Source organism: Vibrio sp. 2017_1457_13 (assembly GCF_030851525.1).
In the GTDB taxonomy this organism is placed as follows: domain Bacteria; phylum Pseudomonadota; class Gammaproteobacteria; order Enterobacterales; family Vibrionaceae; genus Vibrio; species Vibrio metschnikovii.
Genome location: NZ_VHTA01000009.1, coordinates 1 through 57,671 on the forward strand (window position 1 = coordinate 1; position 57,671 = coordinate 57,671).

Here is a 57,671-nt window from a genome sequence, read left to right on the forward strand (position 1 = left end):
ATTTGCTTGGCGACCATAGCGTTTTGGACCCACCTGACTCCATGCCGAACTCAGAAGTGAAACGAAACAGCGTCGATGGTAGTGTGGGGTCTCCCCATGTGAGAGTAGAACATCGCCAGGCTTTAATTTCTACTTCTTCTTACGAGAAGAAGTCACTCTAGCGCTGATAATAAGCGGACTAGCAGTTTAAAAATAGATCTGCTGATATAGCTCAGGCGGTAGAGCGCATCCTTGGTAAGGATGAGGTCCCCAGTTCGATTCTGGGTATCAGCACCAGTGATTCAATAGCATTAGCTATAAAAATTCACTTGGCGACCATAGCGTTTTGGACCCACCTGATTCCATGCCGAACTCAGAAGTGAAACGAAACAGCGTCGATGGTAGTGTGGGGTCTCCCCATGTGAGAGTAGAACATCGCCAGGTACTCATTTAAAAAGCCTCTGTAGCAATACAGAGGCTTTTTGCTATTTGCTATTTAGTCGCCAGTCATACTCATAACGGATTGTTCCACGATAGGTGGTAAGTTCTGGACGATACAGCGAAAGATGAGCCATCAACTCTGCTTGAGAACCAAAATCATCGGCATACCATTGATAGATGGAAGATAGAATAAGCTGGTCTTTGGTTATCTTGGCACCTTTCTCGCTGTTGATAAATTCATGGGTAGATTTCTCAAGTAATCGATCGATATTCTGCGCCGTAAAGGCTTCACTTTGCAGGTTTGGGCAACCGAGACTAGCACAATTAACGACGTAGTGAATTCTAGGATCTTGCCATATTGGTCTTAAAATTCGATGTTCAATATCATTAAGAGTGAGTTTTTGACTGGCGATCTCTAATAATGGTAGGTTCCAAGGACCAAACCGAAACCACCCTCCAATTTTAGTGATTGACGAGACTGGATAGTGCTCAAGAATGATATTAACGGTTAAGGCGTTGTACAAGTTTATCCAGTAAGCATATTGCTGCTGCTTGTTTAATGTTCTCGGATCCAATCTTGCCAATTGGTTAATATAAGTCTGTAATTTTTCTCGGTCGGAGATTTCTACATTGGCGTAATCGAAAAGGGTGTGCATACCTTGTTGAGAAAGATAGCGATCGAGAAGTTGTTGCCATGCTTGATGAGATACCTCTTGTGTATTAGCTTCATTACTTTGATTCCAAAAATCCCATAATTCTGATTTAGGCGCAGCACTAATCGATAATGACCAGGACAAGGATAAGAGTGATAGTAAAAATTTCATAGGTTCCTTGATGAAAGTGAAATAAGTAGGATGATGTTGGAAAATAGTGTCGGTGATATTCGAAGATAGCCATGGATATTGAACAATAAAATTAGGGCTGTATGATCAGCCCTAATTTTAGTTGTCGGATTTAAGCTAGAAAATGCGGTATCTTGGCTTCATATTCGGCGATTTCAGCTTCATGTTGCAGCGTTAAACCAATATTGTCTAATCCATTGAGTAAGCAGTGTCGACGAAAATCATCGATTTCAAAGCAGTAGGTTTTGTTGTTGGCGACGACATTGAGCGTTTGCAAATCGACGTCAATCGTTGCTCCTGGTGTGTTCTGAACATAGTGAAACAGCTCCTCTACCTCATGATCGGATAAGCGGACAGGGAGCATCTGATTATTTATTGCATTACCATAAAAAATATCGGCAAAGCTTGGAGCAATGATGACTTTTATCCCGTAATCAGCGAGTGCCCAAGGGGCGTGTTCTCTTGACGAACCACAACCAAAGTTTTCACGTGCGAGTAAGATGCTCGCTCCCTGATAACGCGGTTGATTCATGACAAAATCAGGGTTAGGGGTTAATCCTGCATCATCTAAAAACCGCCAATCATGGAAGAGGTGTTGTCCAAAGCCGATACGATTGACCTTTTGCAAAAACTGCTTTGGGATAATCGCATCAGTATCAATATTGGCTGCATCAAGAGCAACAGCTAAACCAGTGTGTTGTTGAAAACCTGACATATCACTTGCTCCTTATTAGCTAAATTGACGAATGTCGACAAAGTGTCCGGCAATCGCTGCGGCGGCTGCCATCGCAGGGCTGACTAAGTGAGTTCTTCCCGCTCGCCCTTGTCTGCCTTCAAAGTTTCGATTGGATGTCGAAGCACAACGCTCTTCTGGCCCTAAGCGGTCATTATTCATTGCGAGACACATCGAACAGCCGGGTAAACGCCATTCAAACCCTGCATCGAGGAAGATTTTATCGAGACCTTCTGCTTCAGCTTGTGCTTTTACTTGCTCGGAGCCAGGGACTATCAATGCTTGTACATGAGGGGCGACTTTTTTACCTTTTGCAACGGCTGCGGCAGCACGAATGTCTTCGATTCGTGAATTAGTACACGATCCAACAAATACTTTATCGACTTTGTATTCAGATAGTGAGCGGCCTGCTTCTAAGCCCATATAAGCCAGCGCTTTTTCAGCGGATGTTTTTTCGACCGGATCACTAAAGCTCTCTGGTGATGGGATTACGTCATCAACAGCGATAACCTGTCCTGGATTGGTTCCCCAAGTGATTTGTGGTTTTATTTCTGAGGCATCTAAAGTGACGATTGCATCGTATTGTGCATTGGGATCGGTCGTCAGTGTTTTCCAATACTCGACAGCGGCATCAAAATCAGCGCCTTTCGGTGCGAATTTACGTTGTTTAATATAATTAAAGGTTGTTTCATCAGGAGCGATCAGTCCTGCCTTTGCCCCTAATTCAATCGCCATGTTACACACGGTCATGCGTCCTTCCATAGAAAGATCACGAATTGCTTCACCACAGAATTCTACGACATAACCAGTACCTCCGGCAGCGGTTGTTTTGCCGATGATTGCTAGAACAATATCTTTGGCGGTGATGCCAGGAGCCACTTTACCTCGTACTTCGATTTTCATTGTCTTAGCACGGCCTTGCTTCAAGGTTTGGGTTGCTAATACATGTTCAACTTCAGAGGTACCAATACCAAACGCGAGTGAGCCAAAAGCGCCATGTGTCGCGGTGTGTGAATCCCCACAAACAATCGTCATGCCAGGTAGCGTGATACCAAGTTCTGGGCCCATAACATGGACAATGCCTTGATATTTATGGTTTAAATCGTAGAGAGTTACCCCAAATTCAGCGCAGTTTTTTGAGAGGGTTTCCATTTGAATCCGCGCCATTTCCCCTGACGCATTAATATCTTTGGTGGTGGTAGAGACGTTGTGGTCCATGGTCGCGAAGGTTTTGCTGACTTGGCGTACTGGACGACCTTTTTCTCTTAATCCATCAAAGGCTTGTGGTGAGGTTACTTCATGGACCAAATGGCGATCGATGTACAAAATAGGCGTTTCACCGGGGGCGGCAACCACCACATGCGCATCATAAATTTTTTCATATAACGTTTTTGCTGATGACATTGCTTCTTCCTTGAGCTCTTTGAGCTGCATAGTGTGCTCGTATCGTTAACCGAGCACGACTTATTATGAGTGTAAAATATAACCAGCGATTTTATCGCCCATTTCTGAGGTAGAGAGTGCCGGTTTGTTGCCTGCAAGATCCGCTGTCAGTTCTCCGGCGGATAGTGCTTTTGATACGGCATTTTCAATATCTTGTGCTGCTTGTTCTTCACCTAAGCTATAACGTAACATTAATGCAGCAGAAAGAATTTGTGCTACGGGATTGGCAATATTTTTACCGGCAATATCCGGTGCTGATCCACCGGCTGGTTCATAAAGGCCAAAGTTACTCTCATTCAGGCTTGCAGAAGGCAGCATCCCCATTGAACCGGTGATCATTGCACACTCATCGGAGATGATGTCGCCAAAAATATTCGAGCACAACATCACATCAAACTGAGCAGGATCTTTGATAAGTTGCATAGTCGCGTTATCTATATAGAGATGAGAAAGTTCAATATCTGGGTAGTCTTGAGCTACCTGTTCAACCACCTCACGCCATAAAATAGAGCTTTGTAAAACGTTAGCTTTATCTACCGAACAGACTTTTTTACGACGTAAGCGAGCCGATTCAAAAGCAATTTTTGCGATACGTTCGATTTCATAACGATGATAAACCTCAGTATCAAAGGCTTTTTCATTCGCGCCTTCTCCTTCACGTCCTTTCGGCTGTCCAAAATAAATACCGCCAGTCAGCTCACGAACGACCACAATATCAAAGCCTCGCTCAGAAATATCGGCACGCAAAGGTGAAAAGCTCTCTAATCCAGGATGAATTTGTGCAGGGCGCAAATTACAAAATAGCTGGAAATGTTTACGTAAAGGCAGTAATGCACCACGCTCTGGTTGTTCGTTTGGTGGCAGATGCTCCCATTGGGGGCCGCCAACAGAACCAAAAAGTACCGCATCAGCTTCTTCACAGGCATCTAAGGTGCTTTGGGGTAATGGGCATCCATGATTATCAATGGCAATTCCGCCGACATCATGATATTCGCGGCTAAAGGTGAATGAGTACTTTTGTTCAATAGCATCAAGCACTTTTTCGGCTTGTTGCATTACTTCTGGTCCAATTCCATCACCGGGTAAAACAGCAATGCGGTAGTGTTTGTCTGTCATGGTCGTCCTTTATCTATTTGTCTAATTTTTATTGATCTGTGTTTGCGAATCCGTCGTTGCGGGATTTATACCGTGACGACGTTTTTCTTTTGTTTAATTTGGTCAATCTGGTTTGCACGATGAATGCTATTGATCACATGCAGTAGTGCTTGACCTGATGCTTCAACGATATCCGTAGAAACCCCTGTGCCGTGGTATTTTCTATTTTTATAGTTGGCAATAATGTCGGCTTGGCCAAGGCCATCCTCTCCTTCGCCTTTTGCGGTTAAATCGAATTTATCCAAGACGATGTCATAACCTGTGAGACGATAAATACATTGATAGAGCGCATCAACCGGACCATTACCGACGGCGGCTTCGCAATGTTCTTCATCACCACACTTAAGTTTAATTGTGGTGGTGGCCATGACACTGCCAGATTGCACACTAAGATAATTCAACTTATAGAAATCGTCTTCTTCACGTAAATTCGAAAAGTGCATTAAGGCTTCTAAGTCGTAGTCGAATACCTGACCTTTACGATCAGCCAATTTGAGGAAGTCTTCATATAACGCATCTAAATTATACTCATGTTCATGATAGCCCATCGATTCCATATGACTTTTCACGGCCGCCCGACCACTACGACTGGTCAAATTCAGCGCTTGGTTTTTCAAACCAATAGATTCAGGGGTAATGATTTCGTAGGTATTCTTATTTTTTAATACCCCATCTTGATGAATACCCGATGAGTGGCTAAATGCATTCGCTCCAACAATCGCTTTATTGCTTTGGATAGGCATATTACACAGTTGGCTGACTAATTTACTTGTCCGACTGATTTCTTCATGACGAATATTGGTTTTAACGCCTAATAGGTCGTGACGAGTTTTCAATATCATGGCGATTTCTTCTAGGGCACAGTTACCAGCACGTTCACCGATACCATTGATCGTGCCTTCTATCTGCCTTGCACCGGCTTGAACCGCTGCAATCGAGTTGGCAACCGACATGCCTAAGTCATCATGACAATGAACGGAAATTATCGCCTTGTCGATGTTGGGAACACGATTAAATAAGGTTTGAATGATGCCACCAAACTCGCTAGGTACGGTATAGCCAACCGTATCGGGAATATTAATGGTACGTGCTCCAGCATTGATCGCTGCTTCTACCATGCGACAAAGGTTATCTATGGGAGTGCGTCCAGCATCTTCACAGGAAAATTCGACGTCATCGGTATAGTTTCTGGCATGTTTGACGGCTTGTACCGCCATGTCCACCACATCATCGTAACTGCGGCGCAATTTATCTTGTACGTGAATCGTGGATGTTGAAATGAAGGTGTGAATACGAAAAGCGTCGGCGACTTTTAATGCTTCGGCGGCAGCATCGATATCTTTCGCAACGGCACGCGAAAGGGCACAGACTCGGCTATTTTTGATGTGTTTAGCAATGGTTTGGACCGATTCAAAATCACCAGGAGAGGAGACAGGAAATCCGGCTTCGATTATATCAACGCCTAAGCGCTCAAGAGCATAAGCGATTTGTAGCTTTTCTTTGACGGTTAGACTCGCTGATAACGCCTGTTCGCCATCACGTAATGTGGTATCGAAGATAATGACCTGATCACTCATGTTTGCTCCCTGATAGTGTTGTGCCTGTCGGTTTAATTTAGCTAGACTGATGTTCTTGGGGTCTTAGCACTGGATTAAGCCGATGGTTTCTGGTTGACTTCCTGAATATTGATATAAAAAAACCCGCATCTCTGTGCGGGTTCTATGTAATCAGTGTGTTATTTTTCTTCCACAAGCTACCCGCGCGATTGGTTCACGATCAGAAGTAGGCCTAGCAGAAGAGAAATACGTAATATCATTATTAACATTCCACACGATTAAGTTAACAAATTAGTACCGCACTCCACTGAACTCGTCAACCCCTAAATCTATTTTTATTGATTAACGGTGATATTAAGCGATTAGAGTGAGGTCGGTCTGTCATCTATTTTCAAACAAAGGATCACGGTGTTGTCATTTGCCTTACCTATGCTCAATAAACATTGAGTAGATTAAGCAAGGAATAGAGCATGCGCACCATTGAACCACTGATTAAGTTAGATTTAGCTTTATCGACCTATTGTTTACGACATCAAGCGACTTCATCCTTAACGAATGTAAGTAAGGCGGTCTCTCATACGGGAGATGGCCATCTTTATTTAATATTAGGCTTATTGGCTTGGGGGCTTGATAGGAATCATGGTAGTCAATTTCTCATTATTGGTATGGCGGCTTTTGCCATCGAATTACCGGTTTATTGGGTGGTGAAAAATGCGGTTCAGCGACGTAGACCACAAGACTATTCGCCTTGTTTTACCGCCTCTATTACTCCCTCTGATCGTTACAGCTTACCCTCAGGCCACACCGCCGCCGCTTTTTTAATGGCAACATTGATAGGGCAGTTTTACCCGAGCCTTTATCCTGCTGCTCTGATTTGGGCAGGATTGATCGGTAGTTCGCGTATTGTATTAGGCGTTCATTTTTTTACAGATGTCGTCGCTGGTGCGTTGTTGGGGTATGGCTCGGCTGTGATAGCGATGATTATTCTCGAGGGGGCATTATTATGAAAATACTTTATGGTGTCCAAGGAACGGGAAATGGGCATATTGCTCGTGCACGCGCGATGAGCAATGCCTTTAAGCAACGTCATATCGAAGTCGACTTCTTGTTTTCTGGTCGAGATGCCCAACACTATTTTTCGATGGAGTGTTTTGGTCATTATCAGACACGGCATGGTTTGACTTTTATTTCTCAGCGAGGAAAGGTGAGTTACTTAAAGACGCTTTGCGCGAATCGTCTTGGACGATATTACCAAGAGGTAACAAACCTTGATTTAAGTGGCTATGATTTAGTGATCAACGATTTTGAACCAGTGACGGCTTGGGCGGCGAAACAACAAGGGATTACGTCTATTAGCTTAAGTCACCAGAATGCGTTTCGTTATTCAGTACCTATTAAAGGAGCCAGTTGGTTGGACAAATCGATCATGCAGCATTTTTCTCCGGCTAATTATTATCTCGCTTTGCATTGGTACCACTTCAATCAGCCTATTTTGCCGCCGATCATTCATTCGTCAAATCAATCGATTACTAATCAGGGATTTATCTTGGTTTATTTGCCTTTTGAAGACTTGGAACAAGTGTGTGAATTATTGACCCGTTTTACTCACCAATCTTTTATCTGCTATCACCCAGCGATTGAGCAGAGCCTGCAAGTTGATAATCTGCATTTAAAGCCATTGTCTCACCAATCATTTCAGATTGATTTACACCGTTGTTCAGGTGTTATCGCTAATGGTGGGTTTGAATTACCTTCTGAAGCCTTGTCGTTAGGAAAAAAGCTCCTGTTAAAGCCATTAATCGGTCAATTTGAACAACAAAGCAATGTGGCCACTTTAGAGTTGCTTGGACTTGCAGCGAGCATGAACTCATTGGATGCTTTTGTGATCAGTGAATGGCTGAATGAACAAGACATTGAGCGCGTACATTACCCCGATGTGGCGGGGGCAATCGTTGACTGGTTGCTTAACGGAAACTGGGCTTGTCACTCGGAATTATCACAACAGCTTTGGAAGCAAGTCGATTTCCCTAATTATGCCGCGTTAAATTAATTCACTAAATTATTCTTACATCGAATGATATTTGTTGTGTGAATATTAGTTTTTGTTTACGTCTTAAAGTATTCGCGAGGTCAATGTTTTATAAAAAACACCGGAAAATAAACTTTATCTTTTTTTATAAAAAACTAACCAATTGAAATTAAAGGTGGTTTATTTGCTTATGGTAAAATTTACTGACTTTTTCTCAATCCTATTGCTATTAGTTAAATGAATCGTTGATAGTAGGTCTCACCAGAAATTATCTGGGTAATAAATACTTCTGCATTCTTTTTTTGCTTGAGATGGGTTACCACTCATTGCGGTGAAAATTGAGGTAGATGATAATAAAAAAAGAGGCGTACTTTATGCTTAACAAAAAAGATCCAATGAGCGCAATTGCTAGTTACCGTATGGAAAGCACTCTGCGTAGCGTTGATTTAAATTTACTCACTGTGTTCGATGCGGTGATGCAAGAGCAAAATATTACTCGAGCTGCCCATAATTTAGGCATGTCTCAACCTGCAGTGAGCAATGCGGTTGCGCGTTTAAAAGTGATGTTTAATGACGAACTGTTTATGCGCCAAGGACGAGGGATTCAACCCACACCACGTGCTCGTCAGTTATTTGGCCCGATTCGCCAAGCATTACAGTTAATTCGTAATGAATTACCAAGCTCGGTGTTTTCTCCTCTGACCTCGACTCGTTTATTCAAACTAGCGATTTGTAGCCCTTGTGATATTCGTTTTGCACCGCAAATTATGGCGACCATTCATGAGCAAGCGCCTCACGTTCAATTGCATCTTGATGCGGAGTTTGATCGTCAATTAGCTGAGCGCATGCGTTATCAAGAGATTGATTTTGTTATTGACTACGCTCGATTTGATGAACAAGGTTTTTCCAGTACCGAAATATTCCAAGATGAGTTAGTGGTGGTCGCTGCCAAATCTCATCCACGAATTCAAGGATCGATCACTCGTGAGTTACTGGCGAGTGAACAACACGCTAAGCTGTCAAAAGTTCATGGTCAACGCAGTTTTTCTGAGCAGGCATATCGTGAATTAGATTGCCAAGCAAACTACGAAGGAACCAGCTTGAGCAATGTACTTTATGTCGTTGGTCAATCTGAACTTGTGACGATTGCTCCACGTTGGGTCGTTGAACACGCAGCGAATAAAGAGCAGTTGCAAATTCTAGATTTTCCATTTGATCATGCAAGTATCAGCGGTTATTTAAGCTGGCACGAATCAAGTGAAAAAGACAAAGGCCATATTTGGTTACGTGACCAATTAATGATGACTTGTGGCAATGTCGTTGCCTTGTCGTAAATAATATTGGCGTGGCGTGAACTTCAGGTTAGGGAAAGCCTTAACCTGAAGTTCTTTTTGTTTTAAGAGACAATCTTTTCGTAAAAGTTTGATACCGTACCATTGTCTTTTGAACGGTTAAATGTACACTTGTTCGCTCAAAAAATAGCTTACAAGTGTAAGCCATAGGTAAGAGACATGGTCAATTTAGATTTTCATATCGTTAACTGTATTCGTGAGCAAATTTCGCGCGGTGGCAATCGTATTGCATTACAGCATAAAGTGGATAAAGCGTGGCAGGACATTACTTGGCATCAATTTGGTCAACAAATGGATCAACTGTCCTTAGCATTATTATCGTTAGGTTTGGATGTTCAAGATAAAGTCGCAATTTGTTCCCCCAACATGCCACGATGGACAATTGCCGATTTTGCTGCCTTGCAAGCAAGATTGGTGACGGTGCCGATTTACCCCACCAATACACCAGAGCAGTGTGCTTATATTTTGCACAACGCAGATGCCAAAGTATTATTTGTCGGTGAGCAAGCACAGTATGATGTGGCTCTCGCTATTTTTGAACAATGTGAGACCTTACAATTGATCATCGCCATGAGTGATGACATTGATTTACAGGGTTTTTGCCATGCTTTTACTTGGAGTGATTTTATTGCTCAAGGTTCTACTGCTCAGCAAGCTGAGCTATCGGCACGTATCGCAAAGGCTAACTATGATGATCTTTATACCCTAATTTATACATCAGGCACGACCGGACAACCTAAAGGGGTGATGCTTGATTATCGTAACATTGGTGCTCAATTAGAAGGGCATGATCAACGGTTAACTCTTTCTGATCAGGACATCTCTTTGTGTTTCTTACCACTTTCGCATGTCTTTGAGCGCGCGTGGAGTTGTTATGTTCTGTATAAAGGAGCGACCAACGTTTATTTGCAAGAGGTATCTCAAGTCCGTGAGGCATTGAGTGAGGTGCGCCCTACGGTGATGTGTGCTGTACCGCGTTTTTACGAAAAGATTTTCTCTGCTATCCATGAAAAAGTCGCGAAAGCGCCATTTCATCGCAAAGCTTTGTTTACTTGGGCGGTCAACATGGGAGCCAAAATGGCCTTATGTCGTCAAGAGAATCGTCAACCGTCATGGTTGTTAGTGCGTAGCTATCAGCTTGCGGATAAATTGGTGTTGGTTAAGTTAAGAGCTTTATTGGGCGGACGAATCCATTTTATGCCATGTGGTGGCGCAAAATTGGATGAAACGATCGGACGCTTTTTCCATGCGATTGGCATCAATGTCAAATTGGGTTATGGCATGACGGAAACCACTGCCACCGTCTCTTGTTGGAACGATCACCAGTTTAATCCTGATTCTATTGGTATCAGTATGCCGAATGTGCAGCTTAAAATTGGTGAAAATAATGAAATTTTGGTTCGCGGGCCGATGGTGATGCGTGGTTATTACAAAATGCCGCAAGAAACCGCGAATAGTTTTGATGAACAAGGCTTTTTAAAAACTGGTGATGCTGGACATATTGATGAATACGGTAACGTTTTTATTACCGATCGCATTAAAGAGTTAATGAAAACCTCGAATGGTAAATACATTGCACCTCAGCTTGTTGAAGGCACGATAGGCAAAGATCATTTTATTGAACAAATTGCCGTAATCGCTGATACGCGTAAGTTTGTTTCTGCATTGATTGTTCCGTGTTTTGATACACTGGAGAGCTACGCGAAAGAATTAAATATTAAGTATCACGATCGTCTTGAACTGATCAAACATAGCCAAGTGTTGGAAATGTTCGAAAAACGAGTTCATGATTTACAACAAGGCTTGGCTAAATTTGAGCAGGTAAAACAGTTTAAACTGCTGCCTAAAGCCTTTTCTATGGATGAAGGTGAATTAACCCCAACCCAGAAACTACGTCGTAAAGTGATTAATGATCGCTATCAACACGAAATTGAAGACATGTATCGTGATAAATCAAAAGAGTAAATTCTCGAACGCTTGTCACGCGATATGATTATCCGTTAAGCCAGAATGTTCTCCGCCCCGATCGCTCGATGACAGGGGCGGAAGTAATGATAGCTTATAGCCACTGTATTTTGATTGACTACGTTTTCTAGTGCCTCAAACCATCTTGCGTGGCGTTCGCGTGTGAGTCTGGATGTATTGCTGCATCAAGAAGAGACCGATGGACTAACGTAACAAAATATTACTCTGTTTTTTATCCCCTTTCTGCCTCTCTACTCTGTGTATGATGATAAATTCAACATTGAGCGCCTTTTATACATTTATTTACCTTATCTTATTGTTTGCTGGCGTTTTATGCCATTAGACCTAATGAAAATAAACCGTTACAGTTGTTGCGTTACCTTAGCACTTGTTATGACCGGTGCGGGACATAGCGGAAAGCGGAAGGCTTCCACATCAGGCTACAAATAAGCCCTAGACTATGTAAAACCAGCTTTATGCACTGACCCGGTGTAGAAGATTGGTCAAGGAGAAGAAAATGGTAGAATTACCCAATAGAGCGATGTTATCTGGCGCTGAAATGGTCGTGCAATCGCTGATAGAAGAAGGGGTGGAGCAGATTTTTGGCTATCCCGGTGGTTCCGTATTAGATATTTACGATGCATTACATCTCAAAGCTGATCAAATTAAGCATGTATTGGTTCGGCACGAACAAGCCGCCACGCACATGGCGGATGGTTATGCTCGAGCCACAGGAAAGACGGGAGTGGTATTGGTCTGCTCTGGACCTGGTGCGACCAATACCATCACCGGTATTGCCACCGCGTATATGGATTCCATTCCAATGATTGTTATCTCTGGTAACGTTGCCACCAATTTAATTGGTAATGATGCTTTTCAGGAGTGTGACATTGTTGGTGTGTCAAGGCCGATTGTAAAACACAGTTTTTTAGTTAAAAAAGCGCAAGATATCCCAGAAACGATCAAAAAAGCGTTTTACATCGCTGCCACTGGACGTCCTGGTCCTGTGGTGATTGATATTCCCAAAGATGTAATGAACCCTTTGGTTAAATTACCCTATCAATACCCAGATTCTATCCATCTACGCTCCTATAACCCAACGACTGCTGGTCATAAAGGGCAGATTAAAAAAGCCTTGAAAGCGCTGCTCGCTGCTAAAAAACCGGTACTGTATATCGGTGGTGGGGCGATCATTTCACAAGCCGATAAACCTATCAGAGCCTTAGCCGAACAGCTCAATCTTCCTGTGGTCAGTACATTGATGGGATTGGGCGCTTTTCCTGGTACCCATAAAAATAGTTTAGGCATGTTGGGTATGCATGGTTTGTATGAAGCCAATATGGCGATGCATCATGCGGATTTAATTTTTGGGGTCGGAGTTCGGTTTGATGATCGTACGACGAATAATTTGGAAAAATATTGTCCTAATGCCAAGATCATGCATATCGATATTGATCCATCTTCTATCTCAAAAAATGTCAAAGTTGATTTACCGATCGTCGGCTCAGCTGAACAAGTTTTAACGACCATGCTCAAATTATTGCACGAGCAAGAAGAAGCTAATGATCATCAAGCATTAGCCTTGTGGTGGCAAGAGATAGAGCAGTGGCGAGAGCGTCAATGTTTACGCTATGAAACTTCTGCCGAACGTATCAAACCTCAGCAAGTGATCGAAAGCTTATTTCGGCTTACCGAAGGCAATGCTTATGTAGCCTCTGATGTTGGTCAGCATCAAATGTTTGCTGCGCTTTACTATCCATTTGATAAGCCGCGTCGCTGGATTAACTCTGGTGGTCTTGGCACGATGGGGTTTGGTTTACCCGCGGCGCTTGGTGTTAAGTTTGCGCTTCCAGAGGAAGAAGTGGTGGTGGTGACGGGTGATGGCAGTATTCAAATGAATATCCAAGAGCTTTCTACCGCATTGCAGTATGGTATTCCGGTCAAGATCATCAACCTCAATAACCGTTTTTTAGGCATGGTCAAACAGTGGCAAGATATTATTTATCAAGGCCGCTACTCTAACTCTTACATGAGTTCAGTCCCTGATTTTGCCGCGATAGCGGAAGCGTATGGCCATGTTGGGATGCGCATTTCATCCCCTGATGAACTGGAATCAGGACTGGCTAAAGCGCTCGCGATGAAAGATCGTTTAGTGTTTGTTGATATTAACGTTGATGAGACCGAGCATGTTTACCCAATGCAAATTAAGGGTGAAGGCATGGATAAAATGTGGTTAAGCAGAACGGAGAGAACCTAAAATGAGATATATCATTTCCTTACTGTTGGAAAACCAGCCTGGTGCGCTTTCTCGTGTGGTTGGCTTGTTCTCTCAGCGTGGTTATAACATTGAAACGTTAAACGTCTCGCCCACGGATGATGCGACATTGTCGCGTTTGAACATCACCACGAAATCGGATCAGATGCAGTTAGAGCAGATTCAAAAGCAACTGCATAAATTGATCGATGTTTTGAAAGTGCAAGAAGTCTCGGAGTTTGAGCATATCGAGCGTGAATTGATGTTGGTTAAAGTCAAAGCCAGCGGTTTTGCTCGGGCTGAAGTTAAGCGCACGGCTGATATCTTTCGTGGTCAGATTGTTGATGTGACTGCTGCGCAATATACGGTTCAATTAACCGGAACCAGCGATAAATTGGACGCCTTTATCGCGGCGATCACCGAAGTCACGGAAGTGATTGAAGTGGCGCGAAGCGGTGTGGTTGGCATGACTCGTGGCGAGCGAGCGCTGCGCGGTTAAGGCAAGCTAAAAACGAAAAAAACCAGCCTCGGCTGGTTTTTTTCGTTGTATGGTTCGATTAATGAAGAATACGCGCACGAATGGTGCCATCAATAGCCTTAAGCTTGATTAAGGCTTCTTCGGAGCGTGCCGTTTCGACATCGATAACCACATAGCCAATATTGGCGCTAGTTTGTAAATATTGCGCGGCAATATTGATCCCATCTTGGGCAAAAATGGTGTTGATTTGGGTTAGGATACCGGGGCGATTCTCATGGATATGCAATAAACGAGAACAATCACGATGCTGAGGTAGTGATACTTCAGGGAAGTTAACACTCGATAGGGTTGAGCCGTTATCTGAGTATTTGGTGAGCTTACCAGCGACTTCGATACCAATGTTTTCTTGCGCTTCTTGAGTTGAACCGCCAACGTGTGGGGTAAGAAGGACATTATCAAATGCAGTGAGTGGTGACTCAAAGCGTTCTTTGTTTGACGCCGGCTCCGTTGGGAAAACATCAATCGCGGCTCCGGCAATATGGCCAGATTCAAGAGCGCCACACAGTGCCGGAATATCAACCACGGTACCCCGAGCAGCGTTGATAAATATAGCGCCTGGTTTCATGCGGGCGAACTCTTCTACGCCCATCATATTTTTGGTTTCCGGCGTTTCTGGGACATGCAAAGAGATAACATCACACTTATTGAGTAGCTCACTCATGGTATGTACTTGAGTGGCATTGCCCAAAGAGAGTTTATTCTCAATGTCATAGAAATAGACATGCATACCGAGGTTTTCAGCAATAATTCCGAGCTGAGTACCAATATGACCATAACCAATAATCCCTAAGCGTTTACCGCGCGCTTCATAGGAATTGTCGGCACTTTTTTTCCAGATGCCACGATGAGCCAAAGCATTTTTCTCTGGAATACCGCGCAACAACAAGAGGATTTCGCCTAAAACCAATTCGGCCACACTGCGTGTGTTAGAAAAGGGAGCATTAAATACCGGAATACCACGTTGGGCTGCGGCCTTTAAATTAACTTGGTTGGTACCAATACAAAAACAACCGATAGCAACCAGCTTATTAGCGGCGTTAATCACCGACTCGGTGAGATTGGTTCGCGAGCGAATACCGATAAAATGGACGTCTTTGACGGCTTCCAGTAGCTCGGCTTCTTCGAGCGAACCTTTGTGATATTCAATATTGCTGTAACCAGCAGCTTGTAAAACTTCGACGGTTGAAGGGTGTAATCCTTCCAGCAGTAAGATTTTAATTTTATCTTTTTCTAGTGAAACTTTGGCCATGATACTCGTCCTTAAATATGGGAAATGGGCTTATTGAGTGAACCACAAGTATCCCCATTCCGTTTGAAGTCACCGCTTCACGTCGTTGATGATTGCGTGATAAATCGGTCATAGAGCTATTTTTCAAATGGTTTGGGTATCAAACGTCAATTATTGGACTTGTTTTATTCAACGCAAACGTTTTCCTTGTGTGTCTTTGCTCCAATAAACTAACAAATATTTTCCGGTTTGGGTAAGAAAATTACGGAATAAGCGAGAATATTCTTTAATGAAAAGCAATAAAAACGGCACTCAAGGTGCCGTTTGTAATCAAATAACCAAAAAGGTGGTGATTTTCTCAATCTTATTCTTCGATTTTGGCACCTTGCTCAGTTCCCGTGATCACCACATCGGCACCACGATGAGCAAATAAACCATTGGTCACGACACCGGTAATCGAGTTAATTTTATCTTCCAGCGCTTTGGCTTGAGTAATGTGCAGATCGTGCACATCCAAAATAATATTACCGTTATCAGTAATCACCCCTTCACGATAGACAGGTTTTCCGCCCAATTTGCTTAATTCACGGCTAACGTAGCTACGTGCCATTGGGATAACTTCAACTGGCAGTGGAAATTTCCCTAGCACGGGAACGGCTTTGCTGCCATCGACGATACAGATAAATTGTTTAGCAATCGCTGCAACAATTTTTTCTCGCGTTAAGGCCGCACCACCGCCCTTAATCATTTCGCGTTGAGCGTTGATTTCATCAGCCCCATCCACGTAAACATCTAATGCTTCAATGTCATTACAGTCATAAACTTTGATACCAAGTGCTTGGAGTTTTTCTGTTGAAGCCAATGAGCTCGAGACTGCGCCTTGAATATCATCCTTAATAGAGCCTAAGGCATCGATGAAGTGATTAACAGTTGAGCCTGTACCGACACCAACAATACTGCCTTTTTTGACATAGTTAAGTGCAGCCCAGCCGGCGGCTTTTTTCATTTCATCTTGAGTCATGCCTATCTCCTGATTGTGAGTCATTGAATGTTGATTGGTATTGAACAAGTAACCCTGCCAATACATTAACCATAAAGGGGGAATAAGGGCGAGATTATATACTCAAATGGTGTTCAGCTGTACTGAGAGAAGGCAACTATCGAGTCGTTTATGTCTACGCTGATCACGCTTTCCACTGCCAAAGTCGGGTGGGAGTGACGATTTTAGGTAATGGGACATCCCAACTTTCGTGAGGTAATTGCTCTAGATATTGGCAGTCATGCGCAAGACCAATCGGTGTGGCTCCTTGCCCAGTTACAAACCAATTAGCGAGAGTGCGATCATAATATCCTCCGCCCATCCCTAAGCGTTGACCATGAGCATCAAAGGCCACTAACGGGGTGCAAATCAGATCCAGCTGTTTCAGTGGTTGAATCAGCTGTTGATTGAGTCGCGGCTCAAGAATCGCAAAACGATTACGCACCATGGGCGTGGTCGGTTGATAACGTAAAAAAAGAAGGTGACCGGGAGAAAATGGGTGCAATACCGGTAGATAAACATATTTACCTTGGGCCCATAACCGTTCAATCAGAGGTTGAGTATTTAATTCGCCATCAGTAGCCAGATATAGGGCAATATGTTGGCTTGTTTGCGCTTCAGGAAGCTCGATAAAGCGTTGGATTAAGGCTTGACTGGCTTGTTGCTGCTCGGCCTGAGACAGTTGATTGCGTCGTTGACGAATCAATCCACGCAGCTGTTGACGGGTGTGTAACATTAGGAACCCCAGAGTGCCGTTGAGGACTGTGGCCCTTGAACCAGCTGGTTCAAGGCGGATTAGCAATGGCTACCGTAGGCTTCTCGGTACAAGCCGAGCCTGCTCAATAGTGACCAAGTACCAACCCTTATGTGTTGCTTATCGGCTCAGGGACGTACATCCTCTGACAAACACTCCAGGGTAAAACTTGTGCAGATAAAAATAACACTATCCGTGTGGTACTTTATTGAGTACTGCTTGTAGCGATGCAGTCAGCTCTTCCACTCGCTCACTGATTTGTTGCTGTTGTTCATTCTGCTTTTGCCGTTCCGTTTGTAGCTCATAGCAGATATTGAGAGCGGCAATGGTAAGTAGCTTAACCTCATTAGTTACCTTAGTACGTTCAGCCATATCTTTCAATCGTTGATCGAGATCTTGTGCGGCACGTATTAACGATGCTTCTTGTCCAGAGGGACAATTGACACGCGTTGTTTTGCCTAAAATTTCAACGTCAACCGCTTGATTACTCATGATAAGTGAACTCTATTCGCGTAACTAATGATGATTCTATCTGAGCAACCATCGAGGGGCAAACTATAGGTAAAGTGGTCACAAGATTCAAGCTTTTCACGTGGATAAATAGTAATTGGTAAAGCAAACACCGACTTATTAACCAATTTGCGTTAAAGCGAAGCACAAACCCTACACTGAGGATTTTCCCGATGACCTTGAAGTGATAGGATGGCAATTATTTACCATGATGAAGTGACCATGAGCGATACAACGTTTCCCAGTTATAACCAACTAGCCAGCGAACTCCAAGCGGCATCGTTAGCGATAAATCCAGCTGAACTGCATGGTTTGATCGCAGGGATGTTAGCCGGAGGCTTAACTTTGAACGATCAAAGCTGGCAGCCGCTGCTTTTTGATTATACCAATGATGGCATGGGCTGGCCGACGAGCGCATTAGAAAAAGCGAAACAGTTACTGTTAGCGACTCAAGCCGAGCTCGCCAGTGACGATTTTAAGTTAACCTTATTGGTACCGATCACCGATGATACGAATGCCTTATTTCAGTTTGCGGATGGCGTCGCTGATTGGGTTAATCACTTCATTTCTGGACTGGGTTTAATGGCCGTTACGATGTCCGGTTTGTCCTCGCATGCCAAAGAAGCACTGCAAGATTTAGAAGAGATCGCAAAATTAGGTATTGATGAAGAAGATGATCTCGATCAGCAAGCACAGTTACTTGAGCATGTGATTGAACATATCAAAGCGTGTGTGTTTATGTTGTACATCGAGTTCAAAGGAACCGTGAATCCTGATACCAAACCTATTGTGCATTAAGTGAGGAAGCTGTGAGAGAGGTGCAATCTTTTGATGTGATTATTGCTGGTGGTGCAATGGCGGGGTCGACATTGGCGTTAGCGCTGAACGCGTTAAGTCAGCAACCTCTATCGATCGCCATCATCGAACCGTTTCAAACGGACCATCATGCACATCCTGGGTTTGATTCTCGCTCGATTGCATTGGCTCATGGTACGGTAGAATTATTAAAAAGCTGGGGGGTGTGGGATAGCCTATATCCTTTTGCAACACCCATCTCCCAGATCCACGTTTCTGACCGCTCTCATGCTGGGATGGTTAACTTCGATTCCGCGCAGCTTGGTTTAGACGCTTTAGGGTATGTGGTCGAACTGTCTAAAGTCGGTCAACAGTACGCTGAGAAAATTAACGCCTGCGATAATATAACTTACTATTGTCCGCTTAGCGTTGAGCATGTTGAGCGGACGTCAGAACAGGTTAGCGTGACCTTATCTGATCAGCAGATAATTACAGGGAAGTTATTAGTTGCCGCCGATGGTGCGCTGTCGACATCCAGTTCCCAAATAGGATTCGTTCGCCAAGAGCATGATTTTGAACAGGTGGCCTTAATTGCCAATGTACTTTCTGATCAGGCACATCAGGGACGAGCCTTTGAACGTTTTACTTCATCTGGGCCTTTAGCGCTATTACCCATGAGTGACAATCGTTTATCGTTAGTCTGGTGCTTATCTGCCGAGCAAGCTGAACGGATGCAGCATGTCTCAGACAGTGAGTTTCTTACCCAATTACAAGCGACGTTTGGTTGGCGTTTGGGGCGATTTTTACAGGTTGGACAGCGTTCTACTTACCCATTACTCCTACGTTATCATCCCCAGACTATCGCGCATCGATTTGTCACCATTGGTAATGCGGCGCAAACGCTGCATCCGATTGCCGGGCAAGGTTTTAATTTGGGGATCCGAGATATTGCCACACTGGCGCAAGTGCTTAGCGAAGAAGATACCCGGTTGATGGGGGACTATCGCCAATTAGCGACGTTTCGTCAGCGCCGTGAAACGGATCGTCAAGCAACGATTCAATTAACGTCGACATTAGTTCATCTATTTTCTAATGATTGGCTGACATTACGAGTGGGACGTAACCTGGGATTAATGGCGATGGAAATGCTTCCCTTGCTAAAAACCCCCTTGCTCAATCGCACTTTAGGATAAAGGTAATGAATATGATGCAAAGTGTGGATATTGCCATCGTCGGTGGCGGTATGGTTGGGTTAACACTTGCGGCAGCGCTAAAAGATTCCGATTTGAGAATCGCGATCATTGAAAGTAAAGCCCCCGACACTCAGCTTGATGCTTTGCCAGATGTTCGAGTGTCTGCTTTGAGCCGCGCGAGTGAAACGGTATTGAAAAACCTTGGCGTGTGGTCGGGGATCCTCGCTCGTCGAGCGACACCATACTTGGGTATGGAAGTGTGGGAGCAAGATAGCTTCGCTCAGATAGCGTTTTCTGCGCAGCAGATTACCCAGCCCAACCTTGGGCATATTGTTGAAAATAGAGTCATTCAGTTGGCACTGCTGGATGAAGTAAAAAAACAAGCCAATGTCAGTTTATATATGCCAGCCAATTGCCAACAATTGGCTATTGGTGAGAATGAAGCGTGGCTAACTCTCAGTGATGGCCAAGCGTTGACCGCGAAACTGGTCGTGGGGGCGGATGGTGCTCACTCTTGGGTGCGTCGCCAAGTCGATATCCCCTTAACGTATTGGGATTACGGGCATCATGCTTTGGTTGCTAACGTGCGCACTGAACTGGCGCATCAGGCGATGGCTCGACAAATTTTCACTCCCCAAGGGCCGTTAGCCTTTTTGCCGATGAGTGAAGAGCACATGAGTTCGATTGTGTGGTCAACTGAATCGAGTCGTGCGCAGCGATTGATGGCGCTAGATGATCTGGAATTTAATAAAGCACTGACGGTTGAGTTTGACGCTCGTCTTGGGCGATGTGAAGTCGTCGGAATACGACATGTGATTCCTTTGACGGCGCGTTATGCTCGTGATTTTGCTAGACCGCGTATCGCGTTAGTGGGTGATGCGGCGCATACGATTCATCCTCTTGCTGGGCAGGGCGCTAATTTGGGGCTACTTGATGCGGCAAGTTTAGCTGAGCATATACTGATCACTTGGCAGCAAGGATTTGATATTGGCCATCATCGCCATTTACGACCTTACGAACGTTGGCGTAAAGCAGAAGCCGCCAAAATGCTTGCTAGTATGCAAGGTTTTAAAGAATTATTTTCCGGGAGTCATCCGGCTAAGAAATGGCTGCGTGGTATGGGCATGCATTTGGCGGGTCAGCTTCCCGGGGGGAAACAGATGATGATGATGCATGCGCTTGGTTTAAAAGGTGAACTACCTAAAATTGCCCAGTGCTTTAATGCGGATCATCACCGTGATCACAACCCATGTCGCTAGCGGAGCGGTTCGCTGAACCAGAGTTTCGCGTGTCGATGACGCATAAAAAAAGGGTTGGCCTTAAAGCCAACCCTTTTTTTATGAATGAGGTAATGAGGGAATTAAGCGTAAGCACAACGTAAGCGACGGATTTCTTGGTTGACCTCATTGACGGTCTGGAAATGTCGTTGTTCAGCACGTTCAGGTAAAATCAGTTTTCCATGGTCAAACTCAAATCGACCGACACCGTAGATATAGATTCTTCCTTTAAAAAGACGACTTACGTGCTTAGCAATCATACTGGGTGTATAGCGCTTAAACAGTCTCATATTTCGATCCTTTCTTTGTTTCCATATTAGTAAGTATAAGTTAAATCACAGAAAAATAGTGTGATGAAGGCAGCTATACTTACTGCATTGACTGACGAGTTTAATAATTTGCCGTACTACCTATCCCGTTTCGGTTGATGATCATTTGGCGATAGGATAGACCATGGTTTAGGTATCGACAGCAGTAATGATTTTTTTGTGGCACCTATTGAGCCAAATGAATATGACAGTAATAAGAATAGCGGAAGAAAATAAAAACGAGTGATAGGTGAGTGATTTTTTTGTAAAAAACGCCCGCAAGGTTGCGGGCTAAATAATCACAGATGCATTACACACAAAGCGAGTTACAGGCAAACCCTGCTAATCACTTTTTACTGACGATGCTACTGAACACTTAATCGGTACTTTGATATCAAGTGAACGGACTGACCTTCATCAGTAAAATTAGGGTAACTGAAAATTACACCATTAACTATTTATGATTGAAAAGTGATTTAATATTCACGTGGATACACTGAATAATTTAGGTGTGATCACACTATTTTGACCATGAATAGCGCTAATCGCGAACAATATCTGCAAATTGAGGTTGGCATAATTTCACTAAGTCATTCAGTGCTAACGCTATCCCAGCATACGCTGAGCCACTGCTGATGGTTACCAGCGTGTGTTGCATTAATGAATAATCAAAAATAATCGGCAGCGATAGGCTCAAGCATAATGGAGTGACGGTCCCTATCGTATAGCCTGTTAACGCTTCAACTTGAGATCGGTCGACACAAGTCATTCTTCGCCAATCCAATATTTTGCGAACTAGCTTAGGATCGACAGAGCGATCACCTGGTACACAAGCTAAAGCTAAGCGGTTACTCATGTCGCGCAATAAAAGACATTTGACCATTTGACTAGGATGGATGCCGCGCTGACGTGCGGTATCTTCGATGCTGATTGCGGCTGACTGATGGTGCAGTAGCTGATGATCGATTCCTTGTTGCTCTAGATAGCGGATGATTGGGGTTGAAAGTGGTTTAAGCATTATCCAGTGAATAAGGTAAAGGTTGCAGTGTCCAACGTGTCTCTGGCTGAGACTTGATGCGTAACAGAGTATCAGCTTCTAGGTTATTAGGCAGAACGATAAGCCCGATGGCACGCTGATCAGTAAAGGTGTAATGAGCCATGAGCACTCCAGCGCTACGCCAGTTATCACCAACTGCTCGCTCTAATTCTATGCTTTGATTGGCGTTTAATGGCTGATGGATATCACCGGCGACCAGACATAAAGCCCGTTTGTTGATCCCACGATATTTGGCTCGTGCTACGGTTTCTTGCCCGGTATAGCAACCTTTATTAAAACTGATGCCACCTAAAGCCTGTAAGTTTAACGCTTGCGGGATATGTTCATTTTGCTGGTCTTGAGTGACGATCGGCAGTGCTTCTTGAATCTCAAAACGAGTCCAGATCTCTGAGTTGACCCGTTGGGCCGGCATGCTTTCCAGTAAGGCTTCTACAGAATCCGGCTTAACTAACAGTAACCAACGTTGAGCACTGATTTTTACCGCTGTGCCTTGCTCTAAAACGCGTACGTCATCGCGACAATCATTGAATTGGTTGAGCCACAGCTCAGCTTGTTTCCCGATCAGGCCTAAAGCGACATCTTGGCTTTGGTCGATGGTCACTTTAGAAAAAATCGCGTACTTTTTGAGTTCTCGTAATTCGACGTCAACCGCTGAAGCGGGTTGGAACATGGCGTAGCCATCTCGATGATGAAATAAACGAAAAGCGCTCCATACTTTGCCTTTCGCGTCGCAGTGGGCGCCGTAAACCATTTGTTGTGCAGGTAATGCAACCACATTACAGGTGAGCTGTCCTTGTAAGTAAGGTTTACTGTCGATGCCTGAAACGTAGATTGCGGCCCATTGTTCGAGATGGGTCACCATCAATTCAGGCAATCGATCGTTGGCGGTCACTAAAAGAGGGGTAAATGTATTTTTCCAGCTCATATCCTTCACCTAACTGAAATGATTTTCACTATGTTAATCTGGATCAAGTTTTTTGTCAGCTTGAATAGGGACTGTGACTAAGCTACTAGTTGTATTGAGGGTTGCTTGTTACACTTGCTGAAAATCTACCTAAGGTGAGGAAAGTCGATGTACACTACGCAAGAGAAAGCACGAGTGAAATGGGCATGCCGTCGTGGCATGTTAGAGCTTGATGTGGTTGTCATGCCCTTTTTCGAGGAATGTTTTGAAGCCTTGAGTGAATCAGAACAGCAAGATTTTGTCTCTTTACTTGAGTGCGATGATCCGGATCTTTTTACTTGGATCATGGGGCATGGTCGCTCAGAAAATCTCGGTCACGCTGCCATGGTAGACAAGATTGTCGCTTATAATCTCAGCAAAGTCCGTTAAGCTTGCTTTAACTCCTTCCCTGTTTGCCCATATTACCGCGTGGTGTCTGTTGATACTGCTGATATGGGCATTATTAATTTCACCCATCCCTCTCGTGGCCGCAGTGGTTATTCTGTGTTATTGGTTAAAGACGCCTTTATTAGATTGGCTGCCAGTCACCTTGTCAGAAGAGATCGAGATTGATTTTTCCGGACGGCTGCGATGGGCAGACCAAGAGTTTTCCTACCAAGGTGTATCGTTATTATATCGAGGATTATTCATTCGTTTTTATGGTCGACAGCGATCAGTACTCTTATGGCGAGATAGCTGTTCTGAAACGGATTATCGTCAGTTGCTGGGGCGCTTAAAACGGGAGCACTCAGGCTCCCGTTGATGCTATCATCTTGGTGAGAGAATGGTTGGGCCACTCTTTTCTAGTGGTTGCGGATAGTCTAACGTGTAGTGTAACCCTCGGCTCTCTTTGCGTTGCATCGCACAGCGGACCATAAGCTCTGCGACCTGCAATAAGTTACGCAGCTCAAGGAGGTTATTGGATACTCGGAAATGACTGTAGTATTCATGGGTTTCTTGCTGCAATAACTGAATGCGTCGTAAAGCTCGTGCTAAGCGTTTATCGGTACGAACAATGCCCATGTAATCCCACATAAATAGACGGAGTTCATGCCAATTGTGTTGAATGACGACTTCTTCATCCGAGCAAGTCACTTTACTTTCATCCCAATGAGGCAGTGACGGCGGCATCTGGGCTTGAGGATGCTGACGTAAAATATCCTGCGCCGCAGACCAAGCATAAACCACACACTCTAACAAAGAGTTAGACGCCATGCGGTTGGCACCATGCAAACCGGTATAACTGACTTCACCAATCGCATACAACTGTTTAAGATCGGTTTGGCCCTGTTGATTGATAACCACACCACCACAGGTGTAATGAGCCGCTGGGACAATCGGGATCGGTTCTTTGGTCATATCAATGCCCAAATCCATCAGTCGACTATGTATGGTTGGAAAATGCTTCTCTATAAACTCAGCAGGCTTATGGCTGATGTCAAGATACATACAATCAGCGCCTAAGCGTTTCATCTCATAGTCGATGGCTCGAGCGACGATATCCCGTGGGGCTAGTTCGGCCCGCGGATCAAAATCGGTCATAAAGCGGCTGCCATCGGGGCGACGTAAATAAGCGCCTTCACCGCGCAGTGCTTCGGTAAGCAGGAAATTACGAGCCTCTGGATGATACAAACACGTCGGATGAAATTGGTTAAATTCCAGATTGGCGACTCGGCAACCTGCGCGCCATGCCATTGCGATACCATCTCCCGAAGAGACGTCTGGATTTGAGGTGTATTGATATACCTTTGATGCTCCGCCGGTCGCGAGCACAACAAATTTAGCTCGAATCGTCTCAACGTGTTCATCGTTACGATTCCAGACATAAGCCCCGACCACTTTATCCGCATCGCCACCAATTTTATCTTCGGTGATCAAATCGAGCGCATTGTAGCGCTCAAACAGGCGAATATTAGGATGATGGAGAATATTATCTTGCAGCGAGGTTTGCATCGCCATGCCGGTGGCGTCAGCGGCGTGCAAAATACGTCGATGGCTATGACCACCTTCACGGGTTAAATGGTAACGTGGCTGCCCCGCGGGATCGTTCTCTTCTCTATCAAAAGGAACGCCGCCATCGATAAGCCACTGAACACACGCTTTGGCATGCTCGGCGATAAATTGTACCGTCTCTTGGTCGCAGATCCCTGCGCCAGCGATCAGCGTGTCTTGCACATGAGATTCGATACTATCGGATTCGTCAAACACCGCCGCAATACCGCCTTGTGCGTAATAGGTCGCCCCTTCACTACGAGGTCCTTTGCTCAATACAATTACATGACAGTGCTCGGCTACTTGCAGCGCTAAAGATAAGCCTGCCGCGCCACTACCTACTATCAATACGTCGCATTGATGTTCTCGAGAGTCGTTCATAAGATGGTTTACTTCCTGAATTTTAAGTGGAACACGCCCACTTGAAATTAAACTAAAGCTGACAAGGTATTTACTTGTTGTAAACGTGACTAACCTTTAAGATCTTTATACCTTGCTGCCTATACCTCAAGTAATCTAACTTAGGTATCCGTTGTTCATTACAGCATAATGCGCAGCGTAAAGGAAAATTTTACCTGGCATTGAACTTTCTGTGTGTAATTGAGTCACAATAGTGCTCATGTAAGCAGTGGTGTCAAGCAAGCATTCTGCATAATTAGAGCCCATATCTGAGAAGGTAGGGGGATAACAATAGGAGTAACCGCTCGAATGAACGAGCAGCTGACCGATCAAGTGTTGATTGAGCGAGTTCAGAACGGAGATAAGCAGGCATTTAATCTTTTGGTGTTGAGATACCAAAATAAGGTGTGCAATCTTATTTCGCGGTATGTGAGCAACGCTGGAGACGTGCCCGATGTCGCACAAGAAGCGTTTATTAAAGCGTATCGTGCGATTCCGACGTTTCGCGGTGAGAGTGCGTTTTATACTTGGTTATATCGCATTGCTGTCAATACTGCGAAAAATCATATCGTCGCTCAAAGCCGCCGGCCACCCGCGAATGATATTGATGCTGAAGACGCTGAATTTTACGAAACTAATAATGCATTAAAAGAAATATCGAACCCTGAAAACATTACGCTGTCCAAAGAGTTGAAGCAGGCGGTGTTTAATGCGATAGAGGCGTTGCCTGAAGATTTAAAAACTGCGATGACGTTGCGAGAGCTGGAAGGTTTAAGCTACGAAGAGATCGCCGAAGTCATGGATTGCCCCGTTGGTACGGTGCGTTCTCGTATCTTCCGTGCTCGTGAAGCGGTTGAAAAGCGGATTAAACCGCTTTTGTAACCGATAATGAGCAATAAACATGGTGAAAATAATGGCTGACAAAGAAAAGCTTTCAGCGCTTATGGATGGCGAAGTGGTCGATAAATCGTTGTTACAAACGATCGCTCACGATGATGAAAGTCTCGATACGTGGAAAAACTACCACTTGATCGGTGATGTCATGCGTGGCGATGCCCCCGTGAGTTCAGAATGGAATATTGCTGGAAGAGTCGCTTTCGCTCTAGAAAATGAACCAGCTCATACTCGGTTAAGCGCCGTCACAACAAGTGAATCTGCTGAGCCTCGACTTGAGGAGCAGCCTTCAGCGCAAAAAGCTCGTCGTCAGTTGCCTGCTTGGCTTAGTCAGCTTGGACAAGTGGCGATTGCGGCCAGTGTGTCGTTAGCGGTGATTATTGGTGTTCAGCAATACGGTGGCAGCGATACTGTTGGCGCGCAAGATGATCAAATTCCGGTTTTACAGACAATCCCATTTTCAGGCAGCGCTGAGCCAGTGAGTTTGACGCGTGATTCCGTCAATCGACACTCCAGTAATGAAGCCAGCATGCAAGAGCAGCGTCGGCGAATTAATGCGTTACTGCAAGATTACGAACTACAGCTAAGATTAAACAGTGATAATCTAGCCCCTCACACTCACCTAACTGAACCGGTAGTGGAATGAAAAAAATCCTGATCAGTGTGCTGGCACTGTTCAGTTTGCATGTAACTCAGGCCTTTGCAGAGGAATTATCTGCGGAGGCTTTGTTACATCAGATGAACGACGCAAGTCAGCATCTTAATTATGAACTCTCTTATATTCTGCTGAAGAAAAACAGCATTGAGCCTTTGCTGTATCGTCACGCACGGCAAGATGACCAACAGTTTGCACATTTAATTTATCTGAGCGGTCCTGTACGAGAAGTGATTCGCCGTGGTAACGAAGTCAGCTACATCGAACCCGGTGTTGAGCCTTTTACGATTGAATCTGGCACTATGGTCGCGCCAACCATTCCGATGCTCAACAGTGATGTCGCTAAGCTTGGTCAATACTACGATTTTGTTAAGATGGGACGCGCTCGTGAAGCAGGGGCGGCCTGCCAAGTATTACGGATTGTTCCTAAAGATGGTTTGCGCTATTCCTATGTATTGTGGATAGATGAGCACAGTTCGCTGCCTTTACGTGCCGATTTAGTCGATCGTGATGGAGAAGTGCTTGAGCAGTACCGCACTATTTCTTATTCAATTAATGATCAATTAGCTACGCTGATGTCTGGACTGAATAAGGTTCAACTGCCTGAAGTGTTGTCATTGCCTAAAGGTAATATTCAGCAAACTTTTTGGACCGTGGGTTGGAAGCCTGATGGGTTTCAACCTCTTGAGCTAAATCGCTATCGGATGGCGATGACAGAGCGTTTAGTCGAGAGCCAGATGTTTTCCGACGGTCTGTTTAATTTTTCTGTGTATGTCTCTGTTCGTGATGACCATTCGCTCAAAGGCCAGTTGGTTCGGCAAGGTCGACGTACCTTACACAGTGTGATTAATGGCGATAACGAAATTTCCGTGGTCGGTGATATTCCTCCAGCAACTGCGCAGCGTATTGCTCAATCGATCACGTTTAGTCGTACTGAGGTCTCACCATGATGACCGCGCTAGCCACCGTGACTGAGGTAAAGCCCCAACCCAGTGGTTATCTCGTTGCGTTGAGTTGTGATCAGCAAACCAGCTGTAACCAATGTGCTTCGGTTAAAAGCTGTGGAACAGGTATTGTCTCAAAAGCGATAGGCAATAAAGCCTTATTTTGGCGCTTAGTGACCGATAAACCAGTCACCATCGGACAAATCGTCGAGATTGGTTTACCCGAAAAAAGCCTGCTGCAGTCGGCAGCCTTGGTCTACTTAGTCCCACTATTGATGATGATTGTGGGAGCGGTATTGGGAGAACTGTGGTTTGCGTCATTGTTAGGGGCATCGGAAGGCATCGTGATTGCTTGTGCGCTACTGTTTATGGGCTTAGGCGTTGTGATTGCAAAATATTTTTCTACTCAGTTAGAAAATGACTCATCACAGCAGGTGATCTTGCTGCGTGTCCTTGGTGAGCCGATCGCCTAAATTATGGTGCGAAGCCTAGCGAAATTGGGTAGAATCGGCCAACTTAAATGAAATGCCACTTCGGTGGCGTTTCTTATTCCCTAATCAGCAAAGAGTTTAGTCATCCCAAGCCTATGAAGCACATTCGTAACTTTTCGATCATCGCCCATATTGACCATGGTAAATCGACGTTATCTGACCGATTAATCCAAGTTTGTGGCGGATTAACCTCGCGTGAAATGTCAGAGCAAGTTCTTGATTCCATGGATCTTGAGCGTGAACGTGGTATCACCATCAAAGCGCAGAGTGTGACACTCGATTATCTCGCTAAAGATGGCCAAACCTATCAGCTTAACTTTATTGATACTCCGGGACACGTTGACTTCTCTTATGAAGTATCGCGCTCCCTTGCCGCTTGTGAAGGTGCCCTGTTGGTGGTGGATGCTGGTCAAGGGGTTGAAGCTCAAACCTTGGCTAACTGTTACACGGCCATTGAAATGGATCTCGAAGTGGTGCCGATCCTTAATAAAATCGATCTACCAGCGGCTGAGCCTGAGCGGGTTGCGGAAGAGATCGAAGACATTGTCGGGATTGATGCGATCGATGCCGTTCGTTGTTCCGCTAAAACCGGTTTAGGTGTCGATGATGTATTAGAGAAAATTGTTTCTCAAATACCGTCACCAGAAGGGGACCCTGAGGCACCCTTACAGGCGTTGATCATTGACTCTTGGTTTGATAACTACCTTGGTGTGGTTTCTTTAGTGCGTATCAAAAATGGCAGCTTGAAGAAAAACGACAAGATCAAAGTCATGAGCACTGGCCAAATCTGGGGCGTGGATCGAATTGGTATCTTTACTCCAAAACAGGTGGATACCAACGGATTGGGTTGTGGTGAAGTAGGCTGGGTCGTCTGTGGCATTAAAGATATTTTAGGTGCTCCTGTTGGTGATACATTAACGCTCGCCAAGAATGGCAGTGAAAAGCCATTACCGGGTTTTAAGAAAGTAAAACCACAAGTCTACGCAGGACTTTTCCCTGTTTCATCGGATGATTATGAAAACTTCCGTGATGCTTTGGGTAAATTGAGCCTCAATGATGCGTCACTGTTTTATGAACCAGAAACGTCTGCGGCGCTAGGGTTTGGTTTCCGTTGTGGCTTCTTAGGAATGCTGCACATGGAGATCATCCAAGAGCGTTTAGAACGTGAGTACGATCTGGACTTGATCACGACGGCACCAACCGTTGTCTATGAAGTGCTTAAAACTGATAAAGAGACACTCTACGTTGATAGTCCGGCGAAATTACCAGCGATCAATGACATAGAAGAAATTCGTGAACCGATTGCGCGTTGTAATATCTTAGTGCCATCGGATTACCTAGGTAGTGTGATCACCTTATGTATTGAAAAACGCGGTACTCAGGTGGATATGATTTATCATGGTAATCAAGTGGCGTTGACCTACGATATTCCTATGGCAGAAGTGGTTTTAGACTTCTTTGACCGTTTGAAATCGACATCACGTGGTTATGCATCACTGGATTATGGTTTCCAACGTTTTGAAGAATCGAGCATGGTTCGAGTCGATGTACTCCTTAACGGAGAGAAAGTCGATGCGTTGGCAATTATCACCCATAAAGATCTTGCTCAAAATCGTGGTCGTCAGTTGGTCGAGAAAATGAAAGAGTTCATTCCTCGTCAGATGTTTGATATCGCAATTCAAGCGGCGATTGGCAACCATATTATTGCCCGTTCAACGGTTAAGCAGTTACGTAAAAACGTATTAGCGAAATGTTACGGTGGTGATATTAGCCGTAAGAAAAAACTGTTGAAGAAGCAGAAAGAAGGTAAGAAACGCATGAAGCAGATTGGTAACGTAGAGTTACCACAAGAAGCGTTCTTGGCTATCTTGCACGTAGGTAAAGATTAATCTTTTACTCGTGCGTTCAGCATTTGCTCTCAAGTGAAAGGGTCTTGGCCCTTTCACTTTCGTATTTTTAGATAAGGGAAGTCAATGGCGAATACATTTTCACTCATTTTGGTGATCGTTACTCTCGTGACCGGGATCATCTGGGCGTTGGAAAAGTGGCTGTGGTCAAAAAAACGTCTACAAAAACAAGCTCAAGTGCAGAACGAAACCAATGGGATTGATGCGGCAGTGGTTAGCAAAATCGCGCCACAACCTTGGTGGGTAGAAAATGCGGTCTCGATTTTTCCAGTGATCGCTTTTGTCTTAGTATTACGCTCGTTTATTTTTGAACCATTTCAAATCCCATCCGGCTCGATGATGCCAACGTTATTGGTTGGGGATTTTATTCTGGTTGAAAAATACGCCTATGGTCTTAAAGATCCTGTATGGCGCACACAATTAGTGGAAACTGGCAAGCCTGAGCGCGGCGATGTGGTGGTATTTAAATACCCACCTAACCCAAGTATTGACTATATTAAGCGTGTGGTTGGCATGCCGGGCGATATTGTTCGCTACAGCCCTACGAAAGAGATTTGCATTCAGACTCAACAAGATTCCCGTTGCCAAACGGTGAAATTATCTAATGTGCTTGAAAGCGAATTTGTACAGAATAATATTCCATTAATGCAGATGGATGAACAGCTGGGCCAGCAGGCACACAGTATTTTAGTTAACCCGTTACGGATGGATAATATTCGAGATTATCAACCTCGCGCGGGTGTTAATGAGTGGATTGTTCCACAAGGGCACTATTTTGTGATGGGTGATAACCGTGACAATAGTGCTGACAGCCGTTTTTGGGGCTTTGTACCAGAAGAAAACTTAGTGGGTAAAGCCGTTGCTATTTGGATCAGTTTTGAATTTGAACGATCTGCAGATAGCATCTTGCCAGCTTGGATCCCAACCGGAGTGCGATTTAATCGTATAGGTGGCATTAATTAGGTCAGCATTTCGCTGACCCGTAACACATCGAGAGAGCATGAATTCTCCAATTAGTAGATTAGAACCCAAACTCGGTTATCAATTTAATGATCCCGAGTTTATGGAATTGGCGCTTACCCATCGTAGCGCCAATGGTAAACACAATGAACGTCTTGAGTTTCTGGGCGATTCAATTTTAAGTTTTGTCATTGCTGACGAATTATATCGTCGCTTTCCTAAGATCAATGAAGGTGATATGAGCCGCATGCGTGCCACACTCGTACGCGGAAATACCCTTGCGGAGTTAGGCCGAGAATTTGGCTTGGGAGATTACTTAAAATTAGGTCCAGGTGAACTGAAAAGCGGCGGTTTTCGTCGTGATTCAATTTTAGCTGATGCCGTAGAAGCGATTATCGGTGCGATTTATCTGGATAGTGATATCGAGATGGTGCGCGGGATTATCTTAAATTGGTATCAGCCGAGATTAGATGCCATCAAACCCGGCGTATCGCAAAAAGATCCTAAAACGCGTTTACAAGAGTTTTTACAAGGTAAACGTAGCCCGCTCCCTATCTATATTGTGACTAATATTAAAGGGGAAGCACACAACCAAGAGTTTACGGTATCGTGTGATGTTGCTGGCATTGCCACACCCGTTATAGGTAAAGGCACTAGCCGACGTAAAGCCGAACAAGCAGCGGCTGAAACCGCTCTGGAGCAATTAAACCATGGCTGATAAAGAATTCGATATTGATGCGTACTTTTCATCAGATCAACAACCGAGCTCATCACCGGATAACCAACACTGTGGTTTTATCGCTATTGTTGGTCGCCCTAACGTTGGTAAATCGACGCTGTTAAATAATATTCTTGGGCAAAAAATTTCCATTACCTCACGTAAACCACAGACCACTCGCCATCGTATTATGGGTGTAGACACCAAGGGCGATTATCAAGCGGTTTATGTTGATACTCCCGGGCTGCATATTGAAGAAAAGCGGGCGATCAACCGTTTAATGAATCGTGCCGCCAGTAGCTCACTCAGTGATGTCAATTTAGTACTGTTTGTGGTGGATGGGACGCACTGGACTGCCGATGATGAGATGGTGCTCAATAAACTGCGTCAAGCCAATTTTCCGGTCGTGCTGTGCATCAATAAGGTCGATAACGTCAAAGATCGTAACGATGTGATGCGACACATGCAGGATCTTTCCAGCTTGATGAACTTTGTCGATATTGTGCCTATTTCGGCTAAGTTGGGGAAAAATATTGATGTGCTCCATCAGCATGTTCGTCATCATTTACCGAAAGCAACGCACCATTTCCCTGAAGAGTATGTGACCGATCGTTCACAGCGTTTTATGGCTTCGGAAATTATCCGCGAGAAATTAATGCGTTTTACGGGGGAGGAATTACCTTACTCGGTTACCGTAGAGATTGAGCGTTTTGATTACAACCCAGAAACCGATGGTTTCCATATTAATGCCCTGATTTTGGTCGAACGGATTGGCCAGAAAAAAATGGTCATTGGTAAAAAGGGTGAGAAAATCAAAACCATTGGTCGTGAAGCCCGCCTCGATATGGAAGAGTTGTTTGGACGTAAAGTCTATTTAGAAACGTGGGTCAAAGTGAAATCTGGTTGGGCTGATGATGAGCGAGCTTTACGTTCATTAGGCTATATTGACGATTTATAAATCGTTTCTGGTGGGTTAAACGGCGCACCAGAAGATGATCCACAATGAGCTTAACAAATAAGACAGAGTCGCTTTATGCGGCTCTTTGCATCGTACATTTGGCCTTCTACGCTGTACTTTGATTGGAGTGGTTGGTGTCGTTATGATTGATGGTTTTCAGCGTTGCTTTGTCCTTAATCGCCGTCCTTATAGCGAATCAAGCTTAATTTTAGATGTATTTAGTGAAGAGTATGGTCGATTAACGTTGATGGCGAAGGGGGCTCGTGGCAAGCGCTCTCAGCTTAAAGGCGCTTTACAGCCGTTTACTCCACTATTGCTGAAATGGTCTGGCAACAGCACTATGAAGACATTACGTCAGGCTGAGTCGATAAGCTTAGGTCTTCCTTTAAGTGGCATCAGTCTCTACTCGGCGATGTACGTCAATGAATTGGTTGGCCGGGTCTTAGCGAATGACGTTCCCAGTCCCGCACTATTTCATGATTATTTGTTTGCGCTGACTGAGTTAGCGCAAAGTGATAATCCTGAGCCAGCCTTGCGTCGTTTCGAACTGGCATTATTGTCCTCTCTTGGCTATGGCGTTGATTTTTTACATTGTGCGGGCACCGGTGAGCCAATCACTCCGACGATGACCTATCGTTATCGTGAACAAAAAGGCTTTATTGCATCGGTAAGACGCGATAATTTAACCTTTTATGGCGATGAGCTGATTGCGATCAGTGAGCGACGCTTTACCACCAAAAATCAATTGCAAGCCGCAAAGCGCTTTACACGTATCGCCTTAAAGCCGTATCTTGGCGGCAAACCTTTAAAAAGTCGGGAGTTATTCCGACCCACAACGCTATCTAGAGCACGGAGTATAGAAACATGAGCTCAATTCTTTTAGGTGTCAATATTGACCACGTTGCCACGTTACGTAACGCGCGTGGTACCCGTTACCCTGATCCTGTGCATGCGGCAGAGATCGCTGAGCGAGCGGGAGCGGATGGCATTACCATTCACCTGCGAGAAGATCGTCGCCATATTCAAGACCGTGATGTGCGTATTTTGCGCGAAACCTTGCAAACGCGGATGAACCTTGAGATGGCGGTGACCGATGAGATGCTCGAAATCGCTTTAAACACTCAGCCTGAATTTGTTTGCTTGGTACCAGAAAAGCGTGAAGAGCTGACCACTGAAGGCGGTCTGGACGTACTAGGACAGTTAGAGAAAGTGAAAGCCGCGACCGAAAAATTGACCGCTGCAGGAATTAAAGTCTCTCTATTTATCGATGCCGATCGTGAGCAAATTGACGCCGCGAAAGCATGCGGTGCGCCTTTTATTGAATTGCACACTGGGCATTATGCAGAAGCCTCTAATGAGACAGAACAGCAAAATGAATTGAAAAAAATCGCGGCAGCAGCAGCCTACGCCAGCGATCTTGGTATTACGGTCAATGCCGGACATGGTTTGACGTACCACAACGTAGCGGCAATTGCTGCTATCCCTGAAATTTATGAGCTGAACATTGGTCATGCGATTGTAGGCCGAGCGGTGTTTGATGGTTTGAGTAAAGCGGTTGCAGATATGAAAGCCATCATGGATAACGTACGTCGTTAATCGTCGATGATTGTAGGCTTAGGCACAGACATTACTGAGATTGAACGCATTGAGAAGGTGCTTACCCGCAGTGGTAGTGCCTTTGCGGCGCGGATCCTCACCCCTGAAGAGCAGGTTAAATGTGCGGCTTTAAAACAGCCCGCGCGCTTTTTAGCCAAACGTTTTGCCGCCAAAGAAGCGGCGGCCAAAGCCTTAGGTACTGGGATCGCCAATGGTGTCACGTTCCATGATTTTCAAATTACCAATGATGCCCAAGGTAAACCTCATCTAATTCTGCATGGGCGAGCGAAGCAACTCGCCGAAGCCATGCAAGTCACATCCATTCATCTATCGCTTTCCGATGAGCGACATTATGCTGTCGCTACGGTGATTTTTGAGTCATTGGTGCCTTCGAATTAACCGCCTATCTCCACTACGCGTACTAGTGAAGGTATTGTGGCGCTTCGCTGAGTAGCTTCTCCATTTCATCTTGCAGTTCAAATAATTCTGGTTCGATATCACTGAGTTGGCTCCCTGAGCGCAACATGTGTTCCAAGGTTGCACAGATGGCTTTTAGTGATGGCGTACCGCTGTAAGAGCAGCTACCGTGTAGTTTATGGATATGATGCAGTAAATCGTCTAACGCATATTGATCATCTTGCTGTGCTTGATTCACCACTTGAATAACATCAGGAAGATAATTGACCAACAGTTGTAGCATCTCTTTAGCTAAGTCTTCTTTGCCTGCGGCTTGCTTTAAGGCCAGTGGCCAATCAATCACCATTGAAGAGGATAGATTGGCGGTAGAGTGGGGCGAGAGGATCGGCTCTGCTTGATGGTGGCTCAAGGGAAGTTTCTCTACACCATGAGTTAAGTGGGTTGGACTCCAGTGCACCAGTACTTGTTGTAAAATATGCTCTTCAATCGGTTTGGTTAGGTAATCGTCCATGCCCGCTTTTAGCAGCCGATCTCGCTCTCCGGCCATGGCGTGTGCGGTTACCGCAATAATCGGTGTGGTGGCATTGAGCGGTAACTGTTTAATTGCTTTACAAGCGCTAACCCCATCCATATGTGGCATCTGAATATCCATTAAAATGATATCAAAGGCGCGCAGCGTCGCTTGCTCCACTGCGCTTATTCCATCGCTGCAAGTGACCACCTGTGCAACCCTTTCCTGCAGTAGGGCGCTGATCAGTTTTAAGTTGGCTGGGTTGTCATCAACCGCCATCACGGTCAAGGGCAGTTTATCTATTTCACGCGGTTGCTCGATAGGCGTCGCTCGTGTCGGCTGATGAGCTAATAAGGTTTGCAATAGTTTGCGGCGTGACAACGGTTTAGTGACGCATTGTACCGGATAATGCTTCATCAGTTGGTCTGCCAATGCCAGCTCGGTACTTGGTGTACCAATAATGACATGTGGTGCAGATTGCAGTGCTTGTTGAATCCATTGCTCCACGATGGTGCTGTCGGTTTCTTTCGTTGGCGATAAATTCAGTAAAATATAATCGTAGTGTTCCGATTCTTCAGGCATCGATGAGCGATAGGTAACGCTTAACCCGGCTTGCACTAACTGCTGCTGAACAATAGAAGCGGCCTGCATATTAGGTTCAACAAGTAATAACTGTTTATCTAATAGCGCCTGCGGATCGACCCAATCACTGATTGGCATGGTTGTCGCAGGTAAACGCAGCGTAAACCAGAATGTCGAACCTTGATGCAGCCGGCTGGTTAAACTGATTTCGCCGCCCATTTGCCCGACTAACTTTTGCGTGATGACTAAGCCCAAACCTGTGCCACCGTAACGACGCGAAATGCTCGCATCCGCTTGACTAAAGGCTTGGAAGAGCTGGGCCTGCTGACGTTCTGAAATGCCGATTCCGGTGTCGCGGACCATAAACTGCAACTCAACCATATCATCCCGTTGTGAGCGCATTTCGACGCTGATATCAATGTTGCCACGTTCGGTAAACTTAATCGAGTTGCCGACTAAATTGGTTAAGACTTGTTGAATGCGCAGTGGATCGCCGACGAGGCCTAACGGGATCTTTGGATCAACTTTGAGCGTGATTTCTAAGCCTTTTTCATGGGCGCTGGTGGCCTGGAGATTAACCACTTCTTCTAAGGTTTCTTGAAATTCAAAAGGAATATTTTCCAGAGCGAGCTTACCCGCTTCGAGTTTTGAGAAATCAAGGATGTCATTAATGATGGTTAATAAGTTATTGGCTGATTTCTCAATGGTTTGTAGGTAGTCGGTTTGGCTGTTGGTTAACTGGGTTTTCAGCATTTGACGTGTAAAGCCGATCACCCCATTGAGCGGAGTACGCAGTTCGTGTGACATATTGGCTAAAAACTCAGATTTAATTCGAGCGGCTTCTTGAGCGCGTTTTTTGGCAATATCCAGTTCAACGTTTTGGATCTCCAATTGCTCAAGGGTTTCACGCAGATCTGAGGTGGCTTGATCAATACTGTGTTGCATTTCTACATGGTATTCGGATAGCGAGACCGCCATGGCATTGATGCCTTTACGTAGCGAGTCCAACTCACCATGCATTTTCCCTTCAATTCGAACATCTAAATGGCCGCGCCGAATGCGGTCAACCATGTTTTTCATATGGGTAATGGGACGGGTCACGTCGTGCATGAGGCGAACGGCGAAAACGCTAGAGAGCACTAAGCCCATAATTAATACTAAGCAGGCGGAGAAAATCTCTTGATATTGTTGTAAACGCAACGAGGAGAGATCTAATTCAATGGCAATATAACCCAGTACCGGTACCGATCGCGCGCTGTTGGTATTATCTTCGAGTAGGCGACTTTCTGCCAAAATCGGTGTACGGAGAATCAGGGTGTTATCATGTTGCTGAGCGCTGCCGAGGACGGGGATCGGTTGCTCTTTAGGGTACATCAAGCTTTCAAAGTTGGGATGAAAGTTGGAGGTAACAAATAACTCATGACGAGCATCAAACACTGCAATACTGCGTACTAATTTGGAATGTTTACGATGAGCATAACTAATGATCCGTCGTACCGATTCTCTACTTTGGTTTTTTAACGCTTCTTCGCTGGCAATCGCCAGTGGTTCAATGATACTTGCCCCAGAATTGAGAACCTGAATTTCCAAATCGTGGTAACGATTGAATGAGAATAAAGCGCTAAGCAGTAACCCAATAATTAAGGTTGGTGCTAAAGTCAGGGTAATAACACGCGCACGTAAGCCATATTTGGTCATTATTGTCTAAACATCGTGGTGTGGATATGGGAAAATAACCCGCATTACAGTGGCGAAGCTATTCAATAAGTCGCTATCGTGGTTGAGTCAGACGGCGGTTGTCTACCTACAACGCTAAGCCACTATAGCTTAATGCAAGAGTAATGGCTTCGACAATCTTCCCCACACAGAATAGTGATGCTGGGGCAAAAACCTTTTTATAAATCACACTTAGGCACAGAGCATGGCACGTTTTTTCCAAGCGAAGAAGAACACCTCGATTCAATCTAAACATCAGTCAGTCATGGTGACTAAGCTGGATCATCTTGGCGCGGGGATTGCGTATCAGCAAGACAAACCGATTTTTATTGATGGAGCTTTGCCTGGTGAAGAAGTTGTGATTCAAATCACTGAAAGTAAAAGTAAATTTTCGCGGGCAAAGCTTATCAAGGTGCTTGCCCCTAGTCCCGAACGCGTCGTGCCATTTTGCCAATATTATCAGCAGTGTGGCGGATGCGATTTACAGCACCTCTCTCGTGAAGCGCAAATTACTCATAAACAGCAAACTCTTAGCCATTTAATGAGTAAGTTCGCTAAGCAAGCGGTACCATTGTCAGCGTCGATCATTGATGAAGATAAAGCCTACCGTCGCCGAGCGCGACTCAGTTTATGGTGGGATAAAAAAACACGGCAATTGCAGGTTGGGTTTCGGCGTAAACAGAGTAAAAGTATTGTCAATGTGACGGATTGCCCAGTCCTTGAACCTCATCTTAATCAATGCTTAGCTGAGTTAAAACCTTTACTGAGTGGGTTTAAGCAGCCAGAACAACTGGGGCATGTTGAGTTGATCAAAGCCGATAATACCAGTGTGCTTTTATTGCGCCATTTAGCGCCGTTACCGAGTGCCGATAAGCAACGTTTGTCTGAATTCGCTCAGCGTCATCAATTGGCATTGTATTTGTTGACCGATGATCACCCGTTGGAGCATGTGCAAGGTGAAACGCCTTACTATCAAGAGACGGGAGTGACGATGCATTTTTTGCCCACTCACTTCATTCAGGTTAATCAATCCATCAACCAGCGCATGGTTGACCAAGCTATCGAATGGTTAGAGATTCAAGCCAATGACCGAGTGCTTGATCTCTTTTGTGGCTTAGGCAATTTTAGTTTACCGCTGGCACGCATTGCTCACTATGTGGTTGGGGTTGAAGGCGTCGATGAGATGGTTTCAGTGGCCAGTGAGAATGCTCATTTGAACCAGATCAATAATAGCGCCTTTTACCAAGCCAATTTGGAACAAGATATGACCAAGGCAACGTGGGCGGCTGAAAAGTTTGATAAAATACTGCTTGATCCGGCGCGAGCGGGCGCAGCAGGGATTGTTGAACAGTTGGGACAATTATCGGCTCAACGTATTGTTTATGTCTCGTGTAACCCCGCAACTTTAGCGCGTGATAGCCAAAGCTTACTCAATCAAGGTTATCATTTGGCGAAATTGGCTATGCTTGATATGTTTCCTCATACTAGTCATTTAGAATCGATGGCTCTGTTTGTAAAAAATCGGTAAGCGGCTGAACTTTCGGGAGCGAAAGTCAGTCGATACCCTAAAATCTAAAAATTAGGATTATCCCTATGGTTGCGGTTCGTAGCGCACATTTAAACCCAGACGAACAGTTTGAACTAGAAAAATGGATTGCTAGTTTGCAGCAAGATAGCAAAACGACGGCGAGACTGATGGAAGTCTATCGTCAGTGTGATCATTGGCTTGAGGGGCACTCTCAAGGTCCAATGTTGCTATGGCGTGGACGGGAAATGATCGAAATATTGATCACTTTGTCGATGGATAAACCCACCTTAGTGGCAGCGCTACTGTTTCCGATTGCCACCAGCGGTTTGTTGGATCAAGAAGAACTCGAAGAGCATTACGGCAAAGAGATCATCAAGTTGATTCATGGTGTTGAAGAGATGGCAGCGATTGGGCAACTCAATATCACCATGCAAGGCAGTGAAGCGTCGGCACAAGTTGATAATGTTCGCCGTATGTTGTTGGCGATGGTTGATGATTTTCGTTGTGTAGTCATTAAGTTAGCAGAACGAATTTGCAATTTACGTGAAGTAAAAGACCAGCCTGATGAAGTGCGTCGCGCCGCAGCTAAAGAGTGCGCCAATATCTATGCGCCACTAGCGAACCGTTTGGGGATTGGTCAGTTAAAATGGGAAATTGAAGATTACGCGTTTCGTTATCAACAACCAGATACTTATAAACAAATCGCTAAACAGCTCTCTGAGCGGCGTATTGTCCGTGAACAATACATCCGTGATTTCGTCAATGATCTTCGCCAAGAGATGCAAGCATTGAATATCAATGCTGAGGTGAGTGGTCGTCCTAAGCATATCTACAGCATTTGGCGCAAAATGCAGAAGAAAAACCTCGCGTTTGATGAGCTGTTTGATGTGCGCGCGGTGCGGATCATCGCTGATAAATTGCAAGACTGTTACGCCGCTTTAGGCATTGTGCATACTAAATATAAACACTTGCCGGGCGAATTTGACGACTATGTGGCCAATCCGAAACCTAATGGTTATCAGTCGATTCATACGGTGATTTTAGGCCCCGAAGGCAAAACCATTGAGATTCAGATCCGAACTAAGCAGATGCATGAAGAGTCTGAGCTTGGCGTTGCCGCGCACTGGAAATATAAAGAAGGCGCATCGACGGCTCGTAGTGGTTATGATGAAAAAATCACCTGGCTACGTAAGCTGCTTGATTGGCAAGAAGAGATGTCCGACTCAGGGGAAATGCTTGATGAACTGCGCAGTCAAGTCTTTGACGATCGGGTCTATGCCTTTACGCCGCGTGGTGACGTCGTCGATTTACCGATGGGCGCAACACCGCTCGATTTTGCTTACCATATTCACTCAGAAGTAGGTCATCGCTGCATTGGCGCTAAAGTGGCAGGGCGAATTGTGCCGTTTACCCATAAATTACACATGGGAGATCAGGTAGAAATTATTACCGCTAAAGAGCCTAATCCTTCTCGTGATTGGTTAAATCCATCACTGGGCTTTGTGCATTCTGGTCGGGCTCGAGCCAAAATCAACGCTTGGTTTCGTAAACAGAGCCGAGAGAAAAACCTCGAAGCGGGACGTGAAATTCTCGAAAACGAATTGGCAAAAATTGGCGCTAAGTTAAAAGATGCCGAAGCGTACGCGTTAAAGCGCTTTAATGTTAATAGCGCCGATGAGCTTTACGTTGGTGTTGGCAGTGGTGATCTGCGCATCAATCAAATTATTAATCATATCAATGCATTAGTGAATAAGCCCACCGCTGAAGAAGAAGATAAGATCGCCTTAGAAAAATTAGCCGGTGAAGTAAAAACGACCACCACTCAAACCACTCACAAGGATGCCGTCGTGGTGCAAGGGGTGGATAATTTAATGACCCATCTTGCTCGTTGCTGTCAGCCGATTCCTGGTGATGATATTCGCGGTTATATCACTCAAGGACGTGGTATTTCGGTACATCGTAGCGATTGCGAGCAGCTTGAAGAACTCAGTCACCATGCGCCTGAACGCATCATTGAAACGGTTTGGGGGCGAGGTTTTGTGGGAACTTATCGCTTGACGTTACGGATTGAAGCGATGGAACGCAGCGGGTTATTAAAAGACATCACCACATTACTGGCTAACGAGAAAGTGAAAGTGATCAGCATGAAAAACCGCAGTGATTATAAACGTCAATTAACGATCATGGACTTTGAGTTAGAGGTCAATAGTGTTGAAGTTCTACAGCGGATCATGAAGCGCACGGAGCAAATCAAAGACGTTATGCTCGTCAAACGATTGGGCTGAACCACGACCTACGCCGATCAGTGTGAGTGGCGATGGCGATGGCGCCATGTCGCTGATTAGCCCTTAATCAATAACGAGGTGCGATGATGCTCATTGGCCTCGTTATTACGTATCAGTAAAGAGAAAGTATGTCTCATCCTATTGTACAACTTGAACAGATTATGGCGCAGTTACGTGATAAAGAGCATGGCTGCCCATGGGATAAACAGCAAACCTTTGAAACGATTATTCCGCATACCATCGAAGAAACCTATGAAGTCGTCGATGCGATAGTCCAGCAAGATTGGCCTAACTTACAAGAAGAGCTCGGCGATTTATTGTTCCAAGTGATTTTTTATAGCCAGTTGGCTAAAGAGCAAGGATTATTCGAGTTTTCTGATGTGGTAGACACCGTCAATGAAAAGCTCACTCGCCGTCATCCGCACGTCTTTTCTGACGCAAAGTTTGCCGATGAGCAGCAACTGGCTGCCCATTGGCAGGCCGAAAAACATAAAGAAAAGCAGCAAGCAGGCAAAACAGAACAAAGTATTCTAGACTCAATACCACAAGCTTTACCGGCCTTGTCGCGGGCTAATAAAATCCAAAAGAAATGCGCTCAATTTGGTTTTGATTGGTCAAGTGTCGGCCCTGTGGCGGAGAAGGTGCAGGAAGAGTTGGATGAGGTGATGGCGGAAGTGCTGCAAGTGCCCGTCGATGAGCAAAAGGTAGAAGAAGAGCTTGGGGATTTACTGTTTGCGACGGTTAATCTGGTTCGTCATTTAGGTAAGGATCCTGAACTGGCCTTAAATAAAGCCAATCATAAGTTTGTACGCCGTTTTCAAGCCGTAGAGCAATTAGCATCATTAGCTGAGCAGCCACTAACCAGTTTGACATTAAACGAGTTAGATGCGTTATGGGAACAAGTAAAACGACAAGAGAAAAAGGTTCGTTGACTCTATGTATCGCATGGATCTTCTCACTGCGTCATTTTGAGCGAGTTAATCAACCGTGGTGAGCAAAGAAAAAGCACCGACTTCAATCTGTTTGATTTGAAGCAAAAAATAAAAAACTGAGTGTGATAGATTTCACGTTGTGGCGATAAATGGGTTCTGGTATAGTTTTATCCCGTCCAGAAGAAATCCATTTCCCTCATTCAACCAATTTCAGGTTAAACATGACAACAAATTATATTTTTGTTACTGGCGGGGTTGTATCCTCTCTAGGTAAAGGTATTGCAGCAGCATCGCTTGCGGCGATTTTAGAAGCTCGTGGTCTTAAAGTGACCATGATGAAGCTTGACCCTTACATCAACGTTGATCCGGGCACAATGAGCCCAACCCAACATGGTGAAGTGTTTGTCACGGAAGATGGCGCTGAAACTGACCTTGACCTTGGTCACTACGAACGTTTTATTCGTACCAAAATGACTAAGCGCAATAACTTTACTGCTGGTCGTGTTTATGCTGATGTATTGCGTAAAGAGCGTCGTGGTGATTACCTAGGTGCAACGATTCAGGTTATTCCTCATATTACCAATGCGATCAAAGATCGTGTTCTTGCTGGCTCTGAAGGCCATGAAATCGCGATTGTTGAAGTTGGTGGTACCGTCGGTGATATCGAGTCTTTACCTTTCATGGAAGCTATCCGTCAGTTAGCGATCGAAGTCGGTCGTGAGCGGGCGATGTTTATGCATCTGACGTTAGTGCCTTATCTTGCTGCCGCTGGTGAAGTAAAAACCAAACCAACCCAACATTCGGTTAAAGAGCTACTCTCGATTGGTATTCAACCTGATATTCTGGTTTGTCGTAGTGATCGAGTGATCCCTGCGAATGAGCGTAAGAAAATTGCTCTATTCTGTAATGTGCCTGAAAAAGCCGTTATCTCAATGAAGGATGTTGATTCGATCTACAAAATCCCTCAGCTTATCAAGTCACAAGGTTTAGATGACTTGGTATGTGCACGTTTTGGTATTACCGCTCCAGAAGCCGATCTTACCGAGTGGGAACGAGTCATTTATGAAGATGCTAACCCAACGGGTGAAGTGACGATTGGCATGGTCGGCAAATACATCGAGTTACCGGATGCGTATAAATCGGTTAACGAAGCACTGAAACACGCGGGCCTTAAAAACCGTTTAAGCGTGCATATCAAATACATCGATTCGCAAGATGTTGAAACCAAAGGTGTTGAAATCTTAGAAGGTGTTGACGCTATTTTGGTTCCAGGTGGCTTTGGTGATCGTGGTATTGAAGGTAAAATCCTTGCTGCTCAATATGCACGTGAAAATAATGTCCCTTATTTAGGTATCTGTCTAGGGATGCAAGTGGCGTTGATTGAATACGCACGTAATGTTGCGGGTATGGAAGGCGCGCATTCAACAGAATTTAACAAAGAAACCCCATTCCCTGTGGTAGGCTTAATTACCGAGTGGGTTGATGGTGAAGGTAACGTAGAAGAGCGTACCGAAAGTTCCGATTTGGGCGGCACCATGCGTTTAGGTTCGCAACTTTGCCACTTGACGAAAGGCACCAAAGCTTATGAGCTTTATGGTAGCGCGACGATTCATGAGCGTCATCGCCATCGTTACGAAGTGAATAACCATCTTCGTCCAAAAATTGAAAAAGCAGGCTTGAAAGTGTCTGGATTGTCAGCAGACAAGAAACTGGTGGAAGTGATTGAAAACCCAGCTCATCCATGGTTTGTTGCGGCTCAATTCCACCCAGAATTCACATCGACGCCTCGTGATGGTCATCCATTATTTGCAGGTTTTGTGAAAGCAGCCGGTCAGTTCCAACGCGGTGAATTAAAGTAAAAGGATATGGGTAGCGGCTTAAGTTGTGCGGCTATCCTTTTAGTTTTGACATTTAAATTCAATGAGAGGAAACATTAATGTCTAAGATCGTTAAAGTTCTAGGTCGTGAAATCATCGACTCACGTGGTAACCCAACAGTAGAAGCTGAAGTACACCTAGAAGGCGGTTTCGTTGGTATGGCAGCTGCTCCATCTGGTGCATCTACTGGTTCTCGCGAAGCGCTTGAGCTACGTGACGGCGACAAGTCTCGTTTCCTAGGTAAAGGTGTTCTTAAAGCGATTGCTGCGGTTAATGGCCCAATTGCTGATGCTCTTGTCGGTAAAGACGCAAAAGATCAAGCGACGATTGACCAAGTGATGATCGACCTTGATGGCACGGAAAACAAATCTAAGTTTGGTGCGAACGCGATTCTTGCGGTATCACTAGCGAACGCGAAAGCAGCCGCTGCCGCTAAAGGTATGCCTTTGTATGAGCACATCGCTGAGTTAAACGGCACTCCTGGTCAATTCTCTATGCCTCTACCAATGATGAACATCATCAACGGTGGTGAGCACGCCGATAACAACGTAGATATCCAAGAGTTCATGATCCAACCTGTTGGCGCAAAAACGCTAAAAGAAGCAGTACGTATGGGCGCAGAAGTGTTCCATAACCTAGCTAAAGTTCTTAAATCTAAAGGCTACAACACTGCTGTTGGTGACGAAGGTGGTTTCGCTCCTAACCTAAAATCTAACGCTGAAGCGCTAGAAGTTATCGCAGAAGCGGTTGCAGCGGCTGGCTACGTGTTAGGTAAAGACATCACTCTAGCGATGGACTGTGCAGCATCTGAGTTCTTCGACAAAGAAGCCGGCATCTACAATATGAAAGGTGAAGGTAAAACCTTCACTTCAGAAGAGTTCAACCACTACCTTGCTGAGCTAGCTAACAAGTTCCCAATCGTATCTATCGAAGACGGTCTTGATGAGTCAGATTGGGATGGCTTCAAGCACCAAACTGAACTACTTGGTGACAAGCTGCAATTAGTGGGTGATGATCTGTTCGTAACCAACACTAAGATCCTGAAAGAAGGTATTGAGAAAGGTATTGTTAACTCAATCCTGATCAAGTTTAACCAAATCGGTTCACTAACTGAAACATTGGCTGCTATCAAGATGGCGAAAGATGCTGGTTACACTGCTGTTATCTCTCACCGTTCAGGCGAAACTGAAGATGCAACGATTGCTGATCTAGCGGTAGGTACTGCTGCAGGTCAAATCAAAACGGGTTCTATGAGCCGTTCTGATCGCGTTGCTAAGTACAACCAATTGATCCGTATTGAAGAAGCGCTAGCTGGTCGTGCTCCTTTCAACGGTCTAAAAGAAGTGAAAGGCCAAGCGTAATCCTTTTGGATACGGCTTAGCATTATTGCTTAGAGAACGCCCTGCATAGCAGGGCGTTTTTTATATTGAAGATAAGTACAAGGCCGGTGCAGTAGGGCTTATGCCGCTGCGCTAATCGCTTGTATTCGTCGTTTATTAAGCTCTTCTTTAATAGCTTTTCCCTGAAAACCATCAGCGATCACCTGCTGTACCTCGACACTTAGAGCCGCTTGATAAGCATTAAGAAAGAGATCGCGTTGCGGATAAGCGTTTGCTTCGCAGCCTAATCGACCAGCGTGATCCGCCTGACAACAGAGCAAAACGTCATGCAAACGCTCGGGTTTACGCCAGACATCGAGTTTGTCGAGTATCTTAAGCTTGGTGCTTGCTTTAAGCTCTGCCGCTCGATGAATGTTTGAATGTTGCTCACAGACTAATAATGCTAGATCTTTGCACTCATTAGGAATGCGGACACGTTCGCATAACGCGTTAATAATCTTAACTCCGGTATGGCAGTGCATTTTGTGGCTTGGCCATTCATTCTGCGGTGTTACGCCTTTACCTACATCATGTACTTGCGCAGCAAAACGCACCGCAATGGATGGAGAGAGCTTTGCCGCTTGTGCGGCGACCATTAACGTGTGTACTCCGGTATCTATTTCAGGGTGCCACTGCTTGGGCTGTGGGACACCGAATAAGCGGTCAATTTCAGGTAATATGATCGCCAGCGCCCCACATTCGCGCAGTGTAGAGAGAAAGACTTCTGGATTCGCGGTCGAAAGCGATTTATGCCACTCTTGCCAGATGCGCTCCGCGGTTAAATGATGTAACTCTCCAGATTGAGCGATCTGTGTCATTAGTTGCATCGTCTCGCTAGCAATGGTAAACCCAAGATGTGCTAACTTTGCCGCAAATCGTGCGACGCGAAGGACGCGAAGCGGATCTTCGATAAAGGCATCAGAAACGTGGCGTAATAGACGGTTGTGCAAATCACGCTGACCCCCATAGGGATCAATCAGCTTGCCGGTGTTGTCTTGTGCTATGGCGTTGATGGTCAGATCGCGCCGAGCGAGGTCTTCTTCAAGACTGACATCTGGGGCGTAATAACAAGCAAATCCGGTATAGCCTGATCCTGTTTTACGCTCGGTACGAGCCAGAGCATATTCTTGTTTTGTCTTAGGGTGTAAGAAGACAGGGAAATCTTTACCGACCGCTTGATAGCCGGCTTGACGCATTTGCTCTGGACTACTGCCGACGACGACCCAATCTTGATCATGTACTGGCAAAGAGAGTAATTGATCGCGCACCGCGCCACCGACGAGATAAACTTGCACAGAGGCTCCTTATTGAGAAAACAAGTGCGAAGACAAAAACGGCCACCTTAGGTGACCGTTGTTCGTGTCATTATGCCCATCCGGCCGGATTACGTTTACGGCGAGGGATAATGTGTGGCAGCACTAGACCAAACAGCAAGCCGCCACCAGCAACGCCACCGCCATAGATAAAGTATTTCAAGAGTAAATCCTCTTTTTGGGTATCTAGGCGAGCACGCAGTTCACGGATTTCAGTTTGCGAAGCAATCAGTTGCTGACTGATATCGCTATAACTTTGCTCTAGATCGGCGATTTGTTTGTTACGGATTTCTAATGAATCGACCAGTCCGGCTTTTTCACTATCGGCATTTTGGCGAGCATTAGCCAGCTGGTTTTTTACTTCTTTAAGTTCTTTTTCAAGTTGCGGCAGACGAACCGCCATACTGACTTCACGAGTTACAAAGCGGCTTTCTATCCAACCATTGCGTCCTCGTTCATCAACAATTTGACTATAACCTGTCTCTTTATTGGTGTTGAGCAGTTTGACTTTCTCTCCCGCATCAATCGATCCAATAATACGAAACTGATTACTTGGGCCAGAATGCATATAAGTAAACAGTTTATCTGCGACATAACGGTCTTGAGCGAGCGCTGGTGCTGCTAATAAAGAAAATAGCACCATGCAGATGAGTTTTTTCACGGTAGATCCCTTAATTATGGTCAATATTGCGCGTGAGAGCTTTGAATCATCTCATTCTGTTGATGGGCGCGCAATAGGGTTATGTACGACTTTATTATCAGTCTTAAGGTTTGTTTTACAAATAGTAAAAACTTTCTGCGCGCGGCGCAACAAAGAAGGGAGGCTGAGCCTCCCTTTCTGTGCGTTTGAGTCAATAATGACAATCCGTTTACATTGGATTGACGAATCGATTAAGTAAACGCCGCTTGAATCGCATAGAAGAAGATCACGGCCAGTAAAGCACCGGCGGGTAAAGTCACAATCCATGACGCGACAATATTACGCACCACACCTAAATTGAGCGCCGCGATGCCACGAGCAAAGCCTACCCCTAACACCGCACCCACTAAGGTCTGAGTGGTTGAAATCGGTAAGCCAGTGCCTGAAGCGAGTACCACCGTCGAAGCGGTAGCTAACTGAGCGGCAAAACCACGACTCGGTGTTAATTCAGTGATCCCTGTTCCGACGGTAGCCATCACTTTATGACCCAGTGTCGCAAGGCCGATCACAATCCCGATACCACCGAGTGGTAATATCCACCAGGCAATCGCACTTTTAGACGCGACATTACCTAGGCTTTCAACCGTAGAAACCACCGCGGCTAGGGGACCAATCGCATTCGCGACATCGTTTGAACCATGAGCAAACGCCATCGCACAGGCGGTAATGACCATTAAAACAGAGAAAATACGCTCAACATTAGAAAAACCATGGTTCTCTTCGGTATCGGCAAATTTCTTATAAATGTACAGATAGCCAATAACCATGACGATGCCTGAAACCAGAATCGAACAGATCCAAGCTTCACTACTGGTTAAGTGCAGCCCAACATGTTTTAAGCCTTTTTTAATGGTCACTAAGGCGATCACCATGGTGGTAATAAACATGTAAACGGGGACGAAACGCTTGGCATTAATCAGCGGCGTTTCTGTATCAAAGATCAGTTTTTGTGCACTGACAAAAATAGCGTAAGCCAATAAGCCGGAAATAAATGGCGTGATAACCCAACTGCCAACGATCCCTTGTACTGAGCTCCAATCAACAGCTTCTGTACCGACAGAAATTGTTGCAAAACCAATAATCGCACCAATAATCGAATGGGTAGTTGAGACTGGCCAGCCCATATAAGAGGCAACAAGCAGCCAAGTACCTGCGGCGAGCAGGGATGACATCATGCCATAGACCAGCAGGTCTGGTTGATCGGCAAACAGGGTGGTGTCAATAACGCCTTGGCGAATCGTATCGGTGACTTCGCCTCCGGCTAAATAAGCGCCAGCAAATTCAAAAATCATCGCAATGATGATCGCTTGCTTGACGGTGAGCGCTTTTGAGCCAACAGATGTGCCCATCGCATTGGCGACGTCATTTGCACCAATACCAATGGCCATTAATAAACCGAAGATCGCTGCAACAATAATCAGGACAATGCCGTAGTTCGCAAGGATATCCATCGTAATACCTAGTTGTTGATAACAAGCGGAGACTCATCGTGGTGCTTTTTAGGCACGAAAAAAACCATTAGCGCAAGAATATAGTTAGCGCTTGAATGGTGGGAAACACGATTATGGCTCTTAGTTATTTGGTTAACTTAAATGATTTAAGAACGGGAAAGCATCAGTTCAAGTCGAGCACCGACTCGCTGAGCTTGATCAGCGATACCGCCGACCCATTCAAAGATTTTGTACAAGAATATGACGTCAATCGGATTCATGGTTGACTCGATAGCCATTAACTGTTGGCGTAAGCGAATCTGCATGTTGTCCGTATCATCTTCTATGACATCCAGTTGATTAATCATTTCCGCCACGAGCGTGACTTCACGACCTTTAAATCCGGTTTCCAATAACTCGTCAAGTTCATTGATCACCTTCTGTGCTTGTGTCGCCGCGTCAAGACAGCGTTGAACATAAGCGAGGAAATTATCTTGGAGAGGTTTAGGGATAATAAGCTGACGACCGTAAACACGGCCAGAAATGTCTTTAGCAAGATTTGCCAGCTTATCTTGTTGAGTGAGAAGCTCAAGCATGTCAGTACGATCAACCGGCAGAAACAGACCGCGAGGGAGTTTCAGACGAATTTCGCGTTTTAACACGTCGGCTTCTTTCTCTAAATGAGAAATTTGTGCACGTATTTCTGCCGCTTTTTCCCAATCACCTTGAGCACAAACTTCAAAGAAGTTGATCAGGTGTGAGCAGCATTCATTGACACACACAACGTGTCGTTGCAAAGGCTTAATGGGGGACTTTGCAAATAACCCCATAATGGTATTTACTGGCATGGTCATTCAACCTAATTACTATAACCGAGAAAGAACAGACACCACGATAGCCTGGTGAAATGTTGAGCGTTGGCTATAAAGGCGCGCATGGTAACCTAATAATAGAATCATTAAAACTGTTTTAGATCATCAATAGGACGATATTTCTCACTTGCCCCGCTGTCTATTAGGCAATATCCTGTCGCTATCTGCTGTGAAAGGTATAACTATGGAAACCGAGATAGAACTGAAGTTTTTTGTTTCTCCTGATTTTTCAGACGTTTTGCGTAATAAAATTTCCGAAACCAAAGTGCTTCAGCACCATTGTCGGCAACTGGGTAACACCTATTTTGATTCTGCTGACCATTGGTTACGTCAACACGATATTGGGCTACGTATTCGTCGTTTTGATGAGGTGTACGTGCAAACCGTCAAAACTGCAGGACGAGTCGTTGCAGGCCTGCATCAAAGGCCGGAATACAATGCAGAGCACACGGGCAATCATCCCGATTTAACCCTACATCCTGAAGATATTTGGCCTCAAGGGCGCGATGCTGAAACCCTGCAATCGCAATTGGTCGCTTTATTTTCGACCAATTTTACCCGTGAACAGTGGCTAGTCGCCATGAATGATGGTAGTCAAATTGAAGTGGCGTTTGATCAAGGCGTTGTCGAGGCTGGGGATCAGCAAGCGCCGATTTGTGAGGTTGAGTTAGAGCTTAAATCGGGGCAGATAGATGCTCTGTTTTTGCTTGCTCGTCACCTCTCTGAACAAGGTGGTATGCGGTTGGGGAACCAAAGTAAAGCGGCAAAAGGTTATCGTTTAGCGATGGGGTACGAAGGTGATGAGGTGCAAGGGCTCACGCTGGTGAATACCCAGAGCAATGATAACGTTGAGTCTTGCTTTATTCGCTCACTCGAGCACGCTCTTGCTCATTGGCATCGCCATGAACAAATTTACACCGAACAAGACTCGATAGCCGCTTTGCATGAGATTCGTCATGCAATCAGTTTTATTCGCCAATTACTCAGCGTATACGGTGGTATTGTTCCACGCCGAGCCAGTGCGATTTTACGTCAAGAACTTAAATGGTTAGATGGTGAATTGGCGTGGTTAAAACAGTATGACTATCTAGAAGACTTACTCAAAGATAAGGGCTATGCGTTACGTAAGCTGGATGCCCGTAAGTTTTTAGTCAACGAGCTTAAGCAGCGCCAAGAAGCCTTACCTCAACGTGAAGCGTCATTAAAATTATTACACAGTGCCCGTTATACTGCATTATTGCTGGATCTCAGCCGTTGGATTTTAACCCGCGGATGGCAGCCGTTTTTGGATGATAAAGCTCGTGAGCGAATGGCTCGACTGGTGGGGCCTTTTTCTGTCAAACAGCTTGACCGAGCATGGGCGGAGTTGGTTGAGGTTTTTCCGCCAGAAGAGGCACTCTCAGCTGATGATTATATTGAACAGCAATATCGTTTGATACGTGCGCTTTATACTGGGGTCAGTTTCGCGCGTTTATATGATGCCGAGCAGCGTTTAGCGTTTCGGATGCCATGGATTGATTTATTACATGGTATCGATGACTTATTAACCTTAAAAACGTTAGAGCAACTGCTGGATATGTTGCAAGATGAACAAGATCAAGAGCAGTTAACCCGTTGGCTTAATCGTCAAGAAAACTCGATTTTGCACGCCATGGAGCAAACGCGTCGCATTGGCATAGAAGCAACGCCTTATTGGCGTGAATAGTGCCTATCCCCTTCGTACTTGCAGTTGCAGCGGTGTTGGCTACGTTCGTTCACCCCAATCACATCGTTTGCCTATGCTCATGGGGATTCACTCACTTGCCGCCTACCTGCAACTTCAAGTCGTTTGGGTATACGCTCATCAAGCACATTCCTGAACTTTCGTTTCGGGAATGTGCTTGATGAGCATACCTTTCCATTACTCCCTTCTTTATTGAAAAACTAGAGTTAACTCACAAATAGCGCAACCGCTGGTGTATTCCATTGTAGCCATTTGATGTGTCGCCGATAAAAACGGTGATGGTTGGAGATATACTGCATTAGAGAGGGTGTAATGCATAATCCATCGGCTTAGACAAATCACACCATCAATCTGCAAATTCGCGAGGTAATACACATCGAGAGCCGCTGGTTTTTGATAGTATTAATTTCATACGAAGCTCGAAATAATTCATACGTGGTAGGTGGGCATCACACCATGATGGGCGAGCATTAAAAACAGAGTGGAGAATCAGTCATGGCGAGGATGGCATTTAAACCGTGGGAACGGGTGATCACAGACATACGTTTGATCCCTAAAATGGTCATGCTAATGTTTTTTAGTACGATTTTAGTGATCGGCAAGCAACTGTGGGATGCGAGCTTGTTCTATGACTCTTTACTTGCTGCGACTCAAAGCACGGAAATTGCCAAATTGCACTATGACACTTATATCGTGCAGGTCATTTGGCAAACTGGGTTTATGATCGTCACTTTTGTTTCATTACTGATGTTTGCCGCGCGAGTGATGTTACGTCAAACCCAATTTCTTAGTCAGTCAATCAAACAGATGGCTGAACGCGATTTATCTGAACCTATTTTTATGGACTGTAAAGATGAGTATGGTGATGTCGCTCGTGAGTTAGAGAAAACTCGCCGCCAACTGCAAGATTTAATTAAAGTGCAGATCACTACATCACAAGAATTAACCACCTTGACGGAAGTCATGACGATCAGTATGTCAGAGACGAAAGACTCCGCGCAGGAAGAGTTCCATGAAATTGACCAAATTGCTACGGCGATGAATCAAATGTCGTCAACGGTACAAACGGTCGCCGATCATGCACAAAGTGCGTCTTCATTGACCGAGACTGCTTCTCATAGTGCGGCTACTGGGCAGCAGTTTGTTCAAAAAACCATTCGTAAAATTGATCAGTTATCAAAAGATATTGCCGCTTCAGCTTCGGCCGTAAACCAAGTTGAAGAGCGAGTCGTTGCGATTGGCAGTGTGGTTGGTACCATTCAAAGTATTTCTGAACAAACCAATTTATTGGCGTTAAATGCCGCGATTGAAGCCGCTCGTGCTGGCGAGGCGGGGCGTGGTTTTGCTGTGGTTGCCGATGAAGTTCGTAACTTAGCTCAGCGTACTCAGACGGCAACGGTTGAAATACAAGATATGATTAGCCATCTACAAAGCAGCGCTAACTCGGCGGTGGATTTAATGGAAAAAAGTGTCGTTGAAGCGGCTGATGGCGTTGAATTAATCACCAATGCCGGCACAGAGTTGGACGGTATTGTCCAACAAGTCAAACTCATCAATGAGATGAACTTACAGATTGCGACAGCAGCGGGGCAACAAAGCAGTGTTGCGGTGGAGATCAATCAAAATATCACCAATGTGAGAGAGTTAGTCGAAGCATCGGTCACGGTAGTCAGTGAGTTGCTGGAAACTTCGGAACTGATGCAAAATAATGCCGAAGAATTGGATCGAAAAATCACCGTCTTCAAGGTGTGATCGGTTCAGATTAATTGATATCAACGACGCTCACTGTTTAGTGGGCGTTTTTATTTATCTCAGACTGCGATAGAGTGAGTCGATGATGAGAGACAAGGATGATTTATGCAGCTCCCCGAACACTTAATGACTCATGCCGATAACGCCTACCAACAGTTGCTTGCTGAGCAGCCGAAGCTGAGTCAGTGGCCGTTTGAATTACAGCAATCACTTCGTTATGTGACTACGTTGAGCCGTTTTGTCACCCAGACCTTCTCTCGTGATGAGTGGCTGGTCGATGAATTTCCTAATTGGTTACAAAGTGAATCGAGAGCAGAGACTTATCGCGAGCGATTACAGGCTTTATTAACGTCGTGCCCTGATGAACAAACCGGACAACGGATTTTACGTCAGTTTCGTTATCGAGAGATGGTCTATATTGCTTGGCGTGATTTTTTAGCCACTTGGCCTGTCGAGCAGAGCCTTGAGCATCTTTCTGAACTGGCGGAAGCGCTGATTGTCGAGACGTATCAATGGCAATATTCACTGTGCTGTCAAGAGTGGGGAACGCCATGCAATGCGCAAGGTGAGGCTCAACCGATGCTGATTATCGGCATGGGTAAATTAGGTGGTGGGGAGCTCAATTTCTCTTCGGATATCGATCTGATTTTTACTTATCCTGAAAACGGTCAAACTCAAGGCGTCAGGCGCAGTATTGATAACGGACAGTTCTTTACCCGTTTAGGCCAGCGGATCATAAAAATGCTTGATCAACCGACACTCGATGGTTTTTGTTATCGGGTTGATATGCGTTTGCGTCCGTTTGGCGAAAGTGGTCCTTTAGTGATGAGCTACGCCGCATTAGAGGATTACTACCAAGAACAAGGACGTGATTGGGAACGCTATGCGATGGTCAAAGCGCGGGTGATGGGCCGTGAAATGCATCATCAGTATCAAGAACTACGGCAAATGCTGCGGCCTTTTGTGTTTCGTCGTTATATCGATTTTAGTGCGATTCAATCGTTGCGGCGAATGAAATCGATGATCCGTAGTGAGGTACGTCGTCGTGGATTGAGTAATAACATTAAACTGGGTGCTGGTGGTATTCGGGAGATTGAATTTATTGCCCAAGTTTTCCAGCTCATTCGTGGCGGACGAGAGCCCAGTTTGCGCCAGCGAGGATTGTTAGAAACACTACAGGCGATTGCCGAACTTGAACTATTAACCGCCGAACAAGTCGCGCAGTTAGTGGCCGCTTATCGTTTTTTGCGCCGATTAGAAAATCTATTACAGGCCATGGAAGACAAACAGACGCAAACGCTGCCAGAGAAAGAAGACGATCAATGGCGTCTGGCCATTGCGATGGGCTATGAATGTTGGGATGCGTTACTTAGCCAGTTACAACATCATATGACGCAGGTTCATCAAGTGTTCATCACTTTGATTGGTGAGGATGATGATGAAGAAAGCACCACGGCTGATCATTTTCATGAACTGTGGGACATGGCAGATAAGCTGGATGTGATTGTACCTATTTTTAGGCAGGAGTTGGCGATTGAAGAACCTTCGAATTTGGCGCATTGCTGCTTAACGTTTAAGCAGGATTTAGCTAAAAAAACCATTGGTCCACGTGGCCGAGAGGTATTAAATCGCTTAATGCCTAAGGTTTATCAGGCTATATTCTCTCATCCCGATGCGCAATTTGGTTTAGCGCGAGTGCTGCATTTACTGAATAGTATTGCCACGCGCACCACCTATTTAGAGCTGTTGGATGAATATCCAGCAGCACTGCATCAACTGGTTCGTTTGTGCACAGCCAGCCCGATGATTTCTGAGCAACTGGCTCGTTACCCGATTTTATTGGATGAGTTGATTGATCCGCAGCATCTTTATCATCCGATCGATCTTGGTAGTTATAAAACCGAGCTGCGTGATTTTCTTGCTCGTATTCCAGAAGAGGACATGGAGCAGCAAATGGAAGCGCTGCGTCAATTTAAGCAGATCGGGATATTGAAAATCGCTGCTGCTGATATCGCGGGTGTGTTGCCAGTGATGAAAGTCAGTGATCATTTAACGTATTTAGCTGAAGCCATTGTCGATGCCGTCGTTAATCAAGCTTGGTTGCAAGTCAGTGCCAAACATGGTGTGCCGGATCATTTAACCCAACAAGCTGGTAAAGGCTTTGCTGTGGCAGGGTATGGCAAAGTGGGGGGATGGGAGCTGGGTTATAACTCCGATTTAGATATTGTCTTTATTCATGATTGTCCGGCTTCTTCCATGACTCAAGGGATCAAACCGATTGATGGGCGACAATTTTATCTGCGTCTTGCTCAGCGGATCATTCACCTTTTTTCGACCCGTACCGCTTCCGGTATTTTGTACGAAGTCGATACCCGTCTACGTCCTTCCGGCGCTTCGGGGTTATTGGTCAGCTCGATAGACGCTTTTGCCGATTATCAGCATCAAGAGGCTTGGACGTGGGAGCATCAAGCCTTGGTCCGAGCAAGAATGATTTACGGTGAAGCGGATTTACAAGCCAAATTTAATCATGTCAGACATTCTGTACTCTGTTTGCCGCGAGATCCAAACACTTTGCAACAACAAGTGGTCGAGATGCGTGACAAAATGCGTCAACACTTTGCCAGCAAAAAAGCCGGACGTTTCATGTTAAAGCACGATCAAGGTGGGATCACCGATATTGAGTTTCTCGCGCAATATTTTGTCTTACGTTATAGTCATCAGCATCCAAAGTTGACGCGTTGGTCGGATAATGTGCGTATTTTTGAATCGTTGATGAACGAAGCGGTACTGGATCCCGCATCGGCTGAGGCATTAACTCGCGCGTATACCGAGATGCGAGATCAAATCCATCATCGTAACTTATTGAATCTTGATGCGGATGTGGATGAAGCACAATGGGTAGCTCAGCGAGAATGGGTGATTGAAACTTGGCATCACTGGTTAGGCTGAACGCTGCCTACTGAACCCGATAAAGATTGGTCGTACTGACACCGCTTAGCGGTAACTCAAAGTAGTTTGCCGATAGAGGGCTATGTTACACTGCGCCATAGATTAATAGTGGAGAAGATCGATAATGAAACCAATCCTACCTGACTACAGCAAAGCGGGTGTGCTTATCATTGGTGACGTCATGCTTGATCGTTATTGGTATGGTCCAACGGGACGTATTTCCCCTGAAGCGCCAGTGCCAGTGGTAAAAGTTGAGCATAACGAAGAGCGTCCTGGTGGCGCTGCTAACGTGGCGATGAACATTGCCTCTTTAGGTGGTTTGGCGCATATCATAGGTTTAACTGGCATTGACGAGCCAGCACAAGTGCTGCAAGAAAAATTAACCTCGCTGAATGTGCAGTGTGACTTCGTTGGTTTAGCTGATTACCCCACCATCACCAAATTACGAGTGTTAAGTCGTGGACAGCAATTGATCCGTCTCGATTTTGAAGACAAATTTGAGAATATTGATGCTCAGCTGATCCTGTCGCGCATGGAACGTTCTCTGGTGAGCGTGAACGCGGTGATTTTATCTGACTATGCGAAAGGCGCTTTGGAGCACGTTCAGCAGTTGATTCAAAAAGCCCGCATGGCCAATGTCCCAGTGTTTATTGATCCTAAAGGGGCTGATTTTGAACGCTATCGTGGTGCAACCTTATTGACACCGAATATGGGTGAGTTTGAGCAGGTAGTAGGAAAAGTTAAGTCGGATCAAGAGTTGGTTGAAAAAGGCTTGGGGCTCATTGAACAGTTTGATCTAC

Annotated in this window: 49 protein-coding genes, 1 tRNA gene, 2 rRNA genes and 1 other RNA gene (1 of these 53 running past the window's edge); 34 read left to right on the forward strand and 19 right to left on the reverse strand. The window is 45.1% G+C overall.

Going from position 1 to position 57,671, the window contains the following annotated elements; translation table 11 throughout:
* Nucleotides 1–5 precede the first annotated feature (5 nt).
* The 3 genes from rrf (FKN88_RS13345) (at nt 6) to rrf (FKN88_RS13355) (ending at nt 423) form a co-directional block, all read left to right on the forward strand.
* Nucleotides 6–121: ribosomal RNA gene (rrf, locus tag FKN88_RS13345) — 5S ribosomal RNA — on the forward strand.
* Between the two features lie 79 nt (nt 122–200).
* A tRNA-Thr gene (locus FKN88_RS13350) sits at nt 201–276 on the forward strand.
* A 31-nt stretch (nt 277–307) separates the two neighbouring features.
* Nucleotides 308–423, forward strand: a 5S ribosomal RNA gene (rrf, locus tag FKN88_RS13355).
* A 41-nt stretch (nt 424–464) separates the two neighbouring features.
* On the opposite strand, the gene FKN88_RS13360 is transcribed toward rrf (FKN88_RS13355), so the two are convergent.
* The 5 genes from FKN88_RS13360 to leuA all read right to left on the reverse strand — a co-directional run bounded on the left by FKN88_RS13360 (nt 465) and on the right by leuA (nt 6,170).
* Nucleotides 465–1,244, reverse strand: a complete 780-nt coding sequence (locus FKN88_RS13360; protein ID WP_154170093.1) for a DUF547 domain-containing protein — start codon at nt 1,242–1,244, stop codon at nt 465–467.
* A gap of 130 nt (nt 1,245–1,374) precedes the next feature.
* Entirely contained in the window at nt 1,375–1,977 is a 603-nt protein-coding gene (gene leuD / locus FKN88_RS13365; protein ID WP_154170095.1) for a 3-isopropylmalate dehydratase small subunit, read from the reverse strand.
* 15 nt (nt 1,978–1,992) lie between these two features.
* Nucleotides 1,993–3,399 carry a 3-isopropylmalate dehydratase large subunit gene (gene leuC, locus FKN88_RS13370; protein WP_154170097.1) on the reverse strand — a complete coding sequence of 469 codons (1,407 nt, stop codon included), beginning with the start codon at nt 3,397–3,399 and terminating at the stop codon, nt 1,993–1,995.
* A gap of 63 nt (nt 3,400–3,462) precedes the next feature.
* Nucleotides 3,463–4,554: a 3-isopropylmalate dehydrogenase gene (gene leuB, locus FKN88_RS13375; protein ID WP_154170099.1), complete on the reverse strand. Its 1,092-nt coding sequence runs from the start codon at nt 4,552–4,554 to the stop codon at nt 3,463–3,465.
* A gap of 65 nt (nt 4,555–4,619) precedes the next feature.
* Complete coding sequence (gene leuA / locus FKN88_RS13380; RefSeq protein ID WP_004394354.1) at nt 4,620–6,170, reverse strand: 2-isopropylmalate synthase; 1,551 nt, start codon at nt 6,168–6,170, stop codon at nt 4,620–4,622.
* 449 nt (nt 6,171–6,619) lie between these two features.
* Between leuA and FKN88_RS13385 the strand changes: the two genes are divergently transcribed.
* From FKN88_RS13385 to ilvN, 6 genes are all read left to right on the forward strand, one after another.
* Nucleotides 6,620–7,156 carry a phosphatase PAP2 family protein gene (locus tag FKN88_RS13385; protein ID WP_158138906.1) on the forward strand — a complete coding sequence of 179 codons (537 nt, stop codon included), beginning with the start codon at nt 6,620–6,622 and terminating at the stop codon, nt 7,154–7,156.
* Nucleotides 7,153–8,199 (forward strand): MJ1255/VC2487 family glycosyltransferase, encoded by a 1,047-nt coding sequence (locus tag FKN88_RS13390; protein ID WP_154170103.1) that lies wholly within the window; start codon nt 7,153–7,155, stop codon nt 8,197–8,199. Before FKN88_RS13385 ends, FKN88_RS13390 begins: the two co-directional genes overlap by 4 nt.
* Nucleotides 8,200–8,552: 353 nt before the next feature.
* Nucleotides 8,553–9,512, forward strand: a complete 960-nt coding sequence (gene leuO / locus FKN88_RS13395; RefSeq protein WP_004394352.1) for a transcriptional regulator LeuO — start codon at nt 8,553–8,555, stop codon at nt 9,510–9,512.
* Between the two features lie 177 nt (nt 9,513–9,689).
* Nucleotides 9,690–11,495, forward strand: a complete 1,806-nt coding sequence (locus FKN88_RS13400) for a long-chain fatty acid--CoA ligase (RefSeq protein ID WP_004394351.1) — start codon at nt 9,690–9,692, stop codon at nt 11,493–11,495.
* 517 nt (nt 11,496–12,012) lie between these two features.
* On the forward strand, nt 12,013–13,752 hold the full coding sequence (locus FKN88_RS13405) for an acetolactate synthase 3 large subunit (protein WP_154170105.1): 1,740 nt from the start codon (nt 12,013–12,015) through the stop codon (nt 13,750–13,752).
* 1 nt (nt 13,753) lies between these two features.
* Complete coding sequence (gene ilvN / locus FKN88_RS13410) at nt 13,754–14,248, forward strand: acetolactate synthase small subunit (RefSeq protein ID WP_004394349.1); 495 nt, start codon at nt 13,754–13,756, stop codon at nt 14,246–14,248.
* A 58-nt stretch (nt 14,249–14,306) separates the two neighbouring features.
* Here ilvN and serA read toward each other — a convergent pair whose 3' ends face one another.
* The 5 genes from serA to zapA all read right to left on the reverse strand — a co-directional run bounded on the left by serA (nt 14,307) and on the right by zapA (nt 17,800).
* Nucleotides 14,307–15,536, reverse strand: coding sequence for a phosphoglycerate dehydrogenase (serA, locus tag FKN88_RS13415; RefSeq protein ID WP_004394348.1), 1,230 nt, complete (start codon nt 15,534–15,536; stop codon nt 14,307–14,309).
* A 343-nt stretch (nt 15,537–15,879) separates the two neighbouring features.
* Nucleotides 15,880–16,536: a ribose-5-phosphate isomerase RpiA gene (gene rpiA / locus FKN88_RS13420; protein WP_004394347.1), complete on the reverse strand. Its 657-nt coding sequence runs from the start codon at nt 16,534–16,536 to the stop codon at nt 15,880–15,882.
* A 163-nt stretch (nt 16,537–16,699) separates the two neighbouring features.
* Nucleotides 16,700–17,290, reverse strand: coding sequence for a 5-formyltetrahydrofolate cyclo-ligase (locus FKN88_RS13425; RefSeq protein WP_154170107.1), 591 nt, complete (start codon nt 17,288–17,290; stop codon nt 16,700–16,702).
* Between the two features lies 1 nt (nt 17,291).
* Nucleotides 17,292–17,475: non-coding RNA, 6S RNA (gene ssrS / locus FKN88_RS13430), on the reverse strand.
* Between the two features lie 22 nt (nt 17,476–17,497).
* Complete coding sequence (gene zapA / locus FKN88_RS13435) at nt 17,498–17,800, reverse strand: cell division protein ZapA (RefSeq protein ID WP_040903846.1); 303 nt, start codon at nt 17,798–17,800, stop codon at nt 17,498–17,500.
* Nucleotides 17,801–18,040: 240 nt separating this feature from the next.
* Between zapA and FKN88_RS13440 the strand changes: the two genes are divergently transcribed.
* The 3 genes from FKN88_RS13440 to FKN88_RS13450 are packed head-to-tail and all read left to right on the forward strand — an operon-like array spanning nt 18,041 to nt 21,065.
* Complete coding sequence (locus tag FKN88_RS13440; RefSeq protein WP_154170733.1) at nt 18,041–18,616, forward strand: YecA family protein; 576 nt, start codon at nt 18,041–18,043, stop codon at nt 18,614–18,616.
* 11 nt (nt 18,617–18,627) lie between these two features.
* Nucleotides 18,628–19,806, forward strand: a complete 1,179-nt coding sequence (gene ubiH, locus FKN88_RS13445; protein ID WP_154170109.1) for a 2-octaprenyl-6-methoxyphenyl hydroxylase — start codon at nt 18,628–18,630, stop codon at nt 19,804–19,806.
* Between the two features lie 11 nt (nt 19,807–19,817).
* On the forward strand, nt 19,818–21,065 hold the full coding sequence (locus FKN88_RS13450; RefSeq protein WP_154170734.1) for an FAD-dependent 2-octaprenylphenol hydroxylase: 1,248 nt from the start codon (nt 19,818–19,820) through the stop codon (nt 21,063–21,065).
* Between the two features lie 101 nt (nt 21,066–21,166).
* On the opposite strand, the gene FKN88_RS13455 is transcribed toward FKN88_RS13450, so the two are convergent.
* From FKN88_RS13455 to ygfZ, 3 genes are all read right to left on the reverse strand, one after another.
* Complete coding sequence (locus FKN88_RS13455) at nt 21,167–21,373, reverse strand: DUF1107 domain-containing protein (RefSeq protein WP_040903845.1); 207 nt, start codon at nt 21,371–21,373, stop codon at nt 21,167–21,169.
* A gap of 559 nt (nt 21,374–21,932) precedes the next feature.
* Complete coding sequence (locus FKN88_RS13460; RefSeq protein ID WP_154170111.1) at nt 21,933–22,409, reverse strand: aminoacyl-tRNA deacylase; 477 nt, start codon at nt 22,407–22,409, stop codon at nt 21,933–21,935.
* The gene (gene ygfZ / locus FKN88_RS13465) at nt 22,402–23,373 is read right to left on the reverse strand and encodes a tRNA-modifying protein YgfZ (protein WP_154170113.1); all 972 of its coding nucleotides are present in this window, start codon (nt 23,371–23,373) and stop codon (nt 22,402–22,404) included. The genes FKN88_RS13460 and ygfZ overlap by 8 nt, the downstream gene beginning before the upstream one ends.
* A 147-nt stretch (nt 23,374–23,520) precedes the next feature.
* On the opposite strand from ygfZ, the gene FKN88_RS13470 reads away from it, so the two are divergent.
* Nucleotides 23,521–23,781: a succinate dehydrogenase assembly factor 2 gene (locus FKN88_RS13470; protein WP_004394337.1), complete on the forward strand. Its 261-nt coding sequence runs from the start codon at nt 23,521–23,523 to the stop codon at nt 23,779–23,781.
* Nucleotides 23,750–24,154 carry a protein YgfX gene (locus FKN88_RS13475; RefSeq protein ID WP_154170115.1) on the forward strand — a complete coding sequence of 135 codons (405 nt, stop codon included), beginning with the start codon at nt 23,750–23,752 and terminating at the stop codon, nt 24,152–24,154. The genes FKN88_RS13470 and FKN88_RS13475 overlap by 32 nt, the downstream gene beginning before the upstream one ends.
* Nucleotides 24,155–24,159: 5 nt before the next feature.
* On the opposite strand, the gene nadB is transcribed toward FKN88_RS13475, so the two are convergent.
* Nucleotides 24,160–25,764 (reverse strand): L-aspartate oxidase, encoded by a 1,605-nt coding sequence (gene nadB / locus FKN88_RS13480; RefSeq protein ID WP_004394336.1) that lies wholly within the window; start codon nt 25,762–25,764, stop codon nt 24,160–24,162.
* Nucleotides 25,765–26,091: 327 nt separating this feature from the next.
* Between nadB and rpoE the strand changes: the two genes are divergently transcribed.
* The 11 genes from rpoE to acpS all read left to right on the forward strand — a co-directional run bounded on the left by rpoE (nt 26,092) and on the right by acpS (nt 35,304).
* Entirely contained in the window at nt 26,092–26,664 is a 573-nt protein-coding gene (rpoE, locus tag FKN88_RS13485; RefSeq protein WP_040903842.1) for an RNA polymerase sigma factor RpoE, read from the forward strand.
* 31 nt (nt 26,665–26,695) lie between these two features.
* Nucleotides 26,696–27,322 (forward strand): sigma-E factor negative regulatory protein, encoded by a 627-nt coding sequence (locus FKN88_RS13490; RefSeq protein WP_306687544.1) that lies wholly within the window; start codon nt 26,696–26,698, stop codon nt 27,320–27,322.
* Nucleotides 27,319–28,281, forward strand: a complete 963-nt coding sequence (gene rseB, locus FKN88_RS13495) for a sigma-E factor regulatory protein RseB (protein ID WP_154170117.1) — start codon at nt 27,319–27,321, stop codon at nt 28,279–28,281. Before FKN88_RS13490 ends, rseB begins: the two co-directional genes overlap by 4 nt.
* The gene (locus FKN88_RS13500; RefSeq protein WP_154170119.1) at nt 28,278–28,748 is read left to right on the forward strand and encodes a SoxR reducing system RseC family protein; all 471 of its coding nucleotides are present in this window, start codon (nt 28,278–28,280) and stop codon (nt 28,746–28,748) included. Before rseB ends, FKN88_RS13500 begins: the two co-directional genes overlap by 4 nt.
* 113 nt (nt 28,749–28,861) lie before the next feature.
* Nucleotides 28,862–30,655, forward strand: coding sequence for a translation elongation factor 4 (gene lepA / locus FKN88_RS13505; protein WP_154170735.1), 1,794 nt, complete (start codon nt 28,862–28,864; stop codon nt 30,653–30,655).
* Nucleotides 30,656–30,739: 84 nt separating this feature from the next.
* Nucleotides 30,740–31,636, forward strand: a complete 897-nt coding sequence (lepB, locus tag FKN88_RS13510; protein WP_004394329.1) for a signal peptidase I — start codon at nt 30,740–30,742, stop codon at nt 31,634–31,636.
* Between the two features lie 37 nt (nt 31,637–31,673).
* Nucleotides 31,674–32,351 carry a ribonuclease III gene (gene rnc, locus FKN88_RS13515; RefSeq protein WP_154170121.1) on the forward strand — a complete coding sequence of 226 codons (678 nt, stop codon included), beginning with the start codon at nt 31,674–31,676 and terminating at the stop codon, nt 32,349–32,351.
* Entirely contained in the window at nt 32,344–33,309 is a 966-nt protein-coding gene (era, locus tag FKN88_RS13520; RefSeq protein WP_004394322.1) for a GTPase Era, read from the forward strand. Before rnc ends, era begins: the two co-directional genes overlap by 8 nt.
* A gap of 142 nt (nt 33,310–33,451) precedes the next feature.
* A complete protein-coding gene (gene recO / locus FKN88_RS13525; protein ID WP_004394321.1) occupies nt 33,452–34,177 on the forward strand; it encodes a DNA repair protein RecO in 726 nt (241 codons plus the stop codon).
* The gene (pdxJ, locus tag FKN88_RS13530; protein WP_154170123.1) at nt 34,174–34,905 is read left to right on the forward strand and encodes a pyridoxine 5'-phosphate synthase; all 732 of its coding nucleotides are present in this window, start codon (nt 34,174–34,176) and stop codon (nt 34,903–34,905) included. The genes recO and pdxJ overlap by 4 nt, the downstream gene beginning before the upstream one ends.
* A 6-nt stretch (nt 34,906–34,911) precedes the next feature.
* Nucleotides 34,912–35,304 carry a holo-ACP synthase gene (acpS, locus tag FKN88_RS13535; protein ID WP_154170125.1) on the forward strand — a complete coding sequence of 131 codons (393 nt, stop codon included), beginning with the start codon at nt 34,912–34,914 and terminating at the stop codon, nt 35,302–35,304.
* 22 nt (nt 35,305–35,326) lie between these two features.
* Here the strand turns inward: acpS and barA are convergent, their stop codons facing one another.
* Nucleotides 35,327–38,113 carry a two-component sensor histidine kinase BarA gene (gene barA / locus FKN88_RS13540; RefSeq protein WP_306687546.1) on the reverse strand — a complete coding sequence of 929 codons (2,787 nt, stop codon included), beginning with the start codon at nt 38,111–38,113 and terminating at the stop codon, nt 35,327–35,329.
* Between the two features lie 223 nt (nt 38,114–38,336).
* Here barA and rlmD point away from each other — a divergent pair, with 223 nt between their 5' ends.
* The 5 genes from rlmD (at nt 38,337) to eno (ending at nt 46,114) form a co-directional block, all read left to right on the forward strand.
* Complete coding sequence (rlmD, locus tag FKN88_RS13545) at nt 38,337–39,659, forward strand: 23S rRNA (uracil(1939)-C(5))-methyltransferase RlmD (protein WP_306687547.1); 1,323 nt, start codon at nt 38,337–38,339, stop codon at nt 39,657–39,659.
* 65 nt (nt 39,660–39,724) lie between these two features.
* The gene (gene relA, locus FKN88_RS13550) at nt 39,725–41,944 is read left to right on the forward strand and encodes a GTP diphosphokinase (protein ID WP_004394308.1); all 2,220 of its coding nucleotides are present in this window, start codon (nt 39,725–39,727) and stop codon (nt 41,942–41,944) included.
* 128 nt (nt 41,945–42,072) lie between these two features.
* Nucleotides 42,073–42,876, forward strand: a complete 804-nt coding sequence (gene mazG / locus FKN88_RS13555; protein ID WP_154170132.1) for a nucleoside triphosphate pyrophosphohydrolase — start codon at nt 42,073–42,075, stop codon at nt 42,874–42,876.
* A 221-nt stretch (nt 42,877–43,097) separates the two neighbouring features.
* Nucleotides 43,098–44,735 (forward strand): CTP synthase, encoded by a 1,638-nt coding sequence (locus FKN88_RS13560; protein ID WP_154170134.1) that lies wholly within the window; start codon nt 43,098–43,100, stop codon nt 44,733–44,735.
* A gap of 77 nt (nt 44,736–44,812) precedes the next feature.
* Complete coding sequence (gene eno, locus FKN88_RS13565) at nt 44,813–46,114, forward strand: phosphopyruvate hydratase (protein ID WP_004394305.1); 1,302 nt, start codon at nt 44,813–44,815, stop codon at nt 46,112–46,114.
* Between the two features lie 98 nt (nt 46,115–46,212).
* Here eno and FKN88_RS13570 read toward each other — a convergent pair whose 3' ends face one another.
* The 4 genes from FKN88_RS13570 to FKN88_RS13585 all read right to left on the reverse strand — a co-directional run bounded on the left by FKN88_RS13570 (nt 46,213) and on the right by FKN88_RS13585 (nt 50,423).
* Nucleotides 46,213–47,427 (reverse strand): multifunctional CCA addition/repair protein, encoded by a 1,215-nt coding sequence (locus tag FKN88_RS13570; protein ID WP_154170136.1) that lies wholly within the window; start codon nt 47,425–47,427, stop codon nt 46,213–46,215.
* 70 nt (nt 47,428–47,497) lie between these two features.
* Nucleotides 47,498–48,106 (reverse strand): TIGR04211 family SH3 domain-containing protein, encoded by a 609-nt coding sequence (locus FKN88_RS13575; protein WP_158138895.1) that lies wholly within the window; start codon nt 48,104–48,106, stop codon nt 47,498–47,500.
* 230 nt (nt 48,107–48,336) lie between these two features.
* Complete coding sequence (locus FKN88_RS13580; RefSeq protein WP_158138894.1) at nt 48,337–49,596, reverse strand: inorganic phosphate transporter; 1,260 nt, start codon at nt 49,594–49,596, stop codon at nt 48,337–48,339.
* Nucleotides 49,597–49,742: 146 nt separating this feature from the next.
* On the reverse strand, nt 49,743–50,423 hold the full coding sequence (locus FKN88_RS13585) for a TIGR00153 family protein (protein ID WP_161425902.1): 681 nt from the start codon (nt 50,421–50,423) through the stop codon (nt 49,743–49,745).
* Between the two features lie 208 nt (nt 50,424–50,631).
* Here FKN88_RS13585 and FKN88_RS13590 point away from each other — a divergent pair, with 208 nt between their 5' ends.
* From FKN88_RS13590 to hldE, 4 genes are all read left to right on the forward strand, one after another.
* The gene (locus tag FKN88_RS13590) at nt 50,632–52,152 is read left to right on the forward strand and encodes an inorganic triphosphatase (protein ID WP_306687548.1); all 1,521 of its coding nucleotides are present in this window, start codon (nt 50,632–50,634) and stop codon (nt 52,150–52,152) included.
* Between the two features lie 513 nt (nt 52,153–52,665).
* Nucleotides 52,666–53,922 carry a methyl-accepting chemotaxis protein gene (locus FKN88_RS13595; RefSeq protein ID WP_161425900.1) on the forward strand — a complete coding sequence of 419 codons (1,257 nt, stop codon included), beginning with the start codon at nt 52,666–52,668 and terminating at the stop codon, nt 53,920–53,922.
* A gap of 105 nt (nt 53,923–54,027) precedes the next feature.
* Nucleotides 54,028–56,871, forward strand: a complete 2,844-nt coding sequence (gene glnE, locus FKN88_RS13600) for a bifunctional [glutamate--ammonia ligase]-adenylyl-L-tyrosine phosphorylase/[glutamate--ammonia-ligase] adenylyltransferase (RefSeq protein WP_306687549.1) — start codon at nt 54,028–54,030, stop codon at nt 56,869–56,871.
* 124 nt (nt 56,872–56,995) lie between these two features.
* Nucleotides 56,996–57,671, forward strand: the 5' portion of a protein-coding gene (gene hldE, locus FKN88_RS13605; RefSeq protein ID WP_306687550.1) for a bifunctional D-glycero-beta-D-manno-heptose-7-phosphate kinase/D-glycero-beta-D-manno-heptose 1-phosphate adenylyltransferase HldE. The gene runs 755 nt beyond the window's last position; 676 of the gene's 1,431 nt are visible here — the first part of the coding sequence; the start codon lies at nt 56,996–56,998; the stop codon falls past the right edge of the window.

Excerpts from the sequence above, each read along its gene's own strand:
- FKN88_RS13360 (WP_154170093.1), bottom strand. The coding sequence starts at position 1,244 with ATGAAATTTTTACTATCACTCTTATCCTTGTCCTGGTCATTATCGATT.
- leuD (WP_154170095.1), bottom strand. The coding sequence starts at position 1,977 with ATGTCAGGTTTTCAACAACACACTGGTTTAGCTGTTGCTCTTGATGCA.
- leuC (WP_154170097.1), bottom strand. The coding sequence starts at position 3,399 with ATGTCATCAGCAAAAACGTTATATGAAAAAATTTATGATGCGCATGTG.
- leuB (WP_154170099.1), bottom strand. The coding sequence starts at position 4,554 with ATGACAGACAAACACTACCGCATTGCTGTTTTACCCGGTGATGGAATT.
- leuA (WP_004394354.1), bottom strand. The coding sequence starts at position 6,170 with ATGAGTGATCAGGTCATTATCTTCGATACCACATTACGTGATGGCGAA.
- FKN88_RS13385 (WP_158138906.1), top strand. The coding sequence starts at position 6,620 with ATGCGCACCATTGAACCACTGATTAAGTTAGATTTAGCTTTATCGACC.
- FKN88_RS13390 (WP_154170103.1), top strand. The coding sequence starts at position 7,153 with ATGAAAATACTTTATGGTGTCCAAGGAACGGGAAATGGGCATATTGCT.
- leuO (WP_004394352.1), top strand. The coding sequence starts at position 8,553 with ATGCTTAACAAAAAAGATCCAATGAGCGCAATTGCTAGTTACCGTATG.
- FKN88_RS13400 (WP_004394351.1), top strand. The coding sequence starts at position 9,690 with ATGGTCAATTTAGATTTTCATATCGTTAACTGTATTCGTGAGCAAATT.
- FKN88_RS13405 (WP_154170105.1), top strand. The coding sequence starts at position 12,013 with ATGGTAGAATTACCCAATAGAGCGATGTTATCTGGCGCTGAAATGGTC.
- ilvN (WP_004394349.1), top strand. The coding sequence starts at position 13,754 with ATGAGATATATCATTTCCTTACTGTTGGAAAACCAGCCTGGTGCGCTT.
- serA (WP_004394348.1), bottom strand. The coding sequence starts at position 15,536 with ATGGCCAAAGTTTCACTAGAAAAAGATAAAATTAAAATCTTACTGCTG.
- rpiA (WP_004394347.1), bottom strand. The coding sequence starts at position 16,536 with ATGACTCAAGATGAAATGAAAAAAGCCGCCGGCTGGGCTGCACTTAAC.
- FKN88_RS13425 (WP_154170107.1), bottom strand. The coding sequence starts at position 17,290 with ATGTTACACACCCGTCAACAGCTGCGTGGATTGATTCGTCAACGACGC.
- zapA (WP_040903846.1), bottom strand. The coding sequence starts at position 17,800 with ATGAGTAATCAAGCGGTTGACGTTGAAATTTTAGGCAAAACAACGCGT.
- FKN88_RS13440 (WP_154170733.1), top strand. The coding sequence starts at position 18,041 with ATGAGCGATACAACGTTTCCCAGTTATAACCAACTAGCCAGCGAACTC.
- FKN88_RS13450 (WP_154170734.1), top strand. The coding sequence starts at position 19,818 with ATGATGCAAAGTGTGGATATTGCCATCGTCGGTGGCGGTATGGTTGGG.
- FKN88_RS13455 (WP_040903845.1), bottom strand. The coding sequence starts at position 21,373 with ATGAGACTGTTTAAGCGCTATACACCCAGTATGATTGCTAAGCACGTA.
- FKN88_RS13460 (WP_154170111.1), bottom strand. The coding sequence starts at position 22,409 with ATGCTTAAACCACTTTCAACCCCAATCATCCGCTATCTAGAGCAACAA.
- ygfZ (WP_154170113.1), bottom strand. The coding sequence starts at position 23,373 with ATGAGCTGGAAAAATACATTTACCCCTCTTTTAGTGACCGCCAACGAT.
- FKN88_RS13470 (WP_004394337.1), top strand. The coding sequence starts at position 23,521 with ATGTACACTACGCAAGAGAAAGCACGAGTGAAATGGGCATGCCGTCGT.
- nadB (WP_004394336.1), bottom strand. The coding sequence starts at position 25,764 with ATGAACGACTCTCGAGAACATCAATGCGACGTATTGATAGTAGGTAGT.
- rpoE (WP_040903842.1), top strand. The coding sequence starts at position 26,092 with ATGAACGAGCAGCTGACCGATCAAGTGTTGATTGAGCGAGTTCAGAAC.
- FKN88_RS13490 (WP_306687544.1), top strand. The coding sequence starts at position 26,696 with ATGGCTGACAAAGAAAAGCTTTCAGCGCTTATGGATGGCGAAGTGGTC.
- rseB (WP_154170117.1), top strand. The coding sequence starts at position 27,319 with ATGAAAAAAATCCTGATCAGTGTGCTGGCACTGTTCAGTTTGCATGTA.
- FKN88_RS13500 (WP_154170119.1), top strand. The coding sequence starts at position 28,278 with ATGATGACCGCGCTAGCCACCGTGACTGAGGTAAAGCCCCAACCCAGT.
- lepA (WP_154170735.1), top strand. The coding sequence starts at position 28,862 with ATGAAGCACATTCGTAACTTTTCGATCATCGCCCATATTGACCATGGT.
- lepB (WP_004394329.1), top strand. The coding sequence starts at position 30,740 with ATGGCGAATACATTTTCACTCATTTTGGTGATCGTTACTCTCGTGACC.
- rnc (WP_154170121.1), top strand. The coding sequence starts at position 31,674 with ATGAATTCTCCAATTAGTAGATTAGAACCCAAACTCGGTTATCAATTT.
- era (WP_004394322.1), top strand. The coding sequence starts at position 32,344 with ATGGCTGATAAAGAATTCGATATTGATGCGTACTTTTCATCAGATCAA.
- recO (WP_004394321.1), top strand. The coding sequence starts at position 33,452 with ATGATTGATGGTTTTCAGCGTTGCTTTGTCCTTAATCGCCGTCCTTAT.
- pdxJ (WP_154170123.1), top strand. The coding sequence starts at position 34,174 with ATGAGCTCAATTCTTTTAGGTGTCAATATTGACCACGTTGCCACGTTA.
- acpS (WP_154170125.1), top strand. The coding sequence starts at position 34,912 with ATGATTGTAGGCTTAGGCACAGACATTACTGAGATTGAACGCATTGAG.
- barA (WP_306687546.1), bottom strand. The coding sequence starts at position 38,113 with ATGACCAAATATGGCTTACGTGCGCGTGTTATTACCCTGACTTTAGCA.
- rlmD (WP_306687547.1), top strand. The coding sequence starts at position 38,337 with ATGGCACGTTTTTTCCAAGCGAAGAAGAACACCTCGATTCAATCTAAA.
- relA (WP_004394308.1), top strand. The coding sequence starts at position 39,725 with ATGGTTGCGGTTCGTAGCGCACATTTAAACCCAGACGAACAGTTTGAA.
- mazG (WP_154170132.1), top strand. The coding sequence starts at position 42,073 with ATGTCTCATCCTATTGTACAACTTGAACAGATTATGGCGCAGTTACGT.
- FKN88_RS13560 (WP_154170134.1), top strand. The coding sequence starts at position 43,098 with ATGACAACAAATTATATTTTTGTTACTGGCGGGGTTGTATCCTCTCTA.
- eno (WP_004394305.1), top strand. The coding sequence starts at position 44,813 with ATGTCTAAGATCGTTAAAGTTCTAGGTCGTGAAATCATCGACTCACGT.
- FKN88_RS13580 (WP_158138894.1), bottom strand. The coding sequence starts at position 49,596 with ATGGATATCCTTGCGAACTACGGCATTGTCCTGATTATTGTTGCAGCG.
- FKN88_RS13585 (WP_161425902.1), bottom strand. The coding sequence starts at position 50,423 with ATGCCAGTAAATACCATTATGGGGTTATTTGCAAAGTCCCCCATTAAG.
- FKN88_RS13590 (WP_306687548.1), top strand. The coding sequence starts at position 50,632 with ATGGAAACCGAGATAGAACTGAAGTTTTTTGTTTCTCCTGATTTTTCA.
- FKN88_RS13595 (WP_161425900.1), top strand. The coding sequence starts at position 52,666 with ATGGCGAGGATGGCATTTAAACCGTGGGAACGGGTGATCACAGACATA.
- glnE (WP_306687549.1), top strand. The coding sequence starts at position 54,028 with ATGCAGCTCCCCGAACACTTAATGACTCATGCCGATAACGCCTACCAA.